This window comes from Limosilactobacillus secundus, assembly GCF_020784695.1.
GTDB lineage: Bacteria > Bacillota > Bacilli > Lactobacillales > Lactobacillaceae > Limosilactobacillus > Limosilactobacillus reuteri_F.
This window is the reverse complement of the sequence record NZ_JAJGUA010000024.1, coordinates 1-57,671: the sequence shown is the minus strand read 5'-3', so window position 1 is coordinate 57,671 and position 57,671 is coordinate 1. Positions and strand designations below refer to the sequence as shown.

Below are 57,671 nucleotides of genomic sequence, written 5' to 3'. Positions count from 1 at the left end.
CAACAAGATGGCTGAATTGAACCCAACTAACTTCCGTGGATTTGGTCCTGACGAATCTAAGTCAAACCGCCTTTACGCATTCCTTGATGGTCAAAAGCGTCAATGGATGGAAGGTATCCACGAACCAAACGATGAAGATGTGGCTCCACAAGGTCGTATGATCGATTCACAACTTTCAGAACACCAAGCTGAAGGATTCCTTGAAGGTTACACATTAACTGGTCGTCACGGATTCTTCGCAACTTACGAAGCATTCGGTCGTGTTGTTGATTCAATGCTTACTCAACACATGAAGTGGTTACGTAAGGCTAAGGATCTTTACTGGCGTCACCAATACCCAGCATTGAACTTTGTTGATACTTCTACTGTATTCCAACAAGATCACAACGGTTACACTCACCAAGATCCAGGTCTATTGACTCACTTATTTGAAAAGGAACGTCCAGACCTCGTTAAGGAATACTTGCCAGCAGATACTAACTCATTAATGGCTGTATCTAACAAGGCATTCCGTAACCAAGAATGCATCAACCTCTTCGTAACTTCTAAGCACCCACGTGCACAATGGTTCTCTATTGATGAAGCTACTCAATTGGCTGACAATGGTCTTGGCTACATTGACTGGGCATCTACTGACCAAGGTACTGAACCAGATGTTGTATTTGCATCTTCTGGTACTGAACCTACTGAAGAAGCTCTTGCAGCTATTGACATTCTTCATGACAACTTCCCTGAATTGAAGATTCGTTACATCAACATCATCGAAATTATGCGCTTGATGAACACTGACAAGAACCCTGAAGGTTTAACTGATGCTGAATTCAATAGTTACTTCACTACTGACAAGCCAGTTATCTTTGCATGGCACGGATTCCGTGACATGATCCAAGCATTGTTCTTCGATCGTGCTAACCGTAACGTTCACATTCACTCATACGAAGAAAATGGTGATATCACCACTCCATTCGATATGCGTGTATTAAACGAACTTGACCGGTTCCACTTAGCTAAGGACGCTATCCAAAGTGTTCCTGGTTACGAACAAAAGAGTGCTGCATTTGTTGCCAAGATGGACAACATGATCAACAAGCACAACCACTACATCCGTTCAGAAGGTAAGGACTTACCAGAAGTTACTAACTGGACTTGGAAGGGTCTTAAGTAATCAGCTACTGATTGCTAATTAAACACTTAATAAGTTAAGAAAAGAGATCGAGTTTAACTCGGTCTTTTTTTGTTTGGAAATATAAAGATTGGTTGCCTTGCCTTACTTGTAAACCCTTTAAAATAAGAATAGACTTTAAATAAAGGTAATCTTATTTTTGTTATAAAGGATAGAAGGTGGAGCTTATCAATACGAAAAAGAAAAGTCCTAAAAAGTTATCGTTCATTTCAATTTATTTTTTAGGTATTAATGGTGTTATTGGGTCAGGTGCTTTTTTGCTACCACAAGTTATCTATAAGGATATGAATTTAGCAAGTGTCCTTGTCTTACTTTGTGCAGCTATTACGGTTAGCATGGTTGCATTATGTTATGCGGATCTTTCTAGCCGCTTTACCGGATCGGGTGCAGCTTGGCTTTATTCCTATAATGCATTTGGCCGGTTTACTGGCTATGAGCTCGGCATTTTTACGTGGTTTTTAGGATGCTGTACTTTATCTGCCGAAGTGGTAGCTTTATTGACAACTCTTCGAAGCTTTTTACCACTTTTTAATACTCATTGGATATACTATGTTTCTGTTTTTGGCTTAATTTTATTATTCTCAATCATTAATTTCTTCGGCCAGACGCTTGTTAAGTTGGTCGATAACCTCTCTTCAGCTGCGAAAATGATTACGATCCTTGCTTTTATTGTTATTGGCGTTTTTTGTATTCATTTTGCTAATTTTTCACCGGTGATTCCTCATGCAGCAACTACCGGGGCAATGCCGCTTGCAAAGCATTTTGGAGCAGCTTTTAGTGTTGTTTTCTATATGTTTACCGGCTTTTCCTTTATTCCAATTGCCGCAAAGCAAATGACTGATCCAGAGAAAAATATTCCGCGCGTATTAATCGCCGTAATGGTTAGCGTAACGGTTATGTATTCGCTAATGATGCTGGTAGCGATCGGTATTTTGGGGACTAGGATGTCAAATTATAGTACACCAATTGCAAATGCCTTTGGAACTGGTGTCGGAAAATGGGGATACATGTTAGTAATTGTGGGAATGTTAATTAGTATTTTTGGAGTGGCATTTGCGGCCTCTTTTAACACTCCGTCATTAATTTCCTCACTAGCAACCGAACATGCGATGTTACCAAAGTGGATTGGCAAAAAGAACCGTCATAATGCCCCCTGGGTAGCAATTATCCTGACAGCCGTTGTTTCAATGTTATTAGTTACTCAATCTTACCTCTTTCTTGTTTCTTGTATTGTGCTTGCTTCGTTTGTGCAATATGTTCCGTCAATTTTAGCAGTAATTAAGTTTAAACATACTAATGAATTTCCTAATCATGGATTCAAGCTTCCAGGAAAATATATCATTCCAGTGTTAGCACTCTTAATCTCATGCTATATGGTAACGAATTTTACAATTAAGACGATTACAGTTGGTGTTGTCGTTGCAATTGTCGCAGCAGTTTCTTATTTCTTTATTAAGGTGGATGAGTCACACGAGGCTCACCACCGCGCAATGTTGGAGAAGCTAAAACATTAAATCAAACAGTGGATAATAAGTGAGAGGTGGTCTGATGGAAATAACAATCAAACGAGATGGTCTAAAACTATATGGCCTTCTTGAGAGAACAAGAACGATTAAAAACGATACGGTTGCAATTCTGATGCATGGCTTTAAGGGCAATCTGGGATATGATGATTCTAAGATTCTTTATGCTCTTTCGCACTATTTAAACCAACAAGGAATTCCAACATTACGCTTTGACTTTGATGGGACTGGCTATAGTGATGGTGAATTCCAGAATATGACAGTTTTCAGTGAAATTTTGGATGGAATGAAAATTATTGACTATGCTCACACCACGATGCAAGCAAAGAAGATTTACTTAATTGGTCATTCGCAAGGTGGGGTAGTTGCTTCTATGTTGGCGGCTTATTACCGCGATATTATTACAAAACTAGTACTACTGGCACCTGCTGCAACCTTGAAAGATGATGCGCTAAAAGGCGTCTGTCAGGGAAGCCAATATGACCCTAACCATATACCAGAAACGGTTGCTGTGCATGGCTTTACCGTTGGCGGCGACTACTTCCGAACGGCGCAGCTTTTACCAATTTACGAAACAGCGCAACATTATAGTGGCCCCACACTGCTAATTCATGGGTTAGCTGATAATGTGGTTTCCCCTGAAGCATCAAAGAAATATAATGTAATCATGCCTAACAGTGAATTACATTTAATCCCTGGAGAAGGGCATATGTTTAATGGCTCACGACGCCAAGAAATTTTGGAACTAGTAGCTAACTTTTTAAAAAATTAGATTTAAAGGGACTGTGACATAAGCCAAGTTATTTTCACAAAAGACAAATGGCGCAGTACAACAATGGCCTCCAACGCCCGGTAAAAAAACCGAACATTGGAGGCCTATTGTTGCTTGCGGGGGCTCTCAGAGGCTAGCTTCGCGTCGAAAAACGAAGTCACAAGTGACTTCTGTCTCGCTCCCTTTGCTTGAAATGTACTCCTGCCTGGGCGCTTATTTCATGGTATAATTTAGCGTCAGATTAAATTTAGAGAAAAGGAATGAGTGATTAACTATGAACTCAATTAAAGCAGCGTGTAAAACCTACTTGGTAATTGGGTCGCTAATTTTTGGGATGTTATTTGGGGCAGGAAATTTAATTTTCCCTGTGCATTTAGGACAACTAGCTGGTAATCAGTGGGTAGCAGCAACGGGTGGATTCTTGCTTTCTGGTGTTCTTTTACCGCTATTTGCATTACTAGCGATTAGTATTACACATGCAAATGGATTATATGAGCTAGCTTTACCAAATGGAAAAAAATTTGCCCTTGTTTTCCTTGTCCTAGTTCAAATAATTATTGGACCTTTATGTGCAACCCCGCGTACGGCAACTGTACCTTATACGATTGGAGTTGCGCCATACTTAAGTAAAGGGATGCAAGGTTGGGGATTATTAGCCTATACCGGAGTATTTTTTCTAATTGTTTACTTTTTTGCAACGCGTGAAGGAAAAATCACCGAAATAATTGGTAAGATTTTAAATCCGATTTTCCTTATTATGTTATTTTTGATCTTTCTTCTCGCCTTTATTCATCCAATGGGAGGTACAACTACTCCCCAACCAACTCCAGAATATGTTAATCATGCCTTTAGTAATGGTTTTATTCAGGGATATAACACTGTTGATGCATTAGCAGCATTGGTTTTTGGCGTTACGATTATTACCGCAATTCGCCAACTTGGTTTTAAATCTCAACAATCAGTTTCACTTGCTACTACCAAGGGTGGAATGATTGGAATTTTTGGAATTGGGATTTTGTATATTGGACTAATTTATTTGGGGACAACGAGTCGGCACCAATTTGCAATTGCAGCTAATGGGGGAACAACATTAAATCAAATTGCGCATTATTATATGGGAAATTATGGAAATGTATTATTGCTAACCCTTGCGACAATTACTTGTATGACAACGGCAATGGGGTTAGTAGTTGCTTTTGCTCAGGATTTTCACTACCGTTTTCCCCAGATTTCTTATAAAGCCTTTTTACGGGGCAATTGCCTATTATCATTTCTGGTTGCTAACATGGGATTAGACCAAATCGTTTCATGGTCGATACCGGTTTTAATGTTCCTTTACCCACTTGCTATTGTGTTGATTCTACTAGGTATTTTTTCACCCCTATTCCAGGGAGCTTCAATAATTTACCGAATTACAACAGGTATAACCATGATTCCTGCGTTTTTTGATATGGTAAATGCTTTCCCATCGGTTTTACGGGATACTTCATTTAGTATGTCATTAATCCATTTTGCAGAAAAGTGTTTTCCTTTGTATCAACTTGGTTTTAGTTGGTTGCCGTTTACCCTAGTGGGCCTATTTATCAGTATTTGTATTTGGTACCCTCAACAGCGGAGTCGTGTATAATATAAGAGAGATGAGGTGAGGAGTTATGCAACGACAGTATTTAAGTATTGATATTGGTGGGACAGAGATAAAGAGTGCTTTAATTGACCACTCTGGTAATATCTTTGAGAAAAATCATGTCCCAACTCCTCATCAAAAAGATGCATTTCTGGCTGCAATCTTTGCTGTTGTTGAGCCAGTTTTAGAAAAAGTTACTGCGATTTGCGTTAGTCTTCCAGGAGTAGTTAATCCGGCGACGGGAGAGGTAAAATTCACTGGTGCCCTTGGCTTTATGGGAACCTTTAACTTTGCAGCCTATCTAGAATCACGAGCTCATTGCCCGGTATATGTTGGTAATGATGCTAATTGTGCGACATTAGCGGAAATGTGGCTTGGGAATCTCAATGGTATCAGTAATGGCGCTGTAATTACATTAGGAACTTCAGTTGGAGGCGGGATTGTTATTAATAATCAGCTTTTGCACGGGCCGCATTTTCAGGCCGGTGAATTAAGCGCGATGATCATTGATAATGATGCCCCTGAACTTCACTATTCGACAATGGGGGCTACTACTTCAGCAGTTAAGATGATTGAAACTATGGCTGATATTTGTGATATTAAGGATAAAACTGATGGCCGACGAGTCTTTAAAGAAATTAATCGTCATAACCCAGTTATTTGGTCCTTATTTGAAGGATTTTGTCGGCGAGTCGCTGTCTTAATCTTAAATATCCAGACAGTTGTTGACCTTGAACGTGTGCTCGTTGGCGGTGGCATTAGTGCACAAAAAATTTTAATTGATGAAATAAAGAAGCAATTTATGATTCTGCAAAAGAGTGATTACCGTTTGCATGATGATGTCACGATGCCAGAAATAATGACCGCAAAGTTTGGCAATGAAGCTAATTTATTAGGTGCGTTATATGGTTTGTTATTAACAATTGAATGAAAAAAGAGAGTGAGTGGGAATTAACCTTCTCGACAAGGCGGTGGGCTAAGGATAGAACGGTGATTAGCACGGCACGGGCTGATTATCGTTCGAACTTAGCCTCGAGCCTTGTGGTTAATTTCCACGATATCTTAAATAATGTTCGTATAAATAAAGAGGCTGTTGAAAAAACGAAGTTTTTTCTCAGCCTCTCTCTTTATCAACAACTTATTTTCGATAGGGATAATGCATCCTTGACGGAACCTCATTCCATGGAACGGGAAAACCAGCACCATGAGCACAGAAGACGGAATCAGGAGTGTTTTCTAGGTCAGCAACAGGATCATAATTAACATCTTTAATAACATCTTCAGCATTATGACATGGATAATAGCCAGCAACAATGAGATCAAGTTGACCCTGGCCGTGAGTATAGGCGCGAACACTTTGAGCGTAGTCACGCATGCCCACAACAGGAGCGATTCCTGTAATCAGAGTTAGGTCTTGATTATTAGCTTCATTAAGCTCGAACGTACCATGTATTTGTTGAATATCATTAATTGCGCGTCCTACTTGGTCATTCGGGACTTTAAGATGGAAAGCATACCAGGGTTCTAATAATTGACATTCGTTTTGTTCCTTTAACTCCATCAATCCTTGACGAACCGCTCGCCAACTAGCCTGACGAAAATCTCCACCAACTGTATGTTTAATATGGCCGCGGCCACCAACGAGGGTGATTTTGACATCGGTAAGGGGAGCTCCTGTAAGAACCCCCAGATGTTCTTTGGCTTGTAAACTAGTTAGGATCTGGTGTTGCCAATTACGATCAAGGATATCAAGACTGCAGTCACTCCTAATTGCAATTCCAGAGCCCTGTTTTCCCGGTTCTAAAAGAAGGTGGGCTTCGGCATAGTGACGTAATGGTTCAAAGTGACCGACCCCTTCGACTTTATTAGTAATCGTTTCTTGATAGAGAACGTTTCCTTCATCAAACGTAACTTTCAATTGGTAACGTTTTTCAAGCAATTGTTGCAGGATTTGAAGTTGAACCTCTCCCATAATTTGAACGTGGATCTCTTGGATATGAGGATGCCAAGAGATTTGTAGTTGTGGATCTTCATCTTCAAGCTCTTTTAAGGCGTTGAGACAAGCATGAAGGTCCTCTTTAGCAACTTTAACGGCATAATTTAAGACTGGTTTTATGACTGGTGCTGGGAGTGGCTTTGTTTTACCAAGGCCAAGTCCAGGGGATGTAGAAGTTAATCCAGTAAGAGCACCGACTTGACCAGCGTTTAAAACCTGAGTTGGGGTAAATTTAGCTCCGTTATATATTCGGATTTGGTTCACTTTTTCTTCGTTTAGTAAAACTAATTTAGCTGGAATTTTGCCACCGAATACACGAACCCAACTAAGTCTGTTGCCGTTGTCATCATGGGAAATCTTAAATATCCGCGCCCCAAACTCATCAGCGAACTCAGGCATAACGGTCCATTTCTCAAGTCCTTTTAAGAATTTCGTGATACCAGTTAATTTTAGGGCTGCTCCGCTATAACAAGGGAACACTTTACGTTGTTTAATCAATTGCTGAATTGTTTGATCGCTAAGACTGCCAGTATTGAGGTAGCTTTCTAAAACTGTATCATCTTGCATCGCAATTATTTCACGAACTTCATCAGTTAATGAATCAGTAAAATCAAGGCAAGCCGGCGAGAATTCTTTTTGCAGTTGCTTGATAACACCGCTAGGATCAGCACCAAGCACGTCATTTTTATTGATGAAAATGAATGTAGGAATATCATAACGCACAAGAAGATCCCATAATGTCCGCGTGTATCCCTGAATGCCGTCAGTGGCTGAAATTACAAGAATTGCATAATCAAGAACTGGTAAGACTTGTTCTGTTTGACTAGCAAAATCGACGTGCCCCGGGGTATCGAGAAGAGTAAGCGCAAGATCATTATATGTTAATTCAGCTTGATGGGTAAAAAGAGTGATTCCGCGTTGTTTTTCGAGTGTGTTAGGATCTAAAAAAGCATCCCCATTATCCACGCGGCCTAGCTTTCGAATAGCTCCGGTTTCATACATGAGAGCTTCCGTTAAAGTCGTTTTTCCAGCATCGACATGAGCAACGATGCCAGTAACAATTTGTTTCACTGTGTTTTCACCTAGTTAACATGGTCGTTTTTGCGAACAACAAGTACATCACATTTTGCCATCCGACTAACATAATGGGTAACAGATCCAAGAACAAAGCGTTCAAGACCAGATACACCAGTCGCACCGAGAACAATCAAGTCAGTATTGTGATCTGACGGAAATTCATGGGCAATAACACGTTTTGGATTTCCAAACCGGATATGAACGTTAACATCTTCAACCCCAGCATCGACCGCGCGCTTTTTCAAGTCATCGAGTCGTTCCTTGGTAGTTTTAACAATGTTATATGTTTCTTCATTGCTAAGGGCCGCATTGCTATAACCATCAGTTAGTTGCGTTACCTGAACAATCCGTAAGATATCAAGGCTAGCATGATTCCGTAGTGCAGAATCAATGGCACTTTCTAAGACGTTACTAGTAATTTTTGAGCCATCGACAGCAACTAGAATGTGTTTGTATGGATAAATTTCTGTCATAATAGACACCTCCGAAAGTTTATACCTTTATTATAAAATGTTTTCGCCCTAAAAAGATGTAAAAAAGAAAGTATTTTTTACTTTATCGATAATATATTGCAAACGCTTACCGAAAGACGTACACTACAATTGGATGATTAAATGACAAAAGTAAAGTTTTAGTCTATTTATGTTGACGATTTTATAAGAGGGTGCTAGTTATGCGTTATGTTTCAATGACTTCTCATAATATTGGAATGAATTTAGCTACAGAACAATATCTAATGAATAATAAGGATTTTGGTAAAGAACCTTTAGTACTATTTTATTATGAAGAACCATGTATTATTGTGGGGCGGAACCAAAATACTCTTGAAGAGATTAATCATGATTATGTAAAGGAACACAATATCCGAGTAACCCGTCGTTTATCAGGCGGTGGTGCTGTTTATCAAGACTTAGGGAATCTCTGTTTTAGTTTTGTGGTTCCAAGTGATAGTGAGGAATTTGGTGACTTTAAGTCATTTACCGAGCCAATTGTTAGTGTTCTTCATCAAATGGGCGCTACTAGTGCAGAGGTCAGCGGTCGTAATGATATTCTAGTTGATGGTAAGAAATTCTCGGGAAATGCAATGTATTCACGGAATGGAAAGACGTTCTCCCATGGAACTTTAATGCTTGACGTTGACTTAAGTGTTGTCGCTGATGCCCTTCATGTGGCAAAAGATAAGATTGCTTCAAAGGGGATTAAATCCGTTCGATCACGAGTTACGAACCTCCGCCCATACTTGGATGAAAAATACCAAGATCTTGATGTGCCAACATTTAGGGATGAATTGCTAAAGGGTCTCTTCCGTGTTGACGACCTTGAGGAGATTAAGGATAAGCAATACGTGGTTACTCCCGAGGATCAAAAAGAAATTGATAAGATTTATGAGCAGTATTATAACAACTGGGATTGGGTCTATGGTAAGTCGCCAGAATTTACGGTTAAGCGGCGGAAGCACTTTGATATGGGGACAATTGATGCCCGCTTTGATGTTAAAGATGGCGTAATTAAAAACGTGAAATTCTATGGCGATTTCTTTGGGCCACAGGATATTAACCAATTAGCAGAAAAGCTCCAAGGAGTTAAGTATGACCATGATGAAATTGCTAAAGTCCTTGAAGATGAGGGCACCCAACAATATATTACGGGAATTCCAACCGCTGAAGTAGCTGATTTACTCGCATAATTGAGCTTTTTAACTTAATTTAGTAAAATGAGGAGTGTAATTAATCGTTACATTCCTTTTTTGTTAATTAAGGGATATAAAAATATTGGTCATCCGCGGGGATAGCAAGAAAGAAAGTTGGCAAAATAAATGAAAAATAATGAAAAAGTTGTTATTGTAACATCAGTAGCAGCAGTAATTGCATTAGTCCTTGATGCCTTTATGTTTGTTCAGCATGGTCACTCGCTGACATCATTCTCTGTATGGCCGCGGCTGCTCCTCTTTATCGTGTTAGCAATCATTGTTAACGGATTATCATTTTTAAAGATGCGCTTTTGTGGATATGCAACGATTTTAGTAAATCTTTATTTTGCGATCGCTAGTTTAGCCGCATTTCAAATGGTAAGTCCACGAGAAAGTGCATACGGATTATTTATTCAAGCACTAAGTATTGTTGGAATTTTAGGAGGAGCTGCTGGTGTTTATTATGGTGCAAAACAGCGTGCAGACTACACAAAAGCTAAAATTGAAAAAATGAAGGAGCAAATGAAAAAATGAAGATGTCAGTAGCTGATTATTTGTCACAGTTGACGAGCGATCAGGTTGTGACAGAAGAAGTTGAAAAAACTGCTGCCCAATCACAGCAAAAAACAGTATTAACAACTGCGATTAATTTTATGATTGAACAGCTTGATACGGGACACCTTGGTCAATATAAGATGAATATTAAAATGAAAAAAGGTGACCCAGTTAGCTTTCGCTTAGAAACCAACCTAATCAACATACCGATGGATGAGGCAGAGCGATTAGATGTTAAATTATTAGATAAAGAGATCGAGTACTCTGTTAATCTTTATTTAGTAATGGAAAGTGAAGATATTAATAAAACGGGATTGCGGATCGATGAACTAGCAAATGAAACTGATCAGGGCGGAAAGACAGCTGATTTGGTTACTAAAGCTCAAGAATGGGTAGCTGAACACCTTGCAGATATAATGGAAGTAAGAGCATAAGAGTTGAATTAGTAGGTCGAATATGTTAAACTACAATTTGCGATGAGTCGGGAGGTCTGGTAGCGACCCTAAGAGCTACCATTGACATTTTGACAAGTGGGACACACTAACTCACCGGATTGTGAGGTGTTCAGTTAATTGACCATGTGGACAGTGTCGATTAACTTGAGATAATATCAATACACGAAAAACCGGAATACTTAGTATATTTAATACTAGGTATTCCGGTTTTTTTAATTGATTAATTTTCGATAGATAAAGCCAAGCCAAGGTAACAGAGTAATAATCGCAGTTATAAAAAGTAGCCCCAAATGACTAACCGATAGATGATCAAGGTCGGCGTAAAGATAATAAGTTGGGAATAGTTTTTGAACATTAGTAAAAAAATCAATAAAGGAATTAGCTGGCAAGAGGTGCTTCCACGGAATAATAAAAGTTGCGATTATAAATAGGATTGGGGTTCCAGCGGCATCGACAGTTGGTGCGTCAAAGGAAAGCCCAATTGCAAACCCGATCACGCTTAGATATATTCCGATGATATTGGTTAACAATATACTAGTGATAGTAATGGAATTGAACTCAATAGCATGAAGAAAAATAGCAAGAATTATAATTACGATGGTGATGAACAAATTGATGATGATTTGGGTAATTAATTGCGAAAACAAATAGTTCCACAGAGAGTAGTGGCTAATGTGTGATTGAAGAAGATAGAAGTCCTTATTACTGCAAATGCGTTTGCTAAAAGTAACGATTGAATTGCCGAGTATTCCCATCAGGAGAGCAAGCAAGAGTAAAGCGAGCCGGAAGTTGCCAGTGGCGGGGAGGGAGGTACTAGCAACTTGAATCATAAACACATACCAAATACCTGGCAGGAGAATAGTAAAAAGAAAGAAACGACGATTGCGTAAAACTTGTTTTAGTTGAATTGCTATGATTTTCATAAGAAAGCTCCTAACGATTGTACTGACGATACCATTGTTCGATTGTCTGGTTATGTTGGTGGATTTCCTTAACAAGGATGTCTTGAGATATTTGACCATCTTTAAGGAGGAGAACACGGGAAAAGAATTTATCAATTTGATTGAAATCATGAGTAATAACTAAAATACTTCCTGAAACCTTTTCAATGAAATGCCAAAAATAGTCAATTGATTCTAAATCCATTCCAACAGTCGGCTCGTCTAGAATCAAAAGTTTGGACTGACGGAGGACACTAAGCAAGAGCGAAAGGCGGCGTTTTTGTCCACCTGATAATTTTGCAATAATTGTATTTTGCTGGGATGATAATTTAAATTGATCAAGGAGATAATTGATTCGTTGTTTTGAATCAACCTTAGTTATGGCAGCTGTCAAGATAATCTGCTCTTTAACTTTTAAGGTTGGAATTAAAATATTTTCTTGGGACATGATATTTAATGAATCATTTTTATTAAAATACCATTTAACAGTACCTTCGTTGGGTTTCAAAGCACCTTCAACTATCTTTACTAAAGTTGTTTTACCAGCACCATTACTACCAAGGAGGGCAATGCGTTCATTATTATGAATAGTTAAATCAAGGTTGTTGAGAACTGGGGAGTTAAAAGTTTTAACAATATTATTAAGTTTTACCAGAGGTTGATTAAAGTCGTTTGTTCCCAGAATGAGACGGTCTAATGAAACATTAAAAACTTTGGCAAGCAAAATTAGCTTGTCGATACTTGGTTCCGCATCTCCATTTTCCCATTTGGAGATAGCCTGACGGGAAACAAATAGGCGTGTAGCTAGTTCAGCTTGTGATAATTGTTTTTCAGTCCGCAATTTGAGAAGTTGATGCGGAAAAGAGTACGGCATAGCAAAAAGCTCCTTTTCAAAATCTATATTTAGAATTTAATTGGATCTAATCAAAAGGTCAATAGAATCCTTGGATAACAACAATTGCTCAACTTGCTACCATTAGTTGCCAGTGATTTCCCGGGAAATAAAAAGCACAGATAGAAAAGATTTTTCCTATCTGCACCTAAAGAATTAGGAATTACGCATTCTTGTATATTTTTTGCTCAGGACTATGACTAGTATTGTTACAAGAAGCCCATAGACTGCACCAACATAACCAAGATTTTTCATCGCGGTAAAGGTAACTGCTTGTGAAGCAGTAAAGGAGCCTAAAGAAATTCCAATATTCGCAAAAATTGAATTCAATGATGAGGCTAAATCAAGTGATTGTGGATATTGTTTTTCGGCGATATCTAAGAACATTAATTGGGTAGAAGAACCGTAACATGAAAAAGCAATGCATAAAACAGCCACAATAATAATCGCGCCCCACTTAAATGGGAGGATAGGACCAAAAATTAGAAATAATACTGTCATTGCCGCGTAGATTCCACTGAGCCGGTGAACTCCGCCACGGTCAGCCAGGTATCCGCCAAATTTATTACCAATGATAAAGAAAATTCCCATTCCAAACAAAAGCCAATTCAACCAGGTGTTATCAAAGCCCATTTCGTTAGTGATTAAGGGACGAATATAAGTATAGATTGTGTAGTCAGCCGCACAAATAGCAACAATGAAACTAACACCGAGAATGATTCGTGAATCTTTAAATAACACGAACTGCTTACTAAGGGTACTCTTAAACTGTGGGGTATCACGTGGGACGAGCCAGGTTAAGGCGATAAAAACAATGATCGTAATTCCCGAAATCATCCAAAAACTATCGTGCCAAGTCAAGGTAGTGCTGATAACGGTCCCGATTGGAATGCCGATAACTGAAGCAATACTAAATCCGGCAAAAACCCATGAAACAAGGCTTGCTCTTTTTTCACGTGGCGCAACATAGCTTGCCATTACGAGAACCATTGAAATAATCGCGCCAGCAACACTTGCGGTGAGAATCCGCGAAAGTAACATTGAAATAAAGTTTGGCGCCATCGCTGTCCAGGTATTGCCAATAAAGAAGATTACCATGAGAACTAATAAAACATGATGTCGTCGCCACCGATTTGCCATTGAAGTAATAATAGGAGTGAAAATAGCATAAACCAAGGCAAATACAGTTACAAGTAGGCCTAACTTACCAAGCGAATCATGGTATTCATGGGCAATATCAGGTAAAACTCCGACAATCATATATTCATTGCACCCAAGCATAAAGGCAACAAAGACAAAAATAATAGCTTGTAAACGATATTTCATAAAATGTACCCTCCCTAATAGATTAAACTCATCATACTGTAGCAAATTTCTGAATGCATTTCTATAGCAAACGAAGATAAACCTTTTGTCTTGCTAAAAAGATCGGTCTTAGGGAGAATATAGGTAACAGTTTATACGATGGAGGGGGAAAACATGCTTCAAGAAGTTAATGCTATTTTTCAAACCTTTGGTGCAAGTGTAGTTGTTCCAATAATAATTTTTATCATTGCTTTATTACTACGAGTGCAACCTAAGACAGCGATGATGAGTGCCTTCTATGCTGGTGTCGGTCTAACTGGTTTTACTTGGATTATCACAGAATTTACGCCAGTGGTGACTAAGATTGTCCGCCAAATGGTTGATAATACGGGAATTAAACTGCCAGTGGTTGATATTGGCTGGCAAGCAGGTTCATTAGCAGCGTTTGGCTCAACCGTTGGTTTATCGTTTTTCGTTTTTGGATTATTAGCTGAATTAATTTTATTTGCGCTTGGAGTTACTAAAGTATTTCTGCCTTCTAATATTTGGAACAATTTTGGTTATATGATTTGGGGCACGTTAGCTTTTTATGTAACTCATAATTATTGGCTATCATTAGGGCTGGAATTTTTTATGCTCCTGTACTCACTAGCCTTAGCGGAGATTCAAGCAGACCGGTGGGCCGACTATTATGGAATTGAGAATACTACCGTCGACGCCTTACATAATATTGAGCAAGTGGTTCCGGCGATTATTTTAGATCCGTTATGGAATTTACTGGGATTTAACAAAGTGAAAATGACCCCTAAAGATTTTCAGAAAAAACTAGGTGTCTTTGGGGAACCAATTACAATGGGAATTATCTTGGGAGTTATAATTGGGATCTTGGGTAATTTATCTTCACTGGGGAAAATAAGTGCGTGGGGACAGATTACTAAATTTGCGATTCAACTAGCTGCCGTTATGGCGATCTTTCCCCTTGTTACAAACGTATTCGCAAAGGCATTTATTCCCATCGCGACTGAAATTGATGAGCAGCAGAAGAAACGGCATGGCGAAAATAAAAATAGCCGTTATGATAAAAAGCGGTGGTTCCTAGCAGTTGATGATGGAGTTGGCTATGGAGAATCAGCAACTTTAATTTCAGGAATCATTTTAATCCCAATTATGGTTTTAATTGCTTTTATTCTTCCTGGCAATAAGACCCTTCCGGTAGTTGATTTAATTGCAATTCCATATATGATTGAATCAATTGTCGCAGTGACTCGTGGAAATATCTTAAAAGTAATTGCGACGGGAATTGTGTGGTTTAGTTTAGGCTTATATGCGGCCAGTTGGCTCAGTCCTGTCTATACTGCAGCAGTGGCCCACTATGGCGTGGCAATTCCAACTGGAGTGGTCTTGGTAACAAGCTTTAATTTAGTAGCACGACCATTGAATGCATTGATTTTTGCTGCCTTTATATCAGAAAGTCCTCTTTGGATTTCACTTACAATTATAATTTATCTTATAATGCTGTTTGGCTTGCGTAAATACCGATCACAGATTTGGCACTATCTTAATAAAATGGCGGACAAAAATGCGTAAGGTTAGTATTTAGTGATTGAAAATGATTAGTAAGTTTTTGTTTTTTTGAAAATTATAGTTGCTTACCCGTAAATTATAATAAACAGTATTGATTTAAAGGACATATCCTTAGAGCAATATAGCAGGCAGAAGTAAATTGTTTTTGCATTAAGTACAATAATAAAAATTTAGAATTACATGAAAAAGGACTATAATTAATACTAAAATGTAATTCTTGGAAGGATAGATTCCCTTTGACTCGAAAAGAAGAAGCATATAATTTTATAAAAAATGAAATTGTGCAAAATAAACTGCATCCTAATGAAGTGATTTCTGAAAATCAAATTACTGATCAGTTGAATATGAGTAGAACACCAGTTAGAGAAGCCATAAAACAGCTAGTAGCTGATGGACTAGTTGAAATGCGCGGAAGAGAGAATGTGGTAACCGCATTGACCCCTGCTGATGTTCAAGAAGTTTACGAGCTGCGAAGCTTATTAGAAACATTTGCGTTAAAAAAGACAATTAATTTAATACCAGATTTTAAATTAGATGAAATTGAAAGAAAATTTAAATTAGCTCATTTTGAAAAGGATTGGGACAAATACTTAGAAATAGACACAGAATTTCATGGATTAATTACTCATATAGCTGGGCATGAACGCTTAAAACAATTTTTAAAGATATTGAAGGCACAAACTGCTCGAACACGCCATGTCAGCTCGTACAATCCATATAGAATGGATAGATCTATAGAAGAGCATCGAGAAATTATAAAATGGATTCGAGAAAGAAATTTAGATGAAGCAGAAAAAGCGTTAGCATATCATTTGCAAAAAGTATATGACTCGGTAAAGACATATTTAAATTATTTAAATGAATAAATTGGCCTTGAAAAGTATTCTTAAGACTCAATTGAAGTTTTAAGAATACTTTTTTATTTTGTGAAAAACGCAATGTGAACATTGTTACATTAATAAAAAACTCAATTCGCTTGTGAATAAATGAATTAATTTGAATAAAAGTATTGCATTTTGCTTGTATGCTAGTAATATACTACCTGTATACAAGTTGAAAAGCTAAATAAAATAATTGTTTTATTAATATGCTTTATTGCATTCCATTTAATTATATTTTGAACAAGAAGGAGATCAGTTATGAATATTAGTGATGCAATTGTAAATACATTCACTAATCAAGGAATTGTTAGTGCTATTACTTCTACTATCTTTATTATTCTTTTAGGTTTTTATTTACGGAAAAAAGGGACATTTGGTCCAGACTTCGGGAAAGTTTTAACTAAAGTTGTATTAGCTGTTGCTATTGCTGCGTTGTCATTTAATTCATTTATGCAACCAATTGATGATGAATCAATGCATCAAGGATTAGGGATTCTTTTATGGGGCTTTATTATTTATATTATTTTAATCTTTGTTGCTCCTTTACTTTATAGTCGTAAGAATATGGATAAGCGGGAAGTTATGGGAATTTTAACAACATTCGGTTCTACTACTTTCTTTGGTATTCCTATTGTTGGAGCTATTTACGGTGCTAAGGGTGTTTTATATAGTTCTATCTTTAATATTGGGTACCGGATTTTCCTATACTCATATGCCTATATTAAAATGTCCGGTTTGAAAATGGAAAAAGAAAATATCAAAAAGATGTTTCTTAATCCTATAGTTATTGCTACCTTGGTTGGTTTTGTATTATGGCTAATTCAAGGAATAATGCCACAAGTAACTGTACCATTAATGAAAAACGGAGTTGCAGCCGGTGGTATGACAACAGTTGCATTTTATCGAATTGACCAAACAGCTATCTGGTTATGGAAACCATTAAACTATTTAGCTTCACTTGCTTCTCCGTTAGCATGGTTAGCAATTGGATGTACTTTAGGCTCAATTTCACTGAAGGATGCAATTTCAAATAAATTAGCATGGTACTACTCATTTAATAAAGTTATCTTAGTACCATTATTGAACTTAGTTTTATTACTAATTTTAGATGTTACACATATTATGCCAATGAATTATGTAGCAATTGCAACAGTTGTTATTATGATGGCAACGCCAACTGCAACTGTTGCCGCAGCTTATGCGATTAGTTATGATCGAGAAGCGCTTTTAACTTCTAATGCTTCGCTTTTATCTACAGTTTCTGCGGTTGTTATGATGCCGATATGGATTGCTATTTTAGGAATTTTAAGTTCGGCAGGTATTTTTCACTAAATTAAAGATGTAAAGAGGGAAATAAAGAAAATGAGAATTGCATGTTATGGTGTGCGTCCGATTGAAGAACCATATTTTCATAAACTAAATAAGTATAATTATACGTTGAAATTAATTCCTGAATTTTTGGATGAAAAAAATGGTGTTGAAGCACAAGATTGCGATGCGGTGTTAGTACGGGGCAATTGTTTGGCAAATGCTAAAAATCTAGAATTATTTGCTAGTTATGGTATTAAATATGTTTTTACCAGAACGGTAGGCTATAATCATATAGATTTAGAAGCAGCAAATCGACTTGGAATCCAAGTAGCCCGAGTTCCTAATTATTCTCCATATGCAGTTGCAGAACTTGCAATGACTTTGGGGATGCAGTTATTCAGAAATACAAGTATTGCAATTGATAATAGTAAAAATGGAAGCTTTAAGGTTTTGCCAACTTTGTTTAGTAAAGAAATTCACAATTCAACTGTTGGTATTATTGGGATAGGTAAAATTGGACTTGCTGAAGCTAAGTTGTATAAAGGCATGGGAACTAAAGTTTTAGCTTATGATAGACATCCTTCAAGTGAAGCTCAAAAAATTGCTGAATGTGTCGATTTAGATACGCTTTTAGAGCAAAGTGATATTGTTTCTATTCATGTTCCTTATTTCCCAGGAAGTAATGAGAAGATGATTAATAAAGAAACTTTCAAAAAGATGAAATCTTCTGCTGTATTTGTTAATACAGCTCGAGGAGAACTTGTCAATACTAGTGATTTGATTGAAGCGCTTCAAAATAATGAAATTAAGGGTTATGCGGCAGATGTCTTTATTGATGAAAAGAATATTATGAATCACGTATTTGAATCCATAGAAGACCTTCCTAATACTGAAGTAAGAACTTTAGCAAAATTATACCCAAGAGTTTTGCTTACACCACATATAGGTTCTTTCACTGAACCAGCATTAGAAGATATGATTTCAATTAGTTTTGAAAACTTTGAAGAAACATTAAAAACTGGAAGCAATAAGAATATTATTAAAGGATAAAATGAAAAGGACACTAGCTTTTATGAGCCATGTGTCCTTCTTTTATTTCGCTAGATAAATCTGTTCATCAATCAAATCAAACGAATGCAAGTTAGCATTAACTTTCTGTAACTCATCATCTTGACTCAAGTGAACCTCTTGCCAGAATTTCTTAGAGTTAGTTGCGCCATCTTTTTCGCCAATAACTAATAATTTGACTTCGGGGTATGCTGAACGAAGAAGTTGCAGGGCATCCCAGTCAATTTCACCCTTGTCGGGAGCCCATGACATAATGACATATTCGACCTCGTCACCATACTTTTTGATTGCTGCTAGAGCATCTAACTTTTCAATCTTAGTAACAGGGTGTTTACCCGTTTCGTTTTCTTTTACCCATGCTTGACTATCGGTAGTATAAATCTTTTGGGTAGTGTTGTTATTACGTAATCCCTTAGAAATGTAACCATTACCAGCCATAATCTCCAGTGTCGGTGCTCCGCCTAAATAATCAGAAAGTGCTTTGGCAAAAGGTGCATTAACGTATGACCACATTCCGTATGTTTCTTCAAGATAATCACGATAGTTGCGCAATGCCTTATCTAATTTTGGCAAAGCTTCACTATATTTATTCCAAAGTTTATCGCCGCGTGGATCACTTTGTGGAAACTGTTCATTAACCCTTTTGAAAATGGTATCTTGAATGTTATCTGGTAAAAGTAATTTTGGTAGAGGCTGTGGCAATAAGCCATTCTTTAGCAGTCGATCACTTTCTAAAACATTATTAATGAGGTATTTTACAGGAGGAAAGTCATCGAATAGGTCACGGTAAGTATTTAGTTCTTGAATATATGAAGGCTCATTAACAATTTGATGAGCTTTTTTTACACGCTTTTTTAGCTGTTTTAATTTTTTAGGATTCATTCCAAGCTCCTTATTTAAGTTTTAAATCTAGTTGTTCTTGTTTCCCATAGAAGGTATCAGTATCTCGGCGATTATGCCGTCCCTTTAAGTAACCATCAATTAGTTGAAAAATTTCATATCGGTCATCACTCGAAAGTACCGTTTGATTAAACGACAGGTTCTTACTAGAGAAAAATAATTTTGCTAAATCAAAGTCATCACGATCAGTTTTTCCGGTAAGATAGTCCAGACTGACATCAAAAAATTCGGCTAGTTTTCGTGCTTCAACGTATGACGGGGTCCGAATACCGCGTTCCCAGTTACCAATTTGCGAAGCAGTGTTTGGTTTTTCATTTGGGCCAAGGTTTTCATTGAGATGGGTAGCAAGCTCCTTTAAGGTTATCTTTTGTCCTTTGCGAAGTGCTCGTAGGCGTTCTGGAAACATTATTTCACTCCCTTAATATATCATTATCTATTTTAACATTAGCGTAGCAATTTTGAATGAAAAGAATATGCAAAATAACAGAAAGTGTGCTAAACTAGGCGCATTGATTAAATAATACAACATGGGGTTAATTATTTTGAAAACAAAGACAAAAAAGAAACAGTGGCATCCTTGGCGATGGCTCACTGGAATTATAGTTGTAATCGCAGTAGCAATCTTTGCCGCTAGTAGCTATTTTTTCTCGGTGGCAATGGTACCGGGGCATAAGGACTTTATTAATAATTCAACTAAAATCTCGCGAAATGATCCATTGTATGAACAGAAAATGTGGTTTAAGCATGCAAAGAAAGAAAAATGGACAATGAAATCAGCCAGTGGGAATTATAAACTAGTTGCTGATTACATCCCTGCTGCTAAACCGACAACTAAAAATGTCGTAATTGCTCATGGATTTATGGGTAACAAAGAAAAGATGGGTGAATATGCCGCGCTTTTCCATCAGATGGGATATAATGTTTTAATGCCAGATGCGCGTGCTCATGGTCAAAGCCAAGGGAAATACATTGGGTATGGCTGGCCAGAACGTTATGATATTCGCAAATGGATTACTAAACTTATTCGGCATAATGGAGAAGAAAGTCAGGTAGTCTTGTTTGGAGTTAGCATGGGTGGTGCGACAACGATGATGACTAGTGGCATTAACCTTCCGCCACAAGTAAAAGCATTTGTCGAAGATTGTGGATATACGAGCCTTAATGATGAATTGAATTATGAAGCCGGTAATTTATATGGGATTCCAAAATTTTTACGGGTGCCATTAATAAGTACGATGAGTTTAATTAATCGGGTGAAGAATGGTTTTTACATTCATGAGGCTAGTTCCCTAAATATGTTGCATCATAATCATCGCCCAATGCTATTTATCCATGGTGCAAAAGATAATTTTGTTCCAACTGAAATGGTTTATCACAATTACCGTGCAACAGAGGGAAGCAAAGAATTGTGGGTAGTACCGGGAGCAGCGCACGCAAAGTCGTATGCGACCCATCCCAGCGAATATCGCCGCCATTTGACAAGATTTTTAGATCACTATATTAAATAGTTGGAGGAAAAAGATGTTTGCAATTATTGTTACGATGTTTGTTGCAATCGAACATTTAGGTATTATGGCCTTAGAAATCTTTGGTAACCCGGCACAGCAAGCCAAGGCGTTTGACTTACCGATTAAGTTTACGCAACAGCATGAGGCCCGGGTTTCATTCGCTAACCAGGGTATCTATAACGGAGCCTTAGGAGCAGCCATCATCGCCAGTTACTGGTTATTTAGTGGGGCCACCTTAGTATTAGTATGGCAAATGCTCTTGGTCTTTGTAATGGTTGTTGCATTATTTGGTGCACTTACTGCAACCAAAAAAATTATTCTAATTCAATTTTTACCAGCATTAATCGCATTTTTGCTGACATTTATTTAAGATAAAAAAGGAAATTGCTGCAACATCTTGCAAAGCAATTTCCTTTTTTAGTCTAGTGATTGGGTGTAAACCAATTCATCAGTTGAGATCTGTTCGTTTAATGCGTTTGCTAATTCTTGTGAAAATTGATCATTAGCAAGTTGCATCTGAACATAACTGTGTTCAAGTTGAAATGCCTCAATAAATAAAGAAGTAATGAGGTCTGTATCCATAGAAATATCATGCACAAAGAATCGTTTTCGTTGGAAGTACGTCCGTCGTACCATCGCAACTTCATTCGCGTTTTGCGGGGTTTCAATCGAATGAAGGTATTTATCAATTTCTCGGTTAATTATTCCGAGGATCTCAGCCGTTTCAGCGCGCTGTTCCTTGGTTAATTCATATTTTGGCCCCACATTGTAGCGAGATCCTTGTTTGAGATGGCGGTAGCGAATAAAGCGCCATTTTAACCGGTGCCATAAGATGACCCATAATTCAAGGAAGCTATGTTTATTTACGCGGAAAATCGACCGAGTAACAAAATTAACGAGGAATTTGGCCTCCTTGTCAGAGATTCGGCCTTCTTCATTAAGCCGGTCTAAGGTAGCCAATTCAATTTGATGAGCTTTACCCATTAATTGACTATAAACGTTACGATTGAATTCATGGTATTGCGTCATTTGACTACTTAATTGGTCAATAACAACGGCTTTTTCCGGTGAATATTTTTCTGAAGTCCGTAGCTCATTGATGGCATATTGAACTGTTTTAATAAGTTCTTTTTGAAATTCACTCTTCGAATAACTCTTAGATTTAGGCGGTAAAATAATTGGATACCCAATTGCGCCAACAGCAATACTAATTAAAATAACAATTGCAGCAATCAAGATCATTGAATTCCGGAAAGCAAATTGATGGTGGTTAATTAGAACTGGCAACGAGAAAGCTAATGCTAGAGTGATCGTTCCGTGAATTCCTCCTAGCGCCATTAAGAGACTATCACGGTTGAGGTTAGTTGGTTGAATGTTGACGAGCTTAAACCGGACCCATAAGAATCTTAAGAGGGTTGTAATAATATAGATGGCAAAGGCTAGGGCAACGATTGCACCCAGATTTTGCCAAGAAGTCCTTCCCAGTACCTGCGGAAGCATCACCCCTAAAAGGACAAATACTAATCCGTTTAACGCATCGCTAATGATGTTCCAGATAGTAGTAGTAGACATTTGCACTTTAGTAGATGTAAGCCGCATTCGATCATAGAGGATACTATGAACAACTCCCGCTGCAACGACGGCTAGGATTCCCGAAAGGTGCAGTTCTTCAGCCAACCAGTAAACAACGATGGGGGTCATGACGTTGATCGGAATAACGATGGAGCCAATATCAACGTGCTTCCGCATCAAACTAGTACGGAGACTGATTAATAGGCTTCCTAGCACTGCCCCAAAGATAATTCCGCCAAAGAAAACATAAACAAAGATCCAGATTCCATGACCAAGCGAAAATTGTCCAGAACGGTATGTTTCCAGCGCCAAATCTAAAAGCACAATTCCTGATGCATCATTAAAGAGGGACTCGTATTCCAGAGCGCCATTAACGTTTTTTGGTACCTTCATATTAGTAGTAATCGACTTTACAGCGACCGCATCAGTCGGCGTAATAATCGCGGCCAGCATAAAGGCGAGTGCTAAGGAGAACGTTTTTGGTTGAAGCCAATGTAAAAAGCTACCAGTAATCAAGACCGTTACAAGTGCTAATCCAACAGTCATTGATAGGATCGATTTGATATTGCTCGAAAGATAACGGAATGATTGGTTCTGTCCGTCATTAAACATTAGAGGAGCAATGATCACCATCATAAATAATTCTGGATGCATGGTAAAATTAGTGGCCTCAGTAGGCAGGGATGCTAAAAGAATTCCTGCAATAATTTGATAGATGGATAGTGGAATCTTAGGATAAACAAGATGAACGACATTAGCTGCAACAACAGCAGTCAATAGAAGAACAATGCCTAAAATCATTTCCATCGATTAATCACCTCACTTGATATTTTGGATAAAAAATTGAGGCTGGAAAAAATTTATTTTTTTTCAACAGCCTCTTTATTTATACGAACATTGTTAAGATATCGTGGAACTAGCTTCGCGTCGAGGCTAATTCCCACTTACTACTCTCTTACTTAAGCTTACTCACGGCCAATCAGCATTTTCACGGCCATGGCAATATTATAAATAAATAACAAAAAGGCTAATAAAAGAGCAAATGTTAGGAGGATTCCAAACAATGCACCCCCGTGGAAGTTAGCGGGGTTTAATGAAAAGACACTAAAGACTAAAATTGCGCCTATTACATATAACAATGGGAAAATTTGACTCCAAAATGCATAGCGAGCGTTCTTAGCAATAGTTGGTCGATCACTGTTTTTGGCAATTATCCACACGATTAGTGGAAAGATAACTGGTAAAAATAAGATGCTTAAATAGGATAAAGCATTAACGATCCGGTCCGTTAAATTATTATCGTTCACTATATCAGTCCCTTCTTTTTATATTATTATCGCATGAAAACTCAAGGGAGCGCAATTACAATTATCTGTACAAGGCAAATAATACTAAAAAAAGAAAGCCAATCGTGGCTGGTAATCGGAATATCCACGGTAGCTGTTCGGGCTTGTCCTTCTACGAAGCCGTGTGATTCCATGGCTTGCGCTAATTGATCCGACCATTGAATAGCAACCAGAATCGCTTTGAAATAGAGCGTTGGTGACCACCAATGTAAATTAACACCCCGCATTTGTCCGGCCGTATAAATAGTTGTAACGGCTTGTTTCATTTTTGGAATCAGATTAAGAGCGGCGAGCACTCCATAAGCATATTTGCTGGGAAGGTGATAATTTTGTTCTAATGAGCGAGCAAGCGTTAAATTATCGGTTGTGAACGTAAAAACTGTTCCAAGGCAGACATAAACGTAGAGCCGACTGAAAAGAACGGTTCCATCGAAGAGACTATGACTAGGACTAAAGAAGACAATTGTAATAAAAATAGCTAGTGCCGGAAAAAGGGGGACAAAAGCCAACCAGCAAAATTGTCGCCAGTGAAATCGCTGATGAATAAGGATTAGCAAACACACCACGATGACAATCAGGTTAATCCACAGCTTAGTCACAAAAGTCAGCTCAAGTGAAAGCAAAATAACAAGTAATAATTTTAAACTAGGATTCATAACTCCCTCCAACATAATTAAGACGTTGATGATTCATTGTAAGGTGATAATCAATGAAACCATCAAGTCCGCTTAATTGATGACTAACAATCAGCAAAGTTTGTGGCTTTTCTTTTTGGGATGCTTTGATTAGTTGCAGGACAGTCTTTAAAGATGCCGGATCTAAACCAGTAAATGGTTCGTCAAGCAATAATGTTTCTTGTCCGCGCATTAACATCAGCAAGATTTGCAGCTTTTTCTTTTGACCACCACTCAAAGAATAAACAACTTGATCTTCTCTTCCGTTCAAACCAAGAGCTGTTAATGCTTCGTTGACTTGTTGTTGATTAAAATAGGGGTTCTGGCAAGTTTTAAAGCCTAATGCCAGTTCTTCGCCAACGGTTACATTTAGGAATTGATCGTTTGCATGTTGGAAAATCAATCCCAGATGCTTGTAATATTTCCCAGGTGATATTTTTTGAATGCTTTCCCCCGCATAGTCAATCATTCCCTCATATTTCAAAAGCCGGGCAATTGCCTTTAGAAGGGTAGATTTACCAATCCCATTTGGTCCAGTTAGTAAAGTTATTTTATTTTTAACAATGCCTAAATTGGTTGGTAAAAGTAAGGGATAATTATCGCGTTTTATTGCTAATTCATCAAATTTGATAATTGCGGGCAAGGTTGACGGGGGAAGGGCAGTGGTAATTTGGGGAGTAGCGCGCTCTGTCAAAAGTTGGCTACTATTTTTACTGGAAAGTTGAGTAAGACGCCCCTTAGCTAATTGCCAAACCAGTGGATGTAGTTGCTCGTAACCATGCAAATCGTGGTCAGTAATGATAATTGTTGTGTGATAGTCACTGTTGAGGCGGACTAATTGTTTGAGGATAAGTTGCCGGTTTTCTTCATCAATATTGGCAAAGGGTTCGTCTAATAAAAGCACGTTTGGTTGCATTGCCGTAGTAGCTGCTAAAGCCACGCGCTGTTGTTGCCCACCGGAAAGAGTTGTGATTAACCGGTTAGCAAGATCGTCAACTTTACCAAATCGTAAAGCTTCTTTAACACGCTCTGGAATTTTGTCAGTTGGTACCTGGCAATTTTCGAGGGTAAATTCTAATTCGTGGCGTGGCGTATCGAGGGCAAATTGCATTAACGGATCTTGGAATACCATCCCGATTTGGGCAGCTGTTGGTACATCGACTGCTCCAGTAACTATTTCACCGCCATATTTAGGCAAAAGCCCAGCGACTAACTTGAGAATGGTGGATTTGCCGCTACCAGAGACCCCGGTAAGTAAGTGAATCTTTCCGGCAGCAAATTCGGCGGTGATATTTTTAAGAATTGGTTGCTGATCAAAATTAAATGAAAGGTCTTTAAATCGTATATTTTTCATAGTCTTAGCGTTTGATTAAGTGGGCTCGTTGGAGAAGGTTAGTAATCAATTTAACTAGAATTCCAGAGAAGACAAACATTGAAATGAAGCGTGCAATGAGCATAATGATGAGCATTTGTCCGCTGAAGTGACTATAACCATTGCGGAACCAATCCCAGCCAAAGGTAACAAATGTAAGGGTAAGGGATGAGATGAGCAGGGTCAACCAGTTATACATTTTATAGAGCGTAAAAGTAAAACCTAGCTCAGATCCGATACCTTGAACCACTCCAGAAATTAGGTTCGCTGCTCCCCACTGATCGCCGAGAAGCATTTCAACGGCTGCTCCCAAAAACTCACCAAGGAAAGCCGCTCCTGGTGTCCGTAGCAAGAAACCGGCAAGTGGTCCAGCCATACACCAGATTCCCATTGTTAAATCATTCGCCATTGGACCATAACCAATTGGTGTCAGCAGAACAGTTAAGCCGTTATAGACAAAACCGGCCGCAAAATAAATTACACCAAAAATAATTCCAATTAGGGCAAGCAAAATAATGTCACGCAAATGTAGTGAACGTTTAGTCATAATAAAACTCCTTAAGATATAAGGGTAAAAAAACTCCATGACAAAAAATCATGGAGTTAATCATTAAGTTAATATCACTGAATCTCCCTTCGCTGGTATTAACCAGAGCAGGTTCAATGGGTATTATCTCAGCCGTTTGGCACCCCAGATTTGTTTTCCATTATCATAGCTAATATTATAACGGAATGCAAATCGTTAACTAGGTTACTTATCTTAGAAAAGTGGGTTACAATTAATACTAGCATTTAAGGGGATGGTTTAAAAATGAGTGGAGTAGTTTTTGTTTTATTATTACTAGGAATTGGGATTCTGTCGGGGATTATTAGTGCAGCTGCTGGTTTAGCATCATTAGTCTCATATCCTTCACTGCTTGCATTAGGATTACCACCGGTGATGGCAAATGTAACAAGTGCTTTCTCGACAATTACTGGTAATTATAGTTCGGTCTTTTCATCGTTTAAGGAATTAGAGCATAATCGACGACAATTATGGATTATTCTGCCATTGGTATTTGCTGGTTCCGTTATTGGGGCTTTTTTGCTCTTTGCTGTCCCCAGTAAGTGGTTTGCGGAACTGGTGCCATTATGCATTGCGATAGCCGGAATTATCTTGTTGTTTCCCCATCACCCGAAGCAAAGTACGGGGACGATGGCAGAAAATAGTAAATTATTTGGTAAATCACGGATCGGCCAATTTTTATCAATCATTGGTATTTTTATTGTTGGGATTTATTCCGGCTTCTTTAATGCGGGTGCCGGAGTGTTAATGCTAACCTTGCTGACAGTGATTAATCGGCAAAAGAGTTTCGCCGTTAATAATGCGCTAAAAAATGTTGCGATGACGGTTACAAATACAACATCCTGGATAGTGTTCGCACTTGAGACGACAATTTATTGGAATTATGTTATTCCGTTGATGATTGGAAATGTAATCGGGGGCTACTTAGGACCAATTATTGTTCGTCACCTACCTGGCCGTTTGATGCAAATAATTGTCGGTATTGGATCATTGATTTTGGCAGTTTCATTGGTTATTCGGAATTTAATGTGAAACAAAAGGATCACTGTCACCTAGTTTGGCAATGATCCTTTTAGTTTTATTTTTTATAAATATTATTGAGCCGTGTAGCCACCGTCAGCGACAAATTCTGAACCAGTACTAAAGCTTGATTCGTCTGAAGCAAGGTATAAAGCAAGGTTAGCAATCTCTTCTGGCTTTCCAAGACGGCCAAGGGGATGAAGACTTTCTAGGTGGCCTTCAGCTTTTGGATCATCCTTGACTAAATTATCAACTAGTGGAGTTGAGACATAACCGGGATGAATTGTATTTACGCGGATGTCATAGCCTTTCCGGGCACAATCAAGTGCAGCGGACTTAGTTAAGAGGCGAACACCACCCTTAGAAGCATTGTAGGCAAAGAGGTCGGGATCACCAATTAGCCCTTCAATGGATGACATATTGATGATTGAATTCTTTTCACCGTTGTTCTTCATTGCTTCAATACCAAGCTTGGTTCCCCACATCGTACCAGTGAGATTAACAGCAATTGTTTTATCCCAAATTTCAGCATTTGTCTTTTCAACATCGGCATATTCAGCAATTCCCGCGTTATTAACCACAATATTGAGCTTTCCGAAGACTTGGATAGTTTGGCGAATTACCCGGTCCCAGTCTCCTTTCCGAGCAACGTCTTGTTGGATAAAGATCGCATTGTCACCTAGTTGGTCAGCGACTTTTTGTCCTTCGTCCATCTTCCGAGCGGTTAAAACAACCTTTGCGCCTTCTTCAATAAATTTCTTTGCGACAGCGGCTCCAATTCCTTTAGAACCACCAGTAATAATTGCAACTTTATTGTCTAAACGACCCATTGATAAGACACTTCCTTAGTAAAATCAAAAACAATCCTTTACAAATTTTATTATAACAACTATCGAAGAAAAACAGGAGAATAATGCATTGTAAAATGAAAAGAGACTGGAGAATTATTTTCAACAGCCTCTTAATTAAATTTAGTTTTCTTTGAAAAGCTTGTTTAAGCGGTCCATGAAGGCCTTGAGGTAACGTTCTTTATCAACGTTAACGGCAACCTTAACATTAGGGTTAGGATCGTTTAACTTAGCGTTGTCACCAATTGTCCGACCATAGTAAGGTCCTTCTTGGTAAACAACCTTCATGAATAAGCTAATAGTTGAAACAAATGATGGGTCAATCCCAACACCAACAGCTAATGGATCATGGAGGGCACAACCACGCTTATCAATATCAAGATTGTAGTAAGCGTCGATGTAGAAGTCGGTAATATCAGCAAATGCCTTACCAGAAGCAGTGCCTAATTCACGCCATTGCTTTGTTTCGTTCTTAGTAAGGAGAGTCCGCAAAGTAACATCAAGACCAACCATCGTAAGTGGCAAGTTGGACTTCATTACTTCATCAGCAGCTTTTGGATCTTGGTTAATGTTAGCTTCTGCGACAGGAGTAACATTACCTTCAACAGTTAAGGCCCCACCCATGAATGTGACATTACCAATCAAGTCAGCAATTTCAGGATCCTTCTTCAAAGCAGCAGCTAAGTTAGTCATTGGACCAGTAGGGATGATGATTAAGTCCTTGCCATACTTGTGAGCGGCTTCGATGTAGAAATCAACACCGGATTGTTCTTCAAGAGCCCGACTTGGCGCCGGTAATTCAACATCACCGATCCCGTTATCACCGTGGATATCCTTTGAAACTTGCATTACATCAAAGTGGTCAGTAGTGCATGAATGTGGAAGACCCTTAAATACTGGAATATCAGTGTGACCTAATAATTCCAATAATTTAAGGCTGTTTTCGGCACAAACATCTAATAGGTTGTTACCGTATGAACTTACAATTCCGATTAGATCAACTTCTGGGTCAGCGAGCGCATAGGCAATAGCTAAAGCGTCATCAACACCAGTATCTAAATCAAGAATCATTTTACGTTTTGCCATAGTATTTATTCCTCCAATTTTAAGCAAAATCAATCTCTGTATATAATATGTTAATTTAAATTTGGAATAATTACAATTAAAATTTGAGACCGCTTACGAAATTTTATCAAAAATAAAGATGATATAATACTTCTAGAGATGGAAATGAAAGGATCAGAGGAGAAATGGCAGAGAAAATTTATGATGTGACAATTATTGGTGGAGGCCCAGCAGGGATGTTTGCTTCATTTTATTGCGGCCTTCATGAATTAGATGCCCAGCTAATTGAAAGCCTTCCGCAACTTGGCGGGCAAGTAGGGGCGCTCTATCCTGAAAAACAAGTTTGGGATGTAGCAGGAATGCCAGGCGTAACTGGACATGACCTGATCGCTAAGCTAGATGAGCAAATGGCAGTGGCACCGATTGATCAATTCCTTGGCGAAACTGTTGAGGACGTCATCAAAGAAGATGATGGAACCTTTGCCATCAAATCAGCTAAGCGGGTATCCCGGTCACGAGCAGTAATTATTGCTCTTGGTAACGGAGCGTTTACTCCCCGTAAGCTTGCTTTGGAGAGAGCAGCCGAGATTGAAGGCAAGCAGCTTTCATATTTTGTTAACCATAAAGCTGATTATGCGGACAAGCGGGTTGCCATTCTTGGTGGGGGAGACTCCGCGATTGATATTGCTTTGATGCTTGAACCGGTTGCCAAGGAAGTGCACCTTGTCCATCGGCGGGACCAATTCCGTGGCCTGGAGCATACTGTAACTCAGCTTAAACAATCATCTGTCCAACTGGATACGCCTTTCTTACCACGCGCATTAACGGTAGAAGATGATGAGACGGTAACGCTCGATCTTAAGAAGATGCGTAGTGACGATGAAGCGCAATTGAATGTGGATAAGATTGTGGTTAACTATGGCTTTACCTCTAATAATGCGGCCTTGAATCAGTGGTCCCTTGACTTAGCAGCAGAGCGCAACTTGATCAAAGTTGATTCAATGATGGAGACCAGTATTGAAGGAGTATACGCGATCGGGGATGGTGTGACCTATCCGGGGAAAGTCGCGTTGATTGCGGCTGGCTTTGGGGAAGCACCCACTGCGGTAACCGCCCTAGCTAAGAAACTCTATCCCGATAAGCGAATGGCAATGCATAGCTCTTCAATGGGGATTACTAAATGAAAAAATGTCCCTACTGTAACACATTATTTCAGTTGGATAATAAGTTTTTAAGCTTGATTGCGATGCTGCCTTAGAAATTTAAAATAGATAATTGAAAAAACTAAAAAGAAGTCTCTAACGTTTGAATTCTAAACATCAGAGACTTCTTATTTGTTTTAAATTTCTAAGAGATCAGCCGGCTTCATTAATGGGAAGTCCGCAGCTTTAATACTGTCGGGATTTGCGGAAGAGTAAAGGGCGCCTGCAAACTTGGCACCGGCTGCATGGGCGGCTTTCATATCATTGATTGTGTCCCCAACATAAACAGTGGTTGCCGGATCGGCTCCCATTTTATCCATCGCCGCTAAAATAGGATCTGGAGCTGGCTTATGCTTTTTAGTATCCGCAGACGTAATGGCAACTTTAAATAATCTTGCAAAGTCATATTTGTTAACGAAATATTCTTGGTACTCGTCAGCAAGCTTTGAAGTGGCGATGGCGATCTTTGCATCTTCACGATTGGCAAGGGTATTAAGCATTTCTGGAATTCCTTCAATCACTTTTGCCTGATCCGCCCGTTGATAAGCTAGCTTAAACCAGTCTTGTTGGATCGCCGGGATCTCATCTTCGCTAATTCCAGCCAAGCGAAGAGCATCTCGACCAGTAATACCAAATAAGTCATGTTTAGTTTGTTCTACTTTGTCGGGCGCAACTGGGTGACCATGTTGTGCTAAAGTATCAATCATTGCTGGCATATACATATCAATAGTATCAATTAAAGTGCCATCAATATCAAAAATAAAATTCTCAATCTTCTGTGCCATTCTATTCATCCTTTATCAAATATAAGTATGTTCTTAATTGTATAACAATTTCGAAAAAGATTGAGATTAGAATAGCTGATAATTTACCTTTTATTTGAAAAAGACTACAATATAAATGGAATTATAAAATTTATGTGGGGTGGTCATTATCAGTAATCAAAAATCAGTACCTAAAAAGCTATCTTTCATCTCGATTTACTTTTTAGGGATTAATGGAGTAATTGGCTCAGGAACATTCTTACTGCCATCTGTTATCTATCGGTACATGAACTTATCGGCTGTAGCAGTTTTGCTATGTACGGCAATAACCGTTTCGTTGATCGCCCTATGTTATGCCGATCTTTCTAGTCGTTTTACCGGCTCAGGGGCAGCATGGCTTTATTCTTATCATGCGTTCGGACGATTTACCGGTTATGAGTTAGGGATTTTTACGTGGTTCTTAGGGTGTTGTACTCTTTCAGCGGAAATTGTTGCCTTATTAACTACCCTCAAGAGTTTCTTGCCAATCTTTAATCGACCACTTATTTATGGGGCCGCTGCTTTTGGCTTAATTGTTCTCTTTGCGGTTATTAATTTCTTTGGTCGCGGCCTTGTTAAACTAGTTAATAATGTATCAGCCGCTGCTAAAATCCTTACGTTGATCATCTTTATTGTAGTTGGGGTCTTCTTCATTCATAAAGCTAATTTCTCACCAGTGATTCCCCAAGCAGCTTTAAAGGGGCCAATGCCATTTATTCATCATTTTGGTGAAGCCTTTACCCCGATCTTTTATCTTTTTACTGGTTTTTCATTTTTACCAATTGCTGCTAAGCAAATGAAGAATCCAGAAAAGAATATTCCGCGGGTGTTAATTGCAGTCATGGTGAGTGTAACTATTTTGGATGCGTTGATGATGACCGTTGCCGTTGGGCTTTCCGGTACTAAATTAGGTGGGTACTCAACACCACTGGCTAATGCTTTGGGAGGTGCCCTTGCGAAGGGACTCGGAACCACTATTGGCAAGTGGGGATATGCCTTTATTATTTTCGGAATGCTTGTAAGTATCTTTGGGGTTGCCTTCTCAGCTTCGTTTAACACGCCATCGTTAATTGCCTCAATGGCTAATGAGCACGGAATGTTACCAAAATTTATTGGGAAGAAGAATAAACATGATGCCCCATGGGTTGGAATCTTATTAACATCAATCCTTTCTGCTATATTCGCTACCCAGAGTTATCTTTTCTTAGTTAGTTGTACTGTTTTAGCTTCGTTTATTCAATATGTTCCTTCAATTCTTGCAGTAATTAAGTTTGAACATAGCAATGAGTATCCAACACACGGTTTCAAATTACCTGGGAAATATCTTATCCCCAGCTTTGCATTATTAGTTTCTTGTTACATGGTTACTAATTTTACGGCTAAGACCCTGCTTGTCGGAACTGTCATCGCCATTCTTGCCGCGGCGGCCTACTTCTTTATCAAGAAAGATCGTAGTTACGAAGAAAAGCATGTAAAATGGCTTGATGACTTGCGATTAAAAGATGAAAAAGAAGGACTTCTAGATAACCAGAAAAAGTAAATTTTAGACAATAAATAGGCACTAAACGTTCGAATCTCGATTAGTTTGGTGCCTATTTTACTATTAATTATCGATTTCAGGTGCTTGATCTAATTCTGCTTGCAGCATCCAGATTTTCTTTTCGATTGCCGTCTTAAAACCAATAAAGATATCTTGGGTAGAATAGTCTTTTTCAATATCAGTCACTTCAATTCCATGCTGATAAAGGTCCTCAAGGTAGCGATAGCCAGCGACTAAATGGGCAAGTCGTTCGGGAGTGGTTTTATCAAAGTTTCCTGGCCAGTCTTTAATTTTCGTATGGGTTGCGATTTCTTTTAGGGTAGAATAAGGTTCACCATCGAGAGTTAATAATCGTTCAGATATTACATCAAGTTGAGCGTTGATTTCATCCATAAATTGGTCCATTAATGGATGTAGCTTTAGAAAGTTAGTGCCACGCATATACCAGTGAGTTTGATGAATTATCATTGCCATTTGACTCAGATCAGCAACTAATTGATTAAGTGTTTCTTTGGTTTCTTGATATTTCATGATAAGACTCCTTTTCTATGTGTTAGGTGTATCATATCAAACTTTAGAATGCGCTTACATAGATTTGATTGAAACATTACGAAAGTTTATAAAAACGACACTGAAGAAGATGAAATCTAATTCAGTGTCGTTAATTTTATCGGCGATTTAGACGGAAACGAATCATTTTATCTGATTCAGTACATAAGAAGATTAGGCAAGAGAATACAATTACTGCTAGCCATTCTAACAAACTTATTCCAGTCACATGGAAGGCAGCCTGCATAAATGGAACGTAGGTAAAGATCAATTGGAATAAAATCATTAATCCAATGACGCCCCAGGCTTTCTTACCAATATTTGCAACTTCTTTTAGTCCATATCGTTCAGTTCGAATACTGAAGAAGTAGAAGGCCTTACTAATAACAATAGTATTAACCATCATTGTTGTAGCGTTGACAACGTCTGCCCCTGCGCTGATGAACCATTCATAACCAATTAAGGCGAATAGCGCCATTAAAGCTGAGACATAACCCATCTGGATTAAATCATGCCGATTCATTAAACGTTGGGTCACTGGTCGCGGATTGCGATCCATAATGCCCTTTTCTGCTTTTTCAAAGACGAATGCGAACTGGATAGTGATTGCGGCGATTAAGTTAATCCACAATAGTTGAGCCGGTTGGAGGGGAACTTGCTGACCAGTAAGAATAGAGAAGGCAACCACCAATCCTTCAGCAAAGGAGGTTGGTAATAAGAATAAGATACTCTTTTTGATATTGTCGTAAATTCGCCGACCTTCTTTGATAACAGCAGCCATTACCGCAAAATTATCATTTCCTAAGATCATGTCAGCAGCATCTTTAGCGACGTCCGTTCCCTTGATCCCCATTGAAATCCCAATATCGGCTTTCTTTAAGGCGGGAGCATCGTTAACTCCATCCCCAACCATCGCGGTGATCTTTTGCCGGTTTTGAAGGGCTTCAATAATTTCAAGCTTGTTCTGTGGAGTCGTCCGAGCAAAGACTTGGTTATTTAAAGCAGCCTCTTCTCGTTCACTAGCAGAGAGTTTGTCCCATTCTGCTCCTGTGATTGCGTTGATTGGACCGGTTGATAGGCCTAGTTGCTTACCGATTGCACGGGCGGTTTGCGGGTCATCTCCCGTAATCATTTTAACGGAAACACCGGCCCGGTTCATCTGCTTTAACGCAACGATCACTTCTTCGCGTGGTGCGTCTTGAAGAGCAGCTAAACCAAGTAAGTGAATTCCCTTGTAGAGGTGATCATGTTCGACTTCCATTAGGTTTTCGCCATTAACTGGTTGATAACCAACCGCAATAACTCGTTTTCCGGCTTTGGACCAGTCATCTACCCGTTGTTGCCACTTGGCAGTATCAAATTGTGGATCTTCCTTTGCGGCCATTTCAAAGAGCTTGTCTGGAGATCCCTTAACAAAGATTACTTGCTGCTTATCTTCCGGATCACGAGTTAATTCAGCGATATAACGGTAATCAGAATCAAATGGAAGGAGGTCAACCGCTTTATATGGCGATTGATATTTAGCCCCAAACGCTTTGTGGTAAAGAGTTAAGAAAGCTCCATCAGTTGGTTCACCATTAATATGCCAAGTGCCGTCTTCATCAGTTAAAACCGTATCATTTGCTTGGTATCCAGCCTCTAAGAAAAGTTTGAGCTGATCTGTCAGTTGGGCTGGTTTGCCATTTAAGAGAATCTCACCATTAGGAGCATAACCAGTTCCAGTAACCGTGTAGTGTTTATCGCCGACCCATAACTCAATGGCAGTCATTTCGTTTTTGGTAAGGGTTCCTGTTTTATCAGTAGCAATAACATCGACCGAGCCTAATGTTTCAACAGCAGGCATTGATTTGATGATCGTCTGATGCTCTTTTGCCATTTTGCTAATACCAAAGGCTAAGATAACAGAGGTGATTGCGGGCAAACCTTCTGGGATCGCACCAACCAACATTGCCACGACTGCGAGCGCAAGGGCAGGCAAGGAGTAAATTTCGAGGAAGCAACCGACAACGAAAACAACTACTGAAGCAGTAATCGTAATGTAAGAAACGACCTTTCCAACATGGTCAATTTCTTTAGTTAATGGTGTCTTCTTTGGCTTGATTTGCGCAACTTCTTGTGAAATCTTACCAATTTCGGTTTGTTCACCAGTTGCGACTACAACTCCTAGTCCACTTCCGCTTGTAACTGAAGTCGAAGCATATGCCATATCAACACGATCAGCGAGGGGAACGTCTTGGTCGGTAATTGCTTCATCAGTTTTGATAACCGAATTGGTTTCACCAGTTAAAGCTGATTCTTCAATTCGCAAGTTATCAGCTGAGACGATTCGTAAGTCGGCTGGAACATTATCACCGGCTTCGAGGAAAACAACATCCCCACGGACAAGGTCGGCGGCATCAATGTCTTGTCGTTTACCATTCCGGTAGACGGTAGCATGTTGTGCCATCATCTCTTTGATTTTGGCGAGGGCATTCGCTGCGCTTGATTCTTGGAAATAACCAATGAGCGCGTTTAGAATGACAACCGCCCCGATAACAATCGCATCGGTATAGTGACCGATTAAAATGGTCAGTAAAGTAGCGGCTAATAAAATGTAGATAACAATATTGTTAAACTGGCGTAAGAAGAGTTTCCACTTGGGCGTTGGTTTTACTTCAATGATATTACGCCCTTCATCAGCAAGCCGTTTTTCGACAGCTTGGGTTGATAAACCGTGAGTAAAATCAGTTAATTGGTATTCTTTCTTTATTTCGTCAGTTGTTAGTTGATAATTTTCTTTCATTTTTCCCCTTAAATATATAAATTGAGTAAAGTGACTAATGCTTAAAGGTCCCACACCTTAAGCGCACAACATCAGTGAAGCCATATTAAGTTTTTGCTTTAATCATTCCTTCGTATTTATTGTATAAATATCGTATCATATCCATCTAATATTTTAGTTCTAGTTAAGATATTTTTAAAACATGATTCACGGATTATTAATAAAAAGACCAAGGAACAATTCCTCGGTCTTTTTATTAATTATTAAACGTATTATTTTCAACATTCCGAATAAAGTCAGCGAGGTGCTTGTAATAAACATCGGGGTTATCTACCATGTGGTGGTGACCACCATCGGGAGTAGTAACTAGCTGTGAATTTGGAATGAGACTATTCATTGTCTTAGCAGTTTCGATTGGCATCGTTTCGTGTTCACCAAATGTAATTAAAGTTGGCACCTTAATGTTCTTTAATTGGTCACGGAAATGCCAGTCTTTAAGCTTACCAGTAATCACAAATTCGTTATCACCTTGAAAGACATTGTAAACCGCCGTGCCACCAAGGTCTTTAAGGTGATAAAGCTTGGATGGTTGCTTCCGGTCAACGTATTGTTCATTCATTACTTGAACGTATTCTTGATACTTAGGATTACTGTAATCATTCTTGGCTTCGCATTCTTTCATAAAGGCAACAGCTTCTGGAGAAAGAGTCTTTTCCCGTAATTCATTAACCCGGTCGACATATTCGTCAATCTCGTCAACCATTGAAGAAATAATTGCGCCTTTAAGATGTTGGCCATACTTAACAGCGTATTCTTGAACTAAAAGGCCACCCCAACTTTGACCGATAAGATAGAAATTATCTAAGCCAAGCTTTTCTCGTACTTCATCTACTTCATCAAGGAAATATTCGTAAGTAAGGTACTTTTTAGCAATCTTAGGGTCAGAAAAATCTGGTTGATCAGAATATAGTGAACCTAATTGATCATACATTGTTACTTGAACGTTAAGACCTTGCTTCTTTAATTGTTCGGCAGCGTCTTCCCAGTATTCATGATTGCCACCAGGACCCCCATGCAAAGCCAATAAATGAATATCACCTTCACCTTGGGTATTCGTCCATAGATGATAGCCGTTATCAAGGGTAATAATTTTAGTGCCTTGTTTCATTCTCGAATCTCTCCTTTTTATTGATAATATTAACTATTTTACCTCAATTAGCTTAATTCTGCTAAAACTAGTTTCTATCCTCTGTCTTTTTAGTGAGCATTTAGTTCAAAATAGTAACCCCTGGAATACTTAGATGGCAGTTGCTCAGCTCCAATTGATATTCAATCCGTTCGTTGCCACGTAGAGTGTATTCATAATCAGTACTATAGATGATGATTCCAAGTTGATGACCAGCTACAATCCGGTGGAAGATTGGCTGGAGATCAAATTTAACGGTGACAAATTGGTTCGCCAGTAATTCTTCAACTTGGGCGGGATTATTTCGATTTTGTAAATTGATGTGCCCGCTTGAAATTACTTTATAAGTAGTTGGTTCTTTTTCCAATTTGAATTCACGAAGATCATCTGTCTTCCAATGATAACCTAACTCAAGGCCGTCGCGATTAAAAAGAACAGGTGACATTGTCAGGCGTTTACTGCTGCCAAGGTCAACAAGCCGAGCGCTAATCATTCCATAATTTTTCGAAGAAGCTACTTTTAATGTGACAGTAGGAGTTCCGCGGAGAAGTGTATCATCATTAAATACAGCAGTTACAAAGCGCCGGCTAAATTGACCGTTATCATTAACGAGTGCCTTTGCCCATGCTTGGGGGTGTTTACACCATTGGAGGTACTTTTCTTCTGGTTGCTGGTCATTAAAGCTTTGAGTTCCTAACCCAGGCAAATTCGTTAGGCGGCGGTCGTTAAATTGGTACTGTTTCTGTTCGCCCGCAGTCCATTGATCATATGCGGTCCAAGTTTCAGGGGTGCTATTGTCTTGTACGAGAACACTTGGCAAAGTATCATCGGCTTGATTTTCTTGTCCCCAGAGCTTATTAGCAAGCCAGAGATTAACCATGTCAGAGAAATCTAATGAACGAAAGGCATTGATATAAATATGTTGTCCTTGGTGAAGGATGAGTTTACTAGTAATCGGAAGGTGCTGAATACCATCATAAAGTGCTTTAACGTTGCTAGGACGTACATTAGTATCATTGAGCCCGTGAACCATCATTACAGCAGCTTTGATGTTTTCGAGGTTGTGCCGATAATTACGGTGATCCCAGAACTCATTGTAGTTTCCGCTTGCCCGATCCATTGCTTCTTGCATTTTGGCAATATATCGATCATTAACTTTTTCTATGCGGCGATAATCTGCGGGTCGTTTGGTCCGGCTAAATGTTTCATCAGCTAAAACGTCTGCATCCTCCCCTTGAAAGCCGCCTGGTGCCCGGACGAGACCATTTTCCCGGTAATAGTCATACCAACTGGAAATGGCAGCTTCACTAATAATTGCTTCGAGACCTGGTACACCAGTGGTTGCGACAGCGGTGGCTAGAGTGCCGAGATATGAGCGCCCTGTCATTGCAACTTTACCATTACACCAGGCCGCCTTGGTTGTGGTCCCGCTATGACGGTCAGTAAAGGCTTGCCGATCACCATGAAGCCACTCGACAACAGCCTTCATCGCATCAGTCTGTTCTGGAGAACCACACGTTTGCAGGCCATCCGAATCTTTGGTTCCAATTCCGGCTGAATAAACAACCGCATAACCACGAACAGCGAGGTAATTATTTAGCGTGTATGCTGGCGTAGTACTAAACGTCTCGGTCGCTTGGCGGCTTTCCCCAGTAACTTTTTGTCGTGAAAAATCAGTTGGGAATGTTTCTTCAGTCGGGGTCTGATGATCAGGATCCTTATGTTTCAAAGGAATATTGACGTTATGCGTTGCTTTTTCGCCCCATTCGTCGTTTGTCCCTTGATTATAAGGGCTGGCAGTAAAGACAACAGGAACGTTTAAGCCATGGTCCGATTCAATTGGTCGCATAATTTCTGCTTTAACTAAATCTGCTTTACCATCGAAATCGGTATCCATATCCGTCTCAATGTAAACAACCTCACGAATGAATTTAGCAGGATCAAAACTAGCAAGTGGCTTTCCGTTGAAAAAGAGCGGCTTTTGTTCTGCTGGAAGTTGGTAACTCCAAGCCATAAAGCCCTCTGCTGTTAAATGATCAATAAGCGATTGACCGTTTTTGTTGTGAGTATTTAAAAGCAGGTAAAAAGCATCGATAACGTTTGCAGTTGTCCATTTTTGATGTGCTTCGACAGGCAAGCCAATTTTCTTAACTGTAGCAAGGGGATCTGTAATATCAAAATCAACTGCGGCCTCAAAATCGAGTAGTTGGAGGGCGACGAGGTAAAATACTTCATCGGTTAATGTTTGATTCTGGTCAAACCAATCATCAAGAGCAAGGTCAGGAGTAGCTAATAGGTCATGAAACCACTGTTTAGTGACAATCGGCTGGGCACTTGCCATATGAATGCGTGCTAAGAAAGTTTCAAACATTGCGTTTGGTGTCAAAGTTTGTTCTTCATTTTTCCGAAGCAAGTGAATCCGCATTAATTCTTGGCGCCGTGCTTGTGGTGTAGTTGAAGTAATACTAAATTGATTGATTTTCATCTGGAACACCTCGTATAAAATTTGATATATTAATTATCGCACTTTTATAATAATTTGCTTAGGATAAACAGTGTTGCGATTTAAGGCGTATACTTTATACTAAGACTTAGTTTAAAAAATGATGATTGGGGAAACGCTGATGGTAAAAAACATAATGGAATTTCAGCATGTAAGCAAACAGTATGATGATAACGTTGTGTTGCGTGATATAAGCTTTGAAATTGAGGCCGGGAAATTTTATACCTTATTAGGACCATCGGGATCAGGAAAGACAACAATTTTACGCTTAATTGCTGGTTTTGATCATCCTAGTAGTGGAAAAATTTATTTTGATGGGAAGCAAATCAATGATATTCCAGCCAATCAACGGCAAGTCAATACCGTCTTTCAAGATTACGCACTTTTCCCTCATATGAATGTAGCAGAAAATGTTGCCTTTGGATTACAAATTAAAGGTGTCAAAAAAGCAGAAATTAAACAACGCGTAAAAGAAGCTTTGCACTTGGTTCAATTAGATGGCTATGATGATCGTGAAATTACGGCCATGTCTGGTGGGCAAAGACAGCGAGTTGCCATTGCGCGGGCAATCGTTAATAAGCCGAAAGTACTATTATTGGATGAAGCTTTGTCTGCGTTGGACCATAAATTACGGGTTCAAATGCAGACTGAATTGCGGCAATTGCAACGGCGGTTGGGGATTACATTTATCTTTGTTACCCATGACCAAGAAGAAGCATTAGCCATGAGTGACCAGATTATGATTATTAATGATGGTAAGATTCAGCAGAGTGGGACTCCCGTTGATATTTACGATGAACCGCTTAACCATTTTGTGGCTGATTTTATTGGCGAAAGCAATATTGTCCCAGGCATTATGAAAAAAGACTATGTAGTTTCAATCAATGGCCAAGACTTTGATTGTGTGGATGCGGGGATGAAACCAAACGAAAAGGTTGAAGTTGTCATCCGACCAGAAGACCTTGACATTACGACGGTTGAAAAAGGAAAATTAGTCGGTACTGTTGAAACCCAGCTTTTCCGTGGCGTTGATTATCAAATTACGGTGATTGACCAACGTAATCATAAGTGGAAAATCAATTCCATTCATAAAACAAAGGTTGGGGCTAAAGTAGGGATTACATTTGACCCCGAAGATATTCACGTTATGCGGTATAACGAAAGTGAAGAAGATTTTGATGCACGCCTTGATAGCTACGAGGAGGGGGACTAATGCGGCAAAAAGCGATGTTTATCGTCCCATATGCATTGTGGATTATCCTATTTGTAATTGCTCCATTGGTGTTGATCCTTTATCAATCATTTTTTAATATCAATGGTCAGCTAACCCTTAATAACTATGCTGAATACTTGACAGCGGGTGTTTATCTTAAGATGACGCTTAATTCTGTCTGGTATGCCTTTTTGATTACGCTTGTGACATTAGTGATTAGTTATCCCACTGCCTATGTTTTAAATAGATTGCCTAACAAGCAGTTTTGGTTGTTATTAGTGATTTTGCCAACATGGATCAACTTATTATTAAAGACTTATGCGTTTATTGGTTTGTTTAGTCGAACCGGAACAATTAACGGTTTCCTCCAGTTTATGGGACTTGGGAGCCATCAGCTTTTGTTCACGGATGCTAGTTTTATGTTTGTGGCTGCTTATATTGAAATTCCGTTTATGGTTTTGCCGATTTTCAATAACCTGGCTGAAATTAACTCGTCACTAATAAATGCTAGCTATGACTTGGGTGCTACCCATTGGCAAACCTTTCGTCGTGTGATTTGGCCTCTTTCGATGCCAGGCGTAAAAGCAGGAATTCAGGCGGTCTTCATTCCCTCTCTCTCTCTCTTTATGATTACACGCTTGATTGGTGGAAATCGCGTAATTACTTTAGGGACTGCAATTGAAGAACATTTCCTCACAACGCAAAATTGGGGAATGGGTTCAACGATTGGGGTCGTTTTGATTATTGCAATGTTTATTATTATGTTTATGACTGGCGATAAGAAACAGAAAGGAGGACGCCATTAATGAAAAAGCAGCGATGGTCATGGGGAAAAGCATACCTTGCGTTAGTTTTTGTGATTTTATATGCGCCAATTTTATATCTAGTTGTTTTTTCCTTTAGCAGTGGTCAAACAATGGAAAAATATCATGGCTTTTCTTGGCAACACTATGCGGATTTACTTGCGGATACGCGAATGATTACCATTGTTATCAATACCTTGTTAGTAGCATTTTTGGCGTCATTACTAGCAACGATTATCGGTACATTAGGGGCCTTAGCAATTAAGGATGCACGGCGCCCATGGAAGAATAGTTTGTTATCCTTGAATAATGTTTTAATGGTTTCGCCCGATGTAATTATTGGGGCAAGCTTTTTAATCTTTTTCACCATGCTGGGAGTGAGACTAGGCTTTATATCAGTCCTCTTAAGCCATATTGCTTTTTGTATTCCGATTGTCGTTTTAATGGTTTTGCCGAAATTAAATGAAATGTCCCCAACATTAGTAGATGCTGCCTATGATTTAGGGGCCAGTCGCTGGCAAGTTCTTTCCCGGGTAATCCTTCCGTCAATTACTCCTGGTATTTTTGCGGGCTATTTTATGGCTTTTACGTATTCCCTTGATGACTTTGCTGTGACCTTCTTTGTTACTGGAAATGGTTTCTCAACGTTATCGGTGGAAATATATTCGCGGGCACGTCAAGGAATCAATCTTGAAATCAATGCTCTCTCTACGTTAATGTTTATTGTTTCACTTCTGTTAGTAATTGGCTATTACCTTATTAGTAAACGTGGCGGTCGACGAACACGGATTGTGGCTGTTAAAGAGGGGGATGCTCAATGAAAAAGATATTTACTGCATTCCTCGCAATTGTCGTTATTTGTATCCTGTTAGCGCTTGGGGACATCGCTTTTAACCAACAAAAAACTGGTGGTGGTAAACAAACACTGACAATTTACAATTGGGGAGACTATATTGATCCAGCATTGATAACGAAATTTGAACATCAAACTGGCTATCATGTTGATTATGAAACCTTTGATAGCAACGAATCAATGTTAACTAAGATTCGGCAAGGGGGAACTAATTATGATGTTGTTGTGCCAAGTGAATACACTGTCCAACGGATGAAAAAGGAGCATCTAATCGCTCCCCTTAACCATCGTAAATTACCTAACCTTAAGTATATTGATTCGCAATTTTTAAATCGTTCTTTTGACCCCGATAATCGTTATTCTGTCCCATATTTTTGGGGAACGTTAGGGATTATCTACAATGACCAAAAAGTAAATGGTAAAGACGTCCAACATTGGGAACAACTTTGGAATCCGCATTTAAAAAATAATGTTATGCTAATTGATAGTGCACGGGATGTGTTTGCGGTTGCCCTTATTACTCAGCATCATTCTGTTAATACCACTAATTATCATCAATTAAAGCTTGCGCAGGATCATTTAAAACAGCTGACGCCCAATGTAAAAGCGATTATTGCTGATGAGATGAAGATGTATATGGAGCAAAATGAAGCAGCCGTGGGTGTGACCTATTCTGGTGATGCGCGCGAAATGATGAATATTAATCCGCACCTTCACTATGTTGTACCAAGCGAAGGAAGCAATATATGGTTTGATAACATGGTAATTCCGAAAGTAGCGCGTAATAAAAAGGCGGCTTACGAATTTATTAACTTTATGTTAGATCCCCAAAATGCAGCGCAAAATGCTCAATATGTTGGATACGCGACACCAAATAAAGCGGCTAAAAAAGAATTACCTAAGAAAGTTACTAATAACAAAGCTTTCTACCCTCCTGAAACAACGATGAAGCATTTGCAAGTATATCGTGATTTGCCATTACGTGTTTTAGGCGAATACAATGATTTGTTTTTAGAATTTAAGATGTTTGCTAAATAGTTATAAAAAAGAATCGAACTTCTAGCATTAAAAATAATGTTAGGAGTCCGATTCTTTTTCTTTTACGCGGGGATGTGGTTTACTAAAAATAAAAGGTAAAGTGATCGGAGTTTGATTATGAAGAAAATTTTAGCAATTAACCATGAATTTGTTGCCCGAAGCTATATTCTATTTCCAACGTTGCTATTTGCATTCTCTATCATTGCCCATGCAAATATAATTACATTTGTTTGGCCGTTCATTTTTGTTTACTCTGTTGAAAAAGTAATGCCCTTTATTCTCGATGGCCGTTTAAATTTAGCTTCTTGGTCAGGTGTTACTAAGTTTTGTTCAATTGTCGCTTTTATTGGAGGAATCCTTGCTTCTATTGGAATTTATTTTCGCTTTGAGTGGCTTGCTAGCTTGGCGGCAATCTTGATCGGTTTTGGCGTGACGGGATTAAAATTACTAGGTGATCCTAATAAGGAAATTTCTGGGATTGATTTGAAGCGAGTAAATGTTATCGCGGGCTTTAGTGTAATTATTGGACTGATTGCCCTCGGAATTTTGCTGTTGAAGTTGCCACTAGTTGTTGGTTTTGTTTTTTATACCTTTTTTCTGGGACTTGAAGTTATTTATGCTTACGTTGTTGTTAAGCGAGATAAGACACCGCTGGATTTAAGATTCTCTTTTAATTTGAGAACTGCTTTTCCTGCCATCGCTGTGCTTACAGTTGTTTTTATTATTAGTTTTTTTAAGAAGACGGGACGAATTTCTGATTTTAGTTGGGTCCTAATCGTGCTAGCAATTATTGGAATTATTCTTGAACTACGAAATATTCTTGGGCAACCTTTTAAGCTATTTCGTATTTGGCTCGGGGCGATCAAAAATTATGTCATTATCTATACTTTACTATTTGCTTTTCAACAGAATAAAGCTTATTGGATTTTTATTGTTTTTATCGAATTGATGCTTTCAGGAATGTTAGTGGGTGCATTGAGTGGTAAATTGCAAAAGATACCATTAAATGCTTGTTATAAAACTACCCTTATCTGTCTTACCCTTGGTTTATTCTTAACGTATACCGATTACCTATATTTACTTGGGACAGCTATAACAGTCTTTTGTGCCATCTTATTAGGGAAGTGGGCACGAGAACAAGTTCCCGATAAATATAGTAGCATTGACCAAAAACTATCCGTATTTGGTTCGCTTTGTAATCAAATTATTTTGTTTGGTGTTTTGGAATTAATTTCATATTTTAAGCTTAATAATAAGAGTGCGCTCCTTATTCCATATATCGATCACCAACAGGAACTGCAATATAGTCGTGAGATGTTTTATTTGCGGGTTAGCATGATTACTTTATTTGTTATTACTGGTATTTTTGTGATTTATCATGATCGTAAGTATTTATTTGGTAAAAGTGATTGATCTATTGTGTCGATGTATAAAACTAAAAATGGTCGGTGAAAAATTTGAATTTTTCCCGGCCATTCTATTAATGTTAAATGTATTTTGGTGAAGTTTCAGGCGCCCATAAAAGACAGATAGTACCACCTATCAGTAAAACAAAAGTACAAACTAGCATTGCGAGAATTGCCCCGCCAAGGTGAGTTAAGATTGGTAATAAGAATGTTCCGCTAGCAGCTCCAAAACGACTGATGGTGATACAAGTACCAACTCCACTAGCTCGAACCTTAATATCAAATAATTCTGTTGGATATGGATAATCAAGGACAAGTCCTGACGATAAGACTATCGCAAAAATAGCAAAAATGCTAATTTGAAAGAAAGGTGAAAAGTTATTGCTAATCATCAATATGATTAGTGCTACTGCTGAAAGGAAAAATGTTCCTACTAAAAACATCCGTCTACTAAGAATCTTGAAGATTAAACTACCGAAAATTACGCCGATAAGGATGCAACTATTATAGATAATCCCAGAGAGGTTGTCATTGCCAAGGTTCATACTTTTCAGGAGAATTGGCAAGAAAATACTGATACCGAAAAATGAAAATGCCTGACAAGCATAGAATAGGCCACCAACAATGGTTTTTCGGCGATAAGGGGGACTGAAGAGGGTTTTAAGAGAGACATCTTTTGGCTTTTTACTACGAATTTGTTTTAATGATAATCCCCATTTTTTACCGAGATGTTTTTGAATTAGTTTTTGAGCAGTTTTATTTTTCCCTTGACTTGCTAACCAGCTTGGGGATGCAGGAATACGGAAGATTGACCGATAAATGGCAGCAATCAGTCCTGGAACGACACTTGATGCAAGAATGACTTGCCAATTGTGAGGACCAAAACCAGTTATTAAAATTCCCGCGATATATGAAGTAATAAAACCGATTGTCCAATAAATGATTAGTTGGCTTTGGAAACGTCCGCTTTCTTTTGCTGGTAACCATTCTACCAAGAGAGCATTTCCAACAGTATAATCAATTGCAATCATTAACCCGATTAAAATTCGTAAGACAAGCAGGATAAAAAGATTCGTTGTTATTAATTGCAAAAAAGAAAATATAGAAAAAAGATACATATCGAGCATCAACATTCTTCGCCGACCAAATTGATCAGCGATTTTACCCATTAAAACACTCCCAGCAAGTCCAATTAAACTCCCAGCACCAATTAGGCCAACCCAAAAGTCGGTAATATTGATATAATCAGTTGCTTGGGAAAGGGCGGTTCCACTAATTCCAAGCGCAAAACCACAAGCAATTTGTCCAAGAGCGAGGGCAAAATATATTCGAAAGTGAATTGATGATAAAGGTGCTTTTTTGTAATTCTTCTTTGTATATTCCATAAAAAATTAGGCGTATGTGATCAAATATTAGCCTAACTAATTGATTCCTCCTTGTAAATGAAAAAAGTAAGTAGTACTACCTTATCAAAAAAATGGTATTTAATGCAAATTGCTATCTTAAATGAAAAAGAGAGTAGAAAATCACCTTCCACTCTCGACGTAACTTTTAAATTTTTGCTATTAATTCTTATCTGCTAACTTACTGTGCCAGTAGCCGTAAGTGAAGTAGATGACAATTCCGATCCCAAACCAAATTGCTGCTCCAATGTACGTTTCTTTTTGTAGCTGGGTCATCATGCCAAGGCAGGCAAGGCCAGAAAGAATTGGAAGAACAGGGTAGAGGGGAACTTTAAAGCCTCCACGATTACCAATATCTTTTCGCTTACGCAGGGGAATAATCCCAAATGAAACAAGCATGAAAGCAAATAATGTCCCAATGTTAACCAAACTTGTAAGTTGATCAAGGGAAACAAGACCGCCCATGATCGCAATAATGATAGCAACAATCCATAATGCTATCTGTGGCGAGTGACTCTTTTTATCAAGCTTTCCTAAGAATGAAGGAAGTAAACCATCACGACCAATTGCATAGATCAAACGAGAACTAGAGTAGATCATTGAAACCATCATTGTGAACATTCCGATCAAAGCCCCGATTGACAATAATTCTGCCAACCAGTCTTGATGAACCATCTGTAAGGCGAATGCCACCGGATTAGCAACATCAAGTTTGGTATACTTAACCATTCCTGTTAGAACGATGGCAACACCGGTATATAAGATTGTTGCAACAGCAAGTGTCCCAATAATTCCTAGAGGCATATTTCGTTTAGGATTCTTAACTTCGGCGGCTGAACTAGAAACACAGTCGAATCCAAGGTAAGCAAAGAAACCAATCGTTGCCCCGTGAATCACACCCTTCATGTGGTATGGAAGGAAGGGATGGTAATTTTGGGGCTTAATAAAGAAGAAACCAACAATAATAAAGATTAAGATAATTGCAATTTTAAGGAAAACAGCAATGTTGTTGATGCGCAGTGAAGATTGCATCCCCCGTGCAAGCATTATTGTAATTAAAAGAACAATTACAACCGCCACGATATTTATGTAGGTACCATGGGCTGGATCGAATGGACCTGAAAGTGCTTTAGGAAGATGAACACCAAATCCTTCAAGTAATGTATTGAAGTAGGCTGCCCAACCTGTAGAAACAGATGCAACAGCTAACATGTATTCAAGCACTAATGCCCATCCAAGCAACCAGCCAAGGAATTCACCAAACACTACATTTCCGTACGAGTAAGCACTCCCAGCAACTGGTAATGCAGAAGCAAACTCAGCATAACACATTGCAGCTAGCGCACAGACAATCGCTGAAAACAGAAATGACAATGACACTCCTGGTCCAGCTGAATTTGCGGCAATTGTTCCAGGGAGAATGAAAATCCCGGTACCAATAACAGTACCGATCCCAATTGCCATGAGATCACGAGCATTCATTGATTTAACGAAAAGCTTGTCTTCACCAAGATACCGATCAAGACTTTCTTTTCGCATAATGTTTAAGCTCATCTTTAACCCACCTTTGCTATAATAAATTTTACGTGCCGAAATGGTTCGTCACGTTTATAATTAATAATGATACCTTAGTTAATATTAAAAGTAAATTAGAAAAATTTAATTACAAAAGAGGGATAAAAATGGCAATTGAAGTTACTAGTGGAGCAGTTGTATATCGTCAAGGCGAAAATGGAATTGAGTATTTACTCTTAGAAAGTCAAAATAAAGGACACTTTTGGGGCTTCCCCAAAGGTCACGTTGAAGGCAATGAATCATTGGAGGAAACTGCAATTCGTGAAATTAAGGAAGAAACACAATTAGAATTACTAATTGATACAAGTTTTAAGGTATATACAGAATACGACTTACCAAATGGCAATCATAAGCAAATGACCCTTTATACTGCCGAGTTAGATAATAAGGAAGAGATTCACTTGCAAGCAGAAGAGATTAAGAATTGTGGATGGTTCAATTATCAAGATGCTCGTGAACGTTTAACCTATGAGAATTTAAAAGAATTGTTAGATCAAGTTAACGATCATTTAAAATAAATAATTATGAAAAATAATAAGTATGTGTTTATCGTGACAGGAGCAGCTGGAGCGGGCAAAACAACTGTCGCTAGCTATCTTCAAAAGCATTATGATATGCACCGGGTAATCACCCATACAACGCGACGGCCACGTCCAGGGGAACAAGATGGGGTAGACTATCATTTTGAAAACCCGACTTCTCTAAAAAAACTTCATTTACTTGAACAAGTAACTTATGATCAATTTCAATATGGTTCTTCATTAGAAGGCTTAGAAGAAGGATGGAAACAAGGAAAAAATGATGTAATTGTCCTTGATACAGCTGGTGCGGTCACTTACCATCAACAACTTGGTGCTCAAGCAGTAATTATTTTCTTGACCGTTACTCATATGGCTTCTTTAGCTAAGCGAATGACACTACGCGGCGATAAATTGAGTGCGATTCGTTCTCGTTTACATAGCAAAGAGTATCACCGTGATCTTGTACTACCAGCGGCTTTAAAAGGAATTGCGCATGTCGTAGTTAATGACCAATGGAAAAATACTAAACAACAAATAGATATAATTGTTAGGCAGATATTATCCAAAAAGAACTAAAATATGTTACAATATCATCTCTAATCGGGAGGGAAAAATATTGGAGAAATTAATTGATCAAGCACAGACTATTATTAAAGACCATCATTTGCGGTGGACTAAGCAACGTAAAATGATGATTGAATCAGTTGCGCGGCATCCTGATCGTTACTTTAATATTGTAGAAATTGACCAATATCTTCGAGAACAATTCCCTGGATTAAGTCACGATACTATTTATCGAAATTTTAAAGAATTTGAGAAATTGGGTATTGTCGAATTGCGTCAACATCATGATCAGATGCAGGTTAAATATTCATGTGATTTTACCCATCACCATCATTTTATTTGTGATATTTGTGGACGAGTTCAAGAGATTCAAATGCCACCAATTGATAAGAAATTCTTTGAGAAGCAGTTGCCAGGAGTTAAAATCACTGGGCATCGGTTTGAATTGCACGGAATATGTGCCCAATGCCAGAAAAAATCTTTACAATAAATTTATATTTATTGGGCCAGTTTTCGTGTATTATATACTCTGGAAAAGGAGAATGAGACATGGGAGCAAAGATACCGCCATTAGTAACCCCTTTTGCACTTGTATCATTGGTACTTGCGTTGGGTGCCACCAATGTAGTGGTTAATAAGGCAACGCATACTTCTGAGGGTGCAAAAGTAACATCAGTATCAACAAGTCGCCAATTTCAGCAATCGGGTGATGACGAAAGCAATCAATCAAGTCGGAATTCACAAAGCGATCGTGATGATGATAATGATGAAAGTGCAAGTAGCTCATCAACTACCCGGACAAGTAATAGCAACAATACAGCGGATGATACTGGGGATACTAATCAAACTACACGGTCAGCAGGAAACACTGGCACAGAAACATCGACAAATCGATCAACAAATACAAATGAAAGTACGAGTTCTAATCGAAACAGTACCTCACAATCGGCTGGTACGACAACGAACAATAATACAACAACACAAAACACGACTGGTGGTAGTACTACCGGAACAACTACAACTGAATAATAAGGAGGCGGGTTATTAATGTTTAGTTTTCTTGATATGATTAACTCGTCATTGAGTTACTTTAACCTTGACGTAAAGTTAAAGAGTCGTATTTATATCATCATTGCTTCACTAGGCGATATTTATTTAGTTTATGTTACTTCCCGACTCTTTATGAACCATGTTTGGCTACGGGCAGTGTTGTATTGCTTAGCAGTAATTGGATTAACATATTTTATCTATCTTAATTTCGTCTTTTACTTTCTTGAAAAGACTTCGCAATTTGATTTTATTTCACCTCGTCTCGCAAAGATTACTGGTCAAAAATTTGAAGATGGTAAGCCAAAGATGCCGCTTGATGCACAACAACGGCTAGCAGCAGAATTGGCAAACCGATCAAATGGCTTGTTTGCTAATGCCGATACGATTCCAGCAACAGTAGCGATTGATGAATATGAACAACATAATTTACAACGTGTTGTTGACCAACTATTAATGGAAGGTGTATTTGTTAATGGCTATGATGGTTTGAGTGAAAAAGAAATCGTTGAACAATATCAGGCAACTGAAAAACCAGTTACAGCTTTGAACTCACAGTCTGTTCCGCCATACTTTGAATTAGTTCATGATGAGTTGCGACACCGTCTTGAGATCTATATCGGAATGAACCAAATGGAACGACGCCCGGTTGGTCATATTACCAAAATCGGCCTAACTGATGTCCATACTGCCCATGATAAATATCAATTATATCTTGCGGCAGTAGCTGTTACTGGGGGGCCGAACAAGATTGCTGGGCGAAGCGGCTCAACAATTTTAACGGAAGAAGATTATGGACTACAAGTTCAAGTAGCTTATAAACAACGAAATAATGCTTAAAAAAGCTGAGATTGGAATTTCTCCCAACCTCAGCTTTTTTGCTGCAATCAACATTATTTTTCTCTGAATTCACCGTCGACGATATTGTCATCATTATTTGTCTTATTATCATTATATTCAGGCATTACGAGGGCAGCTAAGAGGTAGAAGACTCCGAGCGGGAAAAATCCGGTAAAGACGAAAATAAGAATTCCGATTACCCGCACGAGGGTTTTATCAAGACCAAAATAGTTGGCGATACCTCCAAAGACACCAAGAAATACTTTGTTTTTGGATTTAGTTAAATGTTTTTTAGTTGTTGCCATTATGAAGCCTCCAATCACATAGCTTTAATACCTTTATTATACCGTATTTTAGAGAAGAGATTTAGAAAGTTAATGAATGATTACTTATAAAAGATAGATAAATTTGCTACGGACGTGCTTGACCATTTAAATCTAGGAGCATATTATAGTTTTCGTTTGATTAAGATACAAACAAAAGTCTTTTTGTGAACGAATGTTTATTTTTGTCGCATTTTGAAATAATTATCTTCAATTACCCCTGTTGTACTAAATTGCAACAAGTTAGAATAATCATGTTAAATTTGTATTGTTTAGGGAGGGAAGAGGTATGCGTGTTACGAGAACTATTCGTGACTTTGAAAATGCATTGCTAACGTTATTAGAGAAAAATTCTTTTGAAAGTTTGACTATTGATCAAATTTGTAAAGAAGCATTAATGCATCGGAGTAGTTTTTATCGCTATTTTAGTGATAAATACGACCTCTTAGAACAAACGTTAAATGCGCAAATTAATAAATTGACGGAAAATACAGATTCTGAAGATGACATTATAAAGCAATTATTATCATACATTGATAAAAATAAGGATGTTATCCGTCATTTAGCACCTAATAGTGCACGCAGCTCTTTGTATACCGAAATTTTAAATATTTTAAGTCAGGTTCTTTTAGAGCGGTGTGATCTTGAGACTAATGATCCAATTGTAACGGCGCTAAAAAAGTCTGATAATCCTGAGATGCTTGCTTATGTATTGAGTGGAGCTATTATCGGGACTTTTTACTGGTGGCAGCGTAATAATTATGACGTACCAACTGAGGACGTTATTAAGTTTGCAAGAGCAGCTACCAAATCACTAACAAACTAAAATTATGAGAGGATAAATTTTGAGGTGAAGTATTAAATGTGGAGCATGATTAAAGGCGAATTTCGTCATATTATTCATAACCGTTTACTGCTTTTATCAGTAACGGTTATTTGCTTCATACCTTTCCTATATAGTATTTTCTTCTTGAAATCAGTATGGGACCCGTATGGAAGTACACGAAACTTACCGGTTGCGGTTGTAAATAAGGACATTCCGGTTGAGTATCAAGGCCGGAAAATGGATGTCGGAAAACAGACGGTTAATGAATTGAAGAAAAATCACCAATTAAAATGGGAATTTGTATCAGCTAAAGAAGCAAAGTATGGTATGAGTCATCGTAAGTATTATGCTATTGTTACGATTCCTAAAGATTTTTCTGAAAATGCAACGACTGTTCTACAAAAGCATCCCAAGACTATGAAGTTACATTACCAAACTAATGGTTCCTTAAACTATATTGGACAGGTAATTGTCCAAACCGGGATGACACGGCTAAACGAAAAAATTCGTGCCCAGGTTACTAACGCTTACGCAACGGTAATGTTTAAGCAATTACATGTTGTAGGTAAAGGGATGAACAAAGCCGCTGATGGTGCTCAACAAATTGGTACCGGAATGGTGACCTTAAGTGATGGTGTAAATCGTTATGTTGCAGGGGTTTCCCAAGTAAATAACGGGGTTCAAACCTTGCGTGTTAGTGTTGCGCCATTAGCTTCTGGTGCTCAACAACTTGCTACCGGGAGCCAAACCTTAGCAAATGGTATCATGCAATATACTGGTGGCGTTAGTCTCCTTGGCAATGGGGTTGGTCAGTTAATGGCTAATTCTGGTGCGCTAAATTCCGGTGCTAACCAGTTGAGCAGTGGATTAAGCACTTTGATGGCTAACTCTGGTGCGTTAAATTCTGGTGCTAGTCAGTTGAATGCTGGGTTAAATACTTTAATGGCTAACTCTGGTACCTTGAGTTCAGGTGCTAATAAATTAAGCGATGGTTTGAATACGTTAAGTGGTAATTCTGCTAACTTAAGAGACGGTTCAGGTCAATTAGCATCAGGTGCTAATCAGTTGAATTCAACCGTTAACAGTCAATTAGGAAACATTAACTTTAACGGCATTATGGGGGCCATGGACCAAGCACAAAATCTTCAGCAGGGATTAGGTCAACTCCAGACCGGTTTGGTAACTGCCAAGAATGCTCTTGCTGGTGTTCAAAGTAGTGCTGCTAGCCTTCAACAAGCTTCAGGAGCATTATCTGGTGCTGCTGGTGCTGGTGACAAGCTTAAAGGTGTTGCAACTAATGATGGTCAAATTGCTGGATTAGCACAACAAATTCTTAGCGATGATAAAGCTAGTGAACAATCTAAGCAGGCCGCTCAACAAATTGCAAAAATGGCTAGTGCTAACGTTTCTGCTATTCAAGGATTAAGTGGGACACTTAGTCAATTAAGTAGCCTTCAAGGAAGCTTGAGTGGCATGCAGCAACAATTAGGTCAGCTCTCGCAAATGTCTGCTGTGTTAGATAATGCAGATGGTACTATTCGTCAAGCTAACTCATTATTAGCAACCTTAAATGGCTATAAAGGTACCCTAGCGGAAATGCCAGGTGCTGTTGATCAACTTAAACAAGCAACAAGTCAAATTTCTTCTGGAGCAAATACGCTTAATAGTGGTGTAAATCAATACACTAATGGTGTTGATAGTGCTGCTGCCGGGGCTGGTACGCTTAATTCAGGAATCGGTCAATACACAGCTGGTGTCGCTCAAGCTGGAGCCGGAGCCAATCAACTAGCTAGCGGAATCGGTCAATACACAGCTGGTGTCGCCCAAGCTGGAGCCGGAGCTGGTCAATTGGCTAGCGGAATCGGTCAATATACAGCCGGTGTTGGTCAATTAGGTAATGGAATTGCCCAGCTTAACGCTAATAGCGGGGCCTTGAACTCTGGTGCAGCTCAATTAGCTGGGGCGCTTGGTCAACTAAACGGTCAAGTTCCTGCTCTTGTTGCCGGTGTAAATCAATTAGCTGCCGGAACTCAACAACTTCAAGATAATTCGCCTGCTCTTATTTCAGGAATTGCACGGTTAAATGCTGGTGCTTCTCAACTCGCTACATCTCTTGCAGGTGGTGCTAAGCAAATCAACGGCATTAAGACTTCACCACGGACTGCCAAGATGTTTGCAGAACCAACTGCTCTTAAGCACACAGATTACAGTTATGTACCAAACTATGGTCACGCCTTAGCACCATATGTTCTATCATTAGCAATCTATGTTGGGGCACTTGTATTTAACTTTGTTTACCCAATTCGTCGGGTTGCTGAATTTGGTAAAGCTCCAATCGCTTGGTGGGCAAGTAAGGTAACAGTTGGATCACTGGTGGTAACGGCAATGGCAATCGCAGAAGACGCAATTATGATGGCTTGTGGACTTACAGTTATTCACCCAGTCTCATTCTTTGTGACGACGATATGCTTCGGGTTAGCTTCAATGGCAATTGTTATGTTCCTCTCAATGCTCTTTGATAACCCAGGTCGATTCTTTGCCATGGTTCTCTTGATGCTTCAATTAGGTGGATCTGGTGGTACCTTCCCAATGGAAATTACAATGAAGTTCTATAACGTAATTCACTGGTACTTACCGATGACTTACTCAATCTTAGGACTCCGTGATTCAATTTCTGGTGGTTTAGGAGCACATTACACGATGTTCTGTAACACTGTTCTGATCGTAATCACAATTGTCTTCTATGCATTGTTATTAGTCGGTATGATTTGGTTACAACATCATCACTATGCTGGTCGCTCAGAATTGGATAATAACCAAGAACTGCTTGGACCAGAAGGCGATTATGACGGAATGCACCTTCAACAACGTCGCCCAAACCAAGGAGACAACGGTGAACAATAATTAAAGATAATATGGAGGCTGAGAGAAAACAAAGTTTTCTCTCAGCCTCAACTGTTTTCACGAACAATATCAAGATGCCGTGGAAAATAATCGTAAGGATCGAGTCTAAGTACGAACGATAATCAGCGCGTGCCGTGCTAATCATCGTTCAAACTTAGCCCACCGCCTTGTCGAGGAGATTATTTCGCCTTTCCTTTATTGCTAAAATACTGATGATTAATTGAAGGAGTGCTAAGCTATTAGTGTAAGCAGTTTTTACGAAAGGAATGGGAAAACTGATGAATTTAATTATATATAGCGTTCGTGACGCTGAAAAGCCTTATATTGAAGCATGGGCAAAGAAGACAGGCAATGACGTCAAGATGGTTACTGAACCATTAAATGCTGATACAGTTAAGCTTGCTGAGGGATATGACGGAATATCTCTGCAACAGACAACTAAATTGGGGGATAAAAAACTATATGAGCAATTAGCAGCCATGGGAATAAAACAATTAGCTGCGCGAATGGTTGGTGTTGATATTTTTGATTTAGATGCATGTAAATCAAATGGCATTATTGTAACGAATGTCCCTGTTTATTCACCACGGGCAATTGCAGAAATGGGTGTCACACAGGCGATGTATTTGTTACGACGGATTGGTGAATTTGAACAACGCATGAGCCATGGCGATTTTCGGTGGAGCGATGATTTAATCAGTAATGAAATTTACAATTTAACCGTGGGAATTGTCGGTCTTGGTAATATTGGTGGAGCGACTGCTCAGATTTATAAAGCATTGGGGGCAAAAGTTCTTGCATATGACCCATCGTACAATGTCGAATATGAACCATACGTTGAATATACTGATTTCGATACTGTTATTAAGAATGCGGATATTTTATCATTGCATACACCGTTGTTACCCAGTACCGAAAACATGATTGCAGCACCACAATTTAAGATGATGAAAGATAATGCTTACTTGATTAACATGGCTCGTGGAAAACTGGTAAATACCGCAGACCTAATTTCAGCATTGGAAAATAAAGAAATTGCGGGTGCTGGGCTAGACACATTAGCTGACGAAACTTCTTTCTTTGGGAAGCAAGTTATACCAGATCAAATTCCAGATGATTACAAGAGATTAGCAACGATGCCAAATGTTCTTGTTACACCCCATGTAGCGTTTCTCACTGAAACATCTATTCGCAATATGGTCGAGATTAGTTTAAATGATGCGGTAACGATTCTAGAAGGTAAGCATTCACGTAATGAAATTAGAATGTAATTAATTAAAAACTCTACCAATTTTTGACGGTAGAGTTTCTTTTTGTTTAAGATATAAATAAAATTATTAAAGAAGGCGTAAGTAAATTAAAAAGACATCGCTTTCTCATGAACTAACTGTTAAGCTTAGAAGTGTCAAATACCACTAGTCGATTTAGAAAGGAGGAACATCCCAAATGTTGTCAGCCACTGATAGCCATATATAAGGAAGGACTGATAATAATGGCTAGCGATAAACACGGAATGAAAGATAAGATAGCAGGGAAACTAAAAGAAACTGAAGGAAAAGTAACTAACGATAAGACTCGTGAAGGAGAAGGAAAACTTCAGAAACTTAAAGGGAAAGTAAAAGATGAGATTAATGATCTTAAAGAGTCAATAAAAGGAAATAAAAAGGAGGGATGATTATGTACTGGATTTGGGTTTTAATTGTTGGTGGATTGATTGGTTTAGCCGCTGGTGCATTAACCCATCGTGGTGGATCGATGGGCGTTATCAGTAATATTATTGCTGGATTAGTAGGATCAGCAATTGGTGAAGCAGTATTAGGAGCATGGGGACCGCAAGTAGCTGGGATGGCAATTGTTCCATCAATTATTGGGGCAGTAATCTTAGTAATGATCGTCTCCTTGATTTTCGGAGTAAGAGCAGAGAGATAAACAACAAAAAAAGCAGCGATCAGTTTTTGGACGCTGCTTTTATTAATGTCTTTAGGCCTGGTTGAGTGCGCGAGCAGAGCGAGTGCACGAAACAAAAAACCACCTGCTATGCGGGTGGGCGATAAAAATTATATAAAAAGGCCTCTTTTGCCTTA

The 57,671-nt window shown here is 38.7% G+C and carries 54 protein-coding genes and 1 riboswitch (1 of these 55 running past the window's edge); of the genes, 32 read left to right on the top strand and 22 right to left on the bottom strand.

Going from position 1 to position 57,671, the window contains the following annotated elements; genetic code table 11:
• From LMB57_RS01940 to LMB57_RS01920, 5 genes are all read left to right on the top strand, one after another.
• Positions 1-1,165, top strand: the final stretch of a protein-coding gene (locus tag LMB57_RS01940; RefSeq protein ID WP_132140003.1) for a phosphoketolase family protein. Its footprint begins 1,247 nt before the window's first position; the window shows 1,165 of its 2,412 coding nt (coding positions 1,248-2,412); its start codon lies beyond the left edge, outside the window; the stop codon is at positions 1,163-1,165.
• Between the two features lie 176 nt (positions 1,166-1,341).
• Positions 1,342-2,697: an APC family permease gene (locus LMB57_RS01935; RefSeq protein ID WP_229271394.1), complete on the top strand. Its 1,356-nt coding sequence runs from the start codon at positions 1,342-1,344 to the stop codon at positions 2,695-2,697.
• Positions 2,698-2,731: 34 nt separating this feature from the next.
• Positions 2,732-3,478, top strand: a complete 747-nt coding sequence (locus LMB57_RS01930) for an alpha/beta hydrolase (RefSeq protein WP_229271393.1) — start codon at positions 2,732-2,734, stop codon at positions 3,476-3,478.
• 274 nt (positions 3,479-3,752) lie between these two features.
• Positions 3,753-5,105, top strand: a complete 1,353-nt coding sequence (gene brnQ, locus LMB57_RS01925; protein ID WP_229271392.1) for a branched-chain amino acid transport system II carrier protein — start codon at positions 3,753-3,755, stop codon at positions 5,103-5,105.
• Between the two features lie 25 nt (positions 5,106-5,130).
• Positions 5,131-6,033 (top strand): ROK family protein, encoded by a 903-nt coding sequence (locus LMB57_RS01920; RefSeq protein ID WP_229271391.1) that lies wholly within the window; start codon positions 5,131-5,133, stop codon positions 6,031-6,033.
• 207 nt (positions 6,034-6,240) lie between these two features.
• Here LMB57_RS01920 and LMB57_RS01915 read toward each other — a convergent pair whose 3' ends face one another.
• Both LMB57_RS01915 and LMB57_RS01910 read right to left on the bottom strand, forming a co-directional pair.
• Positions 6,241-8,169: a GTP-binding protein gene (locus LMB57_RS01915; protein WP_229271390.1), complete on the bottom strand. Its 1,929-nt coding sequence runs from the start codon at positions 8,167-8,169 to the stop codon at positions 6,241-6,243.
• An 11-nt stretch (positions 8,170-8,180) separates the two neighbouring features.
• Positions 8,181-8,648 carry a universal stress protein gene (locus LMB57_RS01910; protein WP_003664906.1) on the bottom strand — a complete coding sequence of 156 codons (468 nt, stop codon included), beginning with the start codon at positions 8,646-8,648 and terminating at the stop codon, positions 8,181-8,183.
• A gap of 200 nt (positions 8,649-8,848) precedes the next feature.
• On the opposite strand from LMB57_RS01910, the gene LMB57_RS01905 reads away from it, so the two are divergent.
• The 3 genes from LMB57_RS01905 to LMB57_RS01895 all read left to right on the top strand — a co-directional run bounded on the left by LMB57_RS01905 (position 8,849) and on the right by LMB57_RS01895 (position 10,854).
• Positions 8,849-9,862: a lipoate--protein ligase gene (locus tag LMB57_RS01905; protein ID WP_229271389.1), complete on the top strand. Its 1,014-nt coding sequence runs from the start codon at positions 8,849-8,851 to the stop codon at positions 9,860-9,862.
• A gap of 129 nt (positions 9,863-9,991) precedes the next feature.
• On the top strand, positions 9,992-10,399 hold the full coding sequence (locus tag LMB57_RS01900) for a hypothetical protein (protein WP_229271388.1): 408 nt from the start codon (positions 9,992-9,994) through the stop codon (positions 10,397-10,399).
• Positions 10,396-10,854 (top strand): hypothetical protein, encoded by a 459-nt coding sequence (locus LMB57_RS01895; RefSeq protein WP_229271387.1) that lies wholly within the window; start codon positions 10,396-10,398, stop codon positions 10,852-10,854. The genes LMB57_RS01900 and LMB57_RS01895 overlap by 4 nt, the downstream gene beginning before the upstream one ends.
• 233 nt (positions 10,855-11,087) lie before the next feature.
• Here LMB57_RS01895 and LMB57_RS01890 read toward each other — a convergent pair whose 3' ends face one another.
• The 3 genes from LMB57_RS01890 to LMB57_RS01880 all read right to left on the bottom strand — a co-directional run bounded on the left by LMB57_RS01890 (position 11,088) and on the right by LMB57_RS01880 (position 14,034).
• Positions 11,088-11,798 carry a lantibiotic ABC transporter permease gene (locus LMB57_RS01890; RefSeq protein ID WP_229271386.1) on the bottom strand — a complete coding sequence of 237 codons (711 nt, stop codon included), beginning with the start codon at positions 11,796-11,798 and terminating at the stop codon, positions 11,088-11,090.
• A gap of 10 nt (positions 11,799-11,808) precedes the next feature.
• Positions 11,809-12,690, bottom strand: a complete 882-nt coding sequence (locus LMB57_RS01885) for an XRE family transcriptional regulator (RefSeq protein ID WP_229271385.1) — start codon at positions 12,688-12,690, stop codon at positions 11,809-11,811.
• A 174-nt stretch (positions 12,691-12,864) separates the two neighbouring features.
• Positions 12,865-14,034, bottom strand: coding sequence for an MFS transporter (locus LMB57_RS01880; protein WP_229271384.1), 1,170 nt, complete (start codon positions 14,032-14,034; stop codon positions 12,865-12,867).
• A gap of 153 nt (positions 14,035-14,187) precedes the next feature.
• Between LMB57_RS01880 and LMB57_RS01875 the strand changes: the two genes are divergently transcribed.
• The 4 genes from LMB57_RS01875 to LMB57_RS01860 all read left to right on the top strand — a co-directional run bounded on the left by LMB57_RS01875 (position 14,188) and on the right by LMB57_RS01860 (position 18,839).
• Positions 14,188-15,600: a PTS galactitol transporter subunit IIC gene (locus LMB57_RS01875; RefSeq protein ID WP_229271383.1), complete on the top strand. Its 1,413-nt coding sequence runs from the start codon at positions 14,188-14,190 to the stop codon at positions 15,598-15,600.
• Between the two features lie 233 nt (positions 15,601-15,833).
• Positions 15,834-16,463, top strand: a complete 630-nt coding sequence (locus tag LMB57_RS01870; RefSeq protein ID WP_229271382.1) for a GntR family transcriptional regulator — start codon at positions 15,834-15,836, stop codon at positions 16,461-16,463.
• A gap of 273 nt (positions 16,464-16,736) precedes the next feature.
• Positions 16,737-17,810 carry an AEC family transporter gene (locus tag LMB57_RS01865; RefSeq protein WP_229271381.1) on the top strand — a complete coding sequence of 358 codons (1,074 nt, stop codon included), beginning with the start codon at positions 16,737-16,739 and terminating at the stop codon, positions 17,808-17,810.
• Positions 17,811-17,840: 30 nt separating this feature from the next.
• Positions 17,841-18,839 (top strand): NAD(P)-dependent oxidoreductase, encoded by a 999-nt coding sequence (locus tag LMB57_RS01860; RefSeq protein WP_229271380.1) that lies wholly within the window; start codon positions 17,841-17,843, stop codon positions 18,837-18,839.
• A 42-nt stretch (positions 18,840-18,881) separates the two neighbouring features.
• Here the strand turns inward: LMB57_RS01860 and LMB57_RS01855 are convergent, their stop codons facing one another.
• Both LMB57_RS01855 and LMB57_RS01850 read right to left on the bottom strand, forming a co-directional pair.
• Positions 18,882-19,739, bottom strand: a complete 858-nt coding sequence (locus LMB57_RS01855) for an SAM-dependent methyltransferase (RefSeq protein ID WP_229271379.1) — start codon at positions 19,737-19,739, stop codon at positions 18,882-18,884.
• 10 nt (positions 19,740-19,749) lie between these two features.
• Positions 19,750-20,163, bottom strand: a complete 414-nt coding sequence (locus tag LMB57_RS01850) for a helix-turn-helix domain-containing protein (protein WP_003664887.1) — start codon at positions 20,161-20,163, stop codon at positions 19,750-19,752.
• A gap of 121 nt (positions 20,164-20,284) precedes the next feature.
• Here LMB57_RS01850 and LMB57_RS01845 point away from each other — a divergent pair, with 121 nt between their 5' ends.
• Together LMB57_RS01845 and LMB57_RS01840 are read left to right on the top strand one after the other, a co-directional pair.
• The gene (locus LMB57_RS01845) at positions 20,285-21,265 is read left to right on the top strand and encodes an alpha/beta hydrolase (RefSeq protein WP_229271378.1); all 981 of its coding nucleotides are present in this window, start codon (positions 20,285-20,287) and stop codon (positions 21,263-21,265) included.
• Positions 21,266-21,278: 13 nt separating this feature from the next.
• Positions 21,279-21,635, top strand: coding sequence for a DUF1304 domain-containing protein (locus LMB57_RS01840; RefSeq protein WP_229271377.1), 357 nt, complete (start codon positions 21,279-21,281; stop codon positions 21,633-21,635).
• 47 nt (positions 21,636-21,682) lie between these two features.
• Here LMB57_RS01840 and LMB57_RS01835 read toward each other — a convergent pair whose 3' ends face one another.
• The 5 genes from LMB57_RS01835 to LMB57_RS01815 form a co-directional block, all read right to left on the bottom strand.
• Positions 21,683-23,644 carry a cation:proton antiporter gene (locus LMB57_RS01835; RefSeq protein ID WP_229271376.1) on the bottom strand — a complete coding sequence of 654 codons (1,962 nt, stop codon included), beginning with the start codon at positions 23,642-23,644 and terminating at the stop codon, positions 21,683-21,685.
• A gap of 158 nt (positions 23,645-23,802) precedes the next feature.
• The gene (locus LMB57_RS01830) at positions 23,803-24,144 is read right to left on the bottom strand and encodes a magnetosome magnetite crystal formation protein family (RefSeq protein WP_229271375.1); all 342 of its coding nucleotides are present in this window, start codon (positions 24,142-24,144) and stop codon (positions 23,803-23,805) included.
• 41 nt (positions 24,145-24,185) lie between these two features.
• Complete coding sequence (locus LMB57_RS01825; protein ID WP_229271374.1) at positions 24,186-24,839, bottom strand: energy-coupling factor transporter transmembrane component T family protein; 654 nt, start codon at positions 24,837-24,839, stop codon at positions 24,186-24,188.
• Positions 24,829-26,211, bottom strand: coding sequence for an ATP-binding cassette domain-containing protein (locus tag LMB57_RS01820; protein WP_229271373.1), 1,383 nt, complete (start codon positions 26,209-26,211; stop codon positions 24,829-24,831). Before LMB57_RS01820 ends, LMB57_RS01825 begins: the two co-directional genes overlap by 11 nt.
• Before the next feature lie 4 nt (positions 26,212-26,215).
• Positions 26,216-26,776 carry an ECF transporter S component gene (locus LMB57_RS01815; RefSeq protein WP_229271372.1) on the bottom strand — a complete coding sequence of 187 codons (561 nt, stop codon included), beginning with the start codon at positions 26,774-26,776 and terminating at the stop codon, positions 26,216-26,218.
• Positions 26,777-26,843: 67 nt separating this feature from the next.
• Positions 26,844-26,933: riboswitch (TPP riboswitch) on the bottom strand.
• A 107-nt stretch (positions 26,934-27,040) separates the two neighbouring features.
• On the opposite strand from LMB57_RS01815, the gene LMB57_RS01810 reads away from it, so the two are divergent.
• Positions 27,041-27,826: a sulfite exporter TauE/SafE family protein gene (locus LMB57_RS01810; protein WP_229271371.1), complete on the top strand. Its 786-nt coding sequence runs from the start codon at positions 27,041-27,043 to the stop codon at positions 27,824-27,826.
• A 62-nt stretch (positions 27,827-27,888) separates the two neighbouring features.
• Here LMB57_RS01810 and LMB57_RS01805 read toward each other — a convergent pair whose 3' ends face one another.
• Positions 27,889-28,644: a glucose 1-dehydrogenase gene (locus LMB57_RS01805; protein WP_229271370.1), complete on the bottom strand. Its 756-nt coding sequence runs from the start codon at positions 28,642-28,644 to the stop codon at positions 27,889-27,891.
• Positions 28,645-28,785: 141 nt separating this feature from the next.
• Positions 28,786-29,748: a nucleoside hydrolase gene (locus LMB57_RS01800; protein ID WP_003664874.1), complete on the bottom strand. Its 963-nt coding sequence runs from the start codon at positions 29,746-29,748 to the stop codon at positions 28,786-28,788.
• Positions 29,749-29,912: 164 nt separating this feature from the next.
• Here LMB57_RS01800 and LMB57_RS01795 point away from each other — a divergent pair, with 164 nt between their 5' ends.
• The gene (locus LMB57_RS01795; protein WP_229271369.1) at positions 29,913-30,911 is read left to right on the top strand and encodes an NAD(P)/FAD-dependent oxidoreductase; all 999 of its coding nucleotides are present in this window, start codon (positions 29,913-29,915) and stop codon (positions 30,909-30,911) included.
• A gap of 155 nt (positions 30,912-31,066) precedes the next feature.
• On the opposite strand, the gene LMB57_RS01790 is transcribed toward LMB57_RS01795, so the two are convergent.
• A complete protein-coding gene (locus LMB57_RS01790; RefSeq protein ID WP_229271368.1) occupies positions 31,067-31,723 on the bottom strand; it encodes an HAD family hydrolase in 657 nt (218 codons plus the stop codon).
• Positions 31,724-31,853: 130 nt separating this feature from the next.
• Here LMB57_RS01790 and LMB57_RS01785 point away from each other — a divergent pair, with 130 nt between their 5' ends.
• Positions 31,854-33,272: an APC family permease gene (locus LMB57_RS01785; RefSeq protein WP_229271367.1), complete on the top strand. Its 1,419-nt coding sequence runs from the start codon at positions 31,854-31,856 to the stop codon at positions 33,270-33,272.
• Positions 33,273-33,335: 63 nt separating this feature from the next.
• Here LMB57_RS01785 and LMB57_RS01780 read toward each other — a convergent pair whose 3' ends face one another.
• The 4 genes from LMB57_RS01780 to LMB57_RS01765 form a co-directional block, all read right to left on the bottom strand.
• Positions 33,336-33,803: a Dps family protein gene (locus LMB57_RS01780; RefSeq protein ID WP_229271366.1), complete on the bottom strand. Its 468-nt coding sequence runs from the start codon at positions 33,801-33,803 to the stop codon at positions 33,336-33,338.
• A gap of 136 nt (positions 33,804-33,939) precedes the next feature.
• Positions 33,940-36,603, bottom strand: coding sequence for an HAD-IC family P-type ATPase (locus tag LMB57_RS01775; RefSeq protein ID WP_229271365.1), 2,664 nt, complete (start codon positions 36,601-36,603; stop codon positions 33,940-33,942).
• 235 nt (positions 36,604-36,838) lie between these two features.
• Positions 36,839-37,750, bottom strand: a complete 912-nt coding sequence (locus LMB57_RS01770) for a proline-specific peptidase family protein (RefSeq protein ID WP_169471540.1) — start codon at positions 37,748-37,750, stop codon at positions 36,839-36,841.
• Between the two features lie 100 nt (positions 37,751-37,850).
• Entirely contained in the window at positions 37,851-40,253 is a 2,403-nt protein-coding gene (locus tag LMB57_RS01765; RefSeq protein WP_229271364.1) for a Xaa-Pro dipeptidyl-peptidase, read from the bottom strand.
• 139 nt (positions 40,254-40,392) lie between these two features.
• On the opposite strand from LMB57_RS01765, the gene LMB57_RS01760 reads away from it, so the two are divergent.
• The 5 genes from LMB57_RS01760 to LMB57_RS01740 all read left to right on the top strand — a co-directional run bounded on the left by LMB57_RS01760 (position 40,393) and on the right by LMB57_RS01740 (position 45,591).
• Positions 40,393-41,484: an ABC transporter ATP-binding protein gene (locus tag LMB57_RS01760; RefSeq protein ID WP_003664847.1), complete on the top strand. Its 1,092-nt coding sequence runs from the start codon at positions 40,393-40,395 to the stop codon at positions 41,482-41,484.
• Positions 41,484-42,290 (top strand): ABC transporter permease, encoded by an 807-nt coding sequence (locus LMB57_RS01755; RefSeq protein ID WP_229271363.1) that lies wholly within the window; start codon positions 41,484-41,486, stop codon positions 42,288-42,290. Before LMB57_RS01760 ends, LMB57_RS01755 begins: the two co-directional genes overlap by 1 nt.
• Entirely contained in the window at positions 42,290-43,108 is an 819-nt protein-coding gene (locus LMB57_RS01750; RefSeq protein WP_229271362.1) for an ABC transporter permease, read from the top strand. The genes LMB57_RS01755 and LMB57_RS01750 overlap by 1 nt, the downstream gene beginning before the upstream one ends.
• Entirely contained in the window at positions 43,105-44,178 is a 1,074-nt protein-coding gene (locus LMB57_RS01745; RefSeq protein ID WP_229271361.1) for an ABC transporter substrate-binding protein, read from the top strand. The genes LMB57_RS01750 and LMB57_RS01745 overlap by 4 nt, the downstream gene beginning before the upstream one ends.
• A gap of 117 nt (positions 44,179-44,295) precedes the next feature.
• On the top strand, positions 44,296-45,591 hold the full coding sequence (locus LMB57_RS01740; protein WP_229271360.1) for a hypothetical protein: 1,296 nt from the start codon (positions 44,296-44,298) through the stop codon (positions 45,589-45,591).
• 73 nt (positions 45,592-45,664) lie between these two features.
• Here LMB57_RS01740 and LMB57_RS01735 read toward each other — a convergent pair whose 3' ends face one another.
• Positions 45,665-46,969: an MFS transporter gene (locus LMB57_RS01735; protein WP_229271359.1), complete on the bottom strand. Its 1,305-nt coding sequence runs from the start codon at positions 46,967-46,969 to the stop codon at positions 45,665-45,667.
• Positions 46,970-47,149: 180 nt separating this feature from the next.
• Positions 47,150-48,541, bottom strand: coding sequence for an APC family permease (locus LMB57_RS01730; RefSeq protein ID WP_229271358.1), 1,392 nt, complete (start codon positions 48,539-48,541; stop codon positions 47,150-47,152).
• Positions 48,542-48,669: 128 nt separating this feature from the next.
• Between LMB57_RS01730 and LMB57_RS01725 the strand changes: the two genes are divergently transcribed.
• Genes LMB57_RS01725 through LMB57_RS01705 form a run of 5 tightly spaced genes read left to right on the top strand, consistent with a single transcriptional unit; the run spans position 48,670 to position 51,534 of the window.
• Complete coding sequence (locus LMB57_RS01725; RefSeq protein WP_229271357.1) at positions 48,670-49,080, top strand: bis(5'-nucleosyl)-tetraphosphatase; 411 nt, start codon at positions 48,670-48,672, stop codon at positions 49,078-49,080.
• Between the two features lie 6 nt (positions 49,081-49,086).
• On the top strand, positions 49,087-49,659 hold the full coding sequence (locus tag LMB57_RS01720; RefSeq protein ID WP_229271356.1) for a guanylate kinase: 573 nt from the start codon (positions 49,087-49,089) through the stop codon (positions 49,657-49,659).
• 40 nt (positions 49,660-49,699) lie between these two features.
• Positions 49,700-50,137: a Fur family transcriptional regulator gene (locus tag LMB57_RS01715; protein ID WP_003669033.1), complete on the top strand. Its 438-nt coding sequence runs from the start codon at positions 49,700-49,702 to the stop codon at positions 50,135-50,137.
• Between the two features lie 59 nt (positions 50,138-50,196).
• A complete protein-coding gene (locus tag LMB57_RS01710) occupies positions 50,197-50,676 on the top strand; it encodes a hypothetical protein (protein ID WP_229271355.1) in 480 nt (159 codons plus the stop codon).
• An 18-nt stretch (positions 50,677-50,694) separates the two neighbouring features.
• Complete coding sequence (locus LMB57_RS01705) at positions 50,695-51,534, top strand: DUF6681 family protein (RefSeq protein WP_229271354.1); 840 nt, start codon at positions 50,695-50,697, stop codon at positions 51,532-51,534.
• A gap of 53 nt (positions 51,535-51,587) precedes the next feature.
• Here LMB57_RS01705 and LMB57_RS01700 read toward each other — a convergent pair whose 3' ends face one another.
• Positions 51,588-51,839 (bottom strand): PspC domain-containing protein, encoded by a 252-nt coding sequence (locus LMB57_RS01700; protein WP_229271353.1) that lies wholly within the window; start codon positions 51,837-51,839, stop codon positions 51,588-51,590.
• Positions 51,840-52,146: 307 nt separating this feature from the next.
• Between LMB57_RS01700 and LMB57_RS01695 the strand changes: the two genes are divergently transcribed.
• The 5 genes from LMB57_RS01695 to LMB57_RS01675 all read left to right on the top strand — a co-directional run bounded on the left by LMB57_RS01695 (position 52,147) and on the right by LMB57_RS01675 (position 57,516).
• On the top strand, positions 52,147-52,683 hold the full coding sequence (locus LMB57_RS01695; protein ID WP_229271352.1) for a TetR/AcrR family transcriptional regulator: 537 nt from the start codon (positions 52,147-52,149) through the stop codon (positions 52,681-52,683).
• Between the two features lie 36 nt (positions 52,684-52,719).
• Positions 52,720-55,587: a YhgE/Pip domain-containing protein gene (locus LMB57_RS01690; protein ID WP_229271351.1), complete on the top strand. Its 2,868-nt coding sequence runs from the start codon at positions 52,720-52,722 to the stop codon at positions 55,585-55,587.
• Positions 55,588-55,865: 278 nt separating this feature from the next.
• Positions 55,866-56,858 (top strand): D-2-hydroxyacid dehydrogenase, encoded by a 993-nt coding sequence (locus tag LMB57_RS01685; RefSeq protein WP_229271350.1) that lies wholly within the window; start codon positions 55,866-55,868, stop codon positions 56,856-56,858.
• 221 nt (positions 56,859-57,079) lie between these two features.
• Positions 57,080-57,262, top strand: coding sequence for a CsbD family protein (locus LMB57_RS01680; protein WP_229271349.1), 183 nt, complete (start codon positions 57,080-57,082; stop codon positions 57,260-57,262).
• A 2-nt stretch (positions 57,263-57,264) separates the two neighbouring features.
• Complete coding sequence (locus LMB57_RS01675) at positions 57,265-57,516, top strand: GlsB/YeaQ/YmgE family stress response membrane protein (RefSeq protein WP_229271348.1); 252 nt, start codon at positions 57,265-57,267, stop codon at positions 57,514-57,516.
• Positions 57,517-57,671 lie beyond the last annotated feature (155 nt).

Excerpts from the sequence above, each read along its gene's own strand:
- LMB57_RS01930 (WP_229271393.1), top strand. The coding sequence starts at position 2,732 with ATGGAAATAACAATCAAACGAGATGGTCTAAAACTATATGGCCTTCTT.
- brnQ (WP_229271392.1), top strand. The coding sequence starts at position 3,753 with ATGAACTCAATTAAAGCAGCGTGTAAAACCTACTTGGTAATTGGGTCG.
- LMB57_RS01920 (WP_229271391.1), top strand. The coding sequence starts at position 5,131 with ATGCAACGACAGTATTTAAGTATTGATATTGGTGGGACAGAGATAAAG.
- LMB57_RS01910 (WP_003664906.1), bottom strand. The coding sequence starts at position 8,648 with ATGACAGAAATTTATCCATACAAACACATTCTAGTTGCTGTCGATGGC.
- LMB57_RS01905 (WP_229271389.1), top strand. The coding sequence starts at position 8,849 with ATGCGTTATGTTTCAATGACTTCTCATAATATTGGAATGAATTTAGCT.
- LMB57_RS01900 (WP_229271388.1), top strand. The coding sequence starts at position 9,992 with ATGAAAAATAATGAAAAAGTTGTTATTGTAACATCAGTAGCAGCAGTA.
- LMB57_RS01895 (WP_229271387.1), top strand. The coding sequence starts at position 10,396 with ATGAAGATGTCAGTAGCTGATTATTTGTCACAGTTGACGAGCGATCAG.
- LMB57_RS01890 (WP_229271386.1), bottom strand. The coding sequence starts at position 11,798 with ATGAAAATCATAGCAATTCAACTAAAACAAGTTTTACGCAATCGTCGT.
- LMB57_RS01885 (WP_229271385.1), bottom strand. The coding sequence starts at position 12,690 with ATGCCGTACTCTTTTCCGCATCAACTTCTCAAATTGCGGACTGAAAAA.
- LMB57_RS01880 (WP_229271384.1), bottom strand. The coding sequence starts at position 14,034 with ATGAAATATCGTTTACAAGCTATTATTTTTGTCTTTGTTGCCTTTATG.
- LMB57_RS01875 (WP_229271383.1), top strand. The coding sequence starts at position 14,188 with ATGCTTCAAGAAGTTAATGCTATTTTTCAAACCTTTGGTGCAAGTGTA.
- LMB57_RS01865 (WP_229271381.1), top strand. The coding sequence starts at position 16,737 with ATGAATATTAGTGATGCAATTGTAAATACATTCACTAATCAAGGAATT.
- LMB57_RS01860 (WP_229271380.1), top strand. The coding sequence starts at position 17,841 with ATGAGAATTGCATGTTATGGTGTGCGTCCGATTGAAGAACCATATTTT.
- LMB57_RS01855 (WP_229271379.1), bottom strand. The coding sequence starts at position 19,739 with ATGAATCCTAAAAAATTAAAACAGCTAAAAAAGCGTGTAAAAAAAGCT.
- LMB57_RS01850 (WP_003664887.1), bottom strand. The coding sequence starts at position 20,163 with ATGTTTCCAGAACGCCTACGAGCACTTCGCAAAGGACAAAAGATAACC.
- LMB57_RS01845 (WP_229271378.1), top strand. The coding sequence starts at position 20,285 with ATGGGGTTAATTATTTTGAAAACAAAGACAAAAAAGAAACAGTGGCAT.
- LMB57_RS01840 (WP_229271377.1), top strand. The coding sequence starts at position 21,279 with ATGTTTGCAATTATTGTTACGATGTTTGTTGCAATCGAACATTTAGGT.
- LMB57_RS01835 (WP_229271376.1), bottom strand. The coding sequence starts at position 23,644 with ATGGAAATGATTTTAGGCATTGTTCTTCTATTGACTGCTGTTGTTGCA.
- LMB57_RS01825 (WP_229271374.1), bottom strand. The coding sequence starts at position 24,839 with ATGAATCCTAGTTTAAAATTATTACTTGTTATTTTGCTTTCACTTGAG.
- LMB57_RS01820 (WP_229271373.1), bottom strand. The coding sequence starts at position 26,211 with ATGAAAAATATACGATTTAAAGACCTTTCATTTAATTTTGATCAGCAA.
- LMB57_RS01815 (WP_229271372.1), bottom strand. The coding sequence starts at position 26,776 with ATGACTAAACGTTCACTACATTTGCGTGACATTATTTTGCTTGCCCTA.
- LMB57_RS01810 (WP_229271371.1), top strand. The coding sequence starts at position 27,041 with ATGAGTGGAGTAGTTTTTGTTTTATTATTACTAGGAATTGGGATTCTG.
- LMB57_RS01805 (WP_229271370.1), bottom strand. The coding sequence starts at position 28,644 with ATGGGTCGTTTAGACAATAAAGTTGCAATTATTACTGGTGGTTCTAAA.
- LMB57_RS01800 (WP_003664874.1), bottom strand. The coding sequence starts at position 29,748 with ATGGCAAAACGTAAAATGATTCTTGATTTAGATACTGGTGTTGATGAC.
- LMB57_RS01795 (WP_229271369.1), top strand. The coding sequence starts at position 29,913 with ATGGCAGAGAAAATTTATGATGTGACAATTATTGGTGGAGGCCCAGCA.
- LMB57_RS01790 (WP_229271368.1), bottom strand. The coding sequence starts at position 31,723 with ATGAATAGAATGGCACAGAAGATTGAGAATTTTATTTTTGATATTGAT.
- LMB57_RS01780 (WP_229271366.1), bottom strand. The coding sequence starts at position 33,803 with ATGAAATATCAAGAAACCAAAGAAACACTTAATCAATTAGTTGCTGAT.
- LMB57_RS01775 (WP_229271365.1), bottom strand. The coding sequence starts at position 36,603 with ATGAAAGAAAATTATCAACTAACAACTGACGAAATAAAGAAAGAATAC.
- LMB57_RS01770 (WP_169471540.1), bottom strand. The coding sequence starts at position 37,750 with ATGAAACAAGGCACTAAAATTATTACCCTTGATAACGGCTATCATCTA.
- LMB57_RS01765 (WP_229271364.1), bottom strand. The coding sequence starts at position 40,253 with ATGAAAATCAATCAATTTAGTATTACTTCAACTACACCACAAGCACGG.
- LMB57_RS01760 (WP_003664847.1), top strand. The coding sequence starts at position 40,393 with ATGGTAAAAAACATAATGGAATTTCAGCATGTAAGCAAACAGTATGAT.
- LMB57_RS01755 (WP_229271363.1), top strand. The coding sequence starts at position 41,484 with ATGCGGCAAAAAGCGATGTTTATCGTCCCATATGCATTGTGGATTATC.
- LMB57_RS01750 (WP_229271362.1), top strand. The coding sequence starts at position 42,290 with ATGAAAAAGCAGCGATGGTCATGGGGAAAAGCATACCTTGCGTTAGTT.
- LMB57_RS01745 (WP_229271361.1), top strand. The coding sequence starts at position 43,105 with ATGAAAAAGATATTTACTGCATTCCTCGCAATTGTCGTTATTTGTATC.
- LMB57_RS01740 (WP_229271360.1), top strand. The coding sequence starts at position 44,296 with ATGAAGAAAATTTTAGCAATTAACCATGAATTTGTTGCCCGAAGCTAT.
- LMB57_RS01735 (WP_229271359.1), bottom strand. The coding sequence starts at position 46,969 with ATGGAATATACAAAGAAGAATTACAAAAAAGCACCTTTATCATCAATT.
- LMB57_RS01730 (WP_229271358.1), bottom strand. The coding sequence starts at position 48,541 with ATGAGCTTAAACATTATGCGAAAAGAAAGTCTTGATCGGTATCTTGGT.
- LMB57_RS01725 (WP_229271357.1), top strand. The coding sequence starts at position 48,670 with ATGGCAATTGAAGTTACTAGTGGAGCAGTTGTATATCGTCAAGGCGAA.
- LMB57_RS01720 (WP_229271356.1), top strand. The coding sequence starts at position 49,087 with ATGAAAAATAATAAGTATGTGTTTATCGTGACAGGAGCAGCTGGAGCG.
- LMB57_RS01710 (WP_229271355.1), top strand. The coding sequence starts at position 50,197 with ATGGGAGCAAAGATACCGCCATTAGTAACCCCTTTTGCACTTGTATCA.
- LMB57_RS01705 (WP_229271354.1), top strand. The coding sequence starts at position 50,695 with ATGTTTAGTTTTCTTGATATGATTAACTCGTCATTGAGTTACTTTAAC.
- LMB57_RS01700 (WP_229271353.1), bottom strand. The coding sequence starts at position 51,839 with ATGGCAACAACTAAAAAACATTTAACTAAATCCAAAAACAAAGTATTT.
- LMB57_RS01695 (WP_229271352.1), top strand. The coding sequence starts at position 52,147 with ATGCGTGTTACGAGAACTATTCGTGACTTTGAAAATGCATTGCTAACG.
- LMB57_RS01690 (WP_229271351.1), top strand. The coding sequence starts at position 52,720 with ATGTGGAGCATGATTAAAGGCGAATTTCGTCATATTATTCATAACCGT.
- LMB57_RS01685 (WP_229271350.1), top strand. The coding sequence starts at position 55,866 with ATGAATTTAATTATATATAGCGTTCGTGACGCTGAAAAGCCTTATATT.
- LMB57_RS01680 (WP_229271349.1), top strand. The coding sequence starts at position 57,080 with ATGGCTAGCGATAAACACGGAATGAAAGATAAGATAGCAGGGAAACTA.
- LMB57_RS01675 (WP_229271348.1), top strand. The coding sequence starts at position 57,265 with ATGTACTGGATTTGGGTTTTAATTGTTGGTGGATTGATTGGTTTAGCC.